This window comes from Pseudomonas sp. Emmai, from assembly GCF_055179735.1.
Genome location: NZ_CM143685.1, coordinates 5,577,288 through 5,634,958 on the forward strand (window position 1 = coordinate 5,577,288; position 57,671 = coordinate 5,634,958).

Below are 57,671 nucleotides of genomic sequence, written 5' to 3' on the forward strand. Positions count from 1 at the left end.
CCCATGTAGAGGTCAAGCTATGGCGCTCTGGCAGGTGGTTACCTAAACTGTGCCCATGCAGCGCTGGCGCATGCAGCTCATTGCACAAATGAGCCTAAAGTTTTCGCAGGTATTGCCGAAAACATGGCAAGCGTCCAAATACCCAGAGGTTTTTTTATCATGGTCATTGATTTCAGCCGTTTGAACAGCTCCTCGTCACTTACGGGCAGTACACGTACCAGCGTTGCCAAGGAAACCGCCGACGCCGGCAAATCCGCGCCGCTGAATACCCCGGCCGAACAGGCCAGTACCGTCAAAAGCGGGGAATCGGTACATCTCAGCAATGAGGCTCAACAGTTGCAGAAGGTCACTGACAAGCTGCGCGATCAGCCTGCCGTCGACAACGCCCGTGTGGCCGAGTTGAAAGCAGCGATTGCCGATGGCAGCTATAAAGTCGACAGCAGCCGTGTAGCCAGCAAACTGCTCAACTTCGAAGCCCAGCGCTAGGCCCACCGCCTGCGCCAGGCTTTTGGACGCTTAAAACCCAAGGCCAGCCATGCACGACACTAATCTACTGCAACTGATCACCGACGACTTTGCTCCAGCGCAACGCTTGCTGGAGTTACTGCAAACCGAGTCCCTCGCCTTGCACGGTCGCGACATGCCACTGCTCGAAGAGATTCTGGCGCAGAAACAGGCATTGATCATTTTGCTCGAACAGCATGGCCGCAAGCGCAGCGAAATCCTCGCCAGCCTCAGCCTGCCCACCGATCGCAGTGGCCTGGAGCAACTTGCCAGCCATTCCAGCATCGGCGATGAGTTGCTGGCGCAGGGCGATGTACTGACCGATCTTCTGGCTCAATGCCAGGCGGCCAACGCCAAGAATGGCCAGTCGATCCTGATGCAACAGGCCGCCACGGCCAATCAGCTGAAAATCCTCACCGGTGGCGAACCTCCAGCGCTCTATGATGCACGCGGCGCAACCGCGAAGATGGCAAAGCCACGTCCGCTCAGTCAGGCCTGACCCCCGTCCATGAGCACGCCCTATCAAGACGCGAAACATACTGGCAGAATGCCCGCCAGTAGTCATATTTTGTCTGGAGATTGATGAACCGTGTTCAATGCCTCAAGCGCGGAAGACGCTCCGCAACCACCCAAGGTGCTCACCACACCCCTGGAAATCTCCGGCAACCTGCGCCAGCTGCAAGACAGCCATGATCCGCTGATCATCACGTTCCATGAGCGCAGCCAGCGCTTCCAGAGCTATCTGGTGGACATCGACCGTGACAGCAACATGATGGCGCTGGATGAAATGATCCCCCGCGATGGTGAACGCTTCCTGCTGGCCGGTGAACCGTTCAAGGTCGAAGGCTTTCATGACGGTGTACGCATTGCCTGGGACAGCAACGGTCCGCTGACCATCGACGAGTCCGGCGGTGGCCGCTGCTACCGTGGCGCGCTGCCGTCCGAAGTGGTTTACCACCAACGTCGCAACGCCTTCCGCGCCGCATTGAAGCTGGCACAGTTGGTCAACGTCGAACTGGGTGGCGAAAAGCTCAAGTCACCAATCAACGGCAAGTTGCTGGACATCTCCGCCACCGGCTGCAAGCTGCGCTTCGAAGGCGATATCACCTCCAGCCTGCAACTGGGCCAGGTCTACGACCGGTTCGTCGCTGCCCTGCCCTTTGGCAGCATGACCGCCCCGGTTGAACTGCGTTACCTGCACTTCGAAGAAAGAATCTCCACCACCTTCGCCGGCGTGCGCTTTCACAACATGAGCGGCCTGGTGCAACGGCAGGTCGAGCGCTTCGTCTACCAGCTGCAACGCGAAGCCCGGCGCTTCGACAAAGACGACATGTGACCACGCCGCGTCAATAAAAAACGGGCAGTCCCTTGCGGTGACTGCCCGTTTTTTTATGCCTCGATGTTAAGGCCTGGCCTCGGTAAAGCTTTGCTCGCGACCAGCGTCCGGGTCTTCGGGATCGTGGGGATCTGTCGGATCTTCCGGGGTCGGATCGGGTTCGGGTTCAGGCTCTGGTTCCGGCTCGATTGGATTCTGCATCTGGTCTTGCACCACCTGCTCATCGACCCGAGGATCGAGGGCTGCCACCAGCGGCGAACTGGACATACTGTCGGGCATGGCCACGTGGTGCAGCGGTGCATCGTCGACCACATGCAGGTTAGTCACCGCTTTCGGGCGAATCCGCCACACCAGCACCAACGCGAAGAAACTGAAGAAGGCGTACAGCATGTGGCTGCCGAACAGCTTCATCAGCACCCCCGCCACCAGCGGCCCGATACTGGCGCCGACACCGTAGGTCACCAGCAGCATCGCCGTCAGTGACACCCGACGATCACCCTCGACGTGGTCATTGGAAAACGCCACCGCCAGCGGATACAGGCAGAACTGCACCAACGAACAAAGGAACCCGGCGATAAACAGCACCTCCAGCGGCACCTCCGTCATGATCGCCAGCGGCAACGCGGCCACGGCCAGGCACAAGGCGAAGCAGCGGATCAGCAGCGCCCGGTCGTACCGATCGGACAACCAGCCCAACGGCCACTGCACCACCAGCCCGGCAAAAATGCAGCTACCCATGAACAGACCGACCTGCTCGGTGGACAGCCCCTGCTGCGAGGCATACAGCGGCGCCAGGCCGTAGAACGACCCGACGATCAACCCCGCGCCCAACACCGTGCTCAACGACTGTGGCACGCGCTTGATGAAGAACCGTGGCTCCATCGGTGCCGGATGCAAAGGCGCCGGGTGAATGCGTCGAGTCAGGGCCACCGGCACCAGGCACAACGCGAAACACAGGGCGACCAGCATCAGCAGTTCCAGACCGAGCGCCGGGTGCAGGACCAGGATCAACTGACCCAACACCAGCCCCAGGTACGAGGCAATCATGTAGCCACTGAACACCAGGCCGCGCTGCTTGGCCTCTGCCTGCTCGTTGAGCCAGCTTTCGATCACCATGTACTGGCACATCATGCCCAGGCCGACGATGACCCGCAGGAACAGCCAGGCGGGCAACCAGTCGATCAAGCCGTGACCCAACACCGCCGCGCCGACAATCCCGGCACACGCCGCGTAAGCGCGGATATGCCCGACCCGGGCAATCAATCGGTGACCGATCTTGCCGCCCAGCACCAGGCCGAAATAGTTGGCGGCCATCAACGCACCGACCCACAGACCATCCACATGGTCGGCGGCCAGGCGCAGGGCCAGATAAGTACTTAACAAGCCCGAGCCGATCAACATCATCAGCGAGGCGAAATACAGCGCTCGAAAGGATTTCCAGATTTGGCGCATCGGCGTTCCGAGCGGCTCCTTGCAGTGGGATCGGGCTATCGAAAACGATAGCCCGTAGACGACGGATCGTCAGGCCTGGGCTGCTAAAACACGCCGTTCCCAGGGAGTAATTTCATCAAAGAAGCTGGTCAACTCCATGGACTTCGAAGCGATGTAGCCTTCGATGAACTCCTTGCCGAACAGTTCCATCGCCAATTGACTACGTTTCAGACGTTCGAGGGCCGCATGCAAGGTACATGGCAACGAAAGATTATCCGGCACCACGAATTCACCCTGAATCGGCGCACTCGGTTCCAGCTCGTTTTCGATTCCGTACAACCCCGCAGCCAGGCTCGCAGCGATTGCCAGGTACGGATTGGCATCCGCGCCGGGCAAGCGATTCTCGACCCGTCGAGCCACCGGCGAACTGGCCGGAATGCGCAAACCCGCAGCCCGGTTGTCGTGGGACCAGCAGGCATTATTCGGCGAGGCAAACGGGTGGCACAAACGCTGGTACGAATTGACGTTGGGTGCAAACAACGCGGTGAAGTCTGCCATGCCGGCCTGCTGACCACCGATGAAATGACGGAAGGTTGCCGTCGGTTCACCCGCCTTGTCGCTGAACACGTTACGCCCGCTGCCGATCTCGACGATGCTCTGGTGAATATGCATCGAACTGCCCGGCGTGTGAGCCAATGGCTTGGCCATGCACACCACGGTCAGGCCGTGCTTGAGCGCGACTTCCTTGAGCAGGTGCTTGAACAAAAAGGTCTGGTCGGCCAGCAGCAGCGGATCGCCGTGTAGCAGGTTGATCTCGAACTGACTGACACCCATCTCATGCATGAAGGTGTCGCGGGGCAAGCCCAGGGCCGCCATGCATTCGTAAACTTCACTGAAGAAGGGGCGCAAGCCGTTATTGGAACTGACGCTGAACGCCGAATGACCGTCCTCACGACGGCCATCCAGGCCCAGCGGCGGCTGGAACGGTTGCGTCGGGTCGGGGTTGGGCGCGAAGACAAAGAACTCCAGCTCGGTCGCCACCACCGGCGCCAGGCCTCGCGCGGCATAACGGGCGATGACCGCTTTGAGCTGTCCGCGAGTCGATAGCGACGAGCTTTCTCCGGTCAGTTCGTCCGCATCACAAATAGCGAACGCCCGGGGTTGCTTGCTCCAGGGCAAGCGGTGGATCTGCGCAGGATCCGGCACCAACGCCAGGTCGCCATCATCGCTGCCGTAAAAGCGCGCTGGCGGATAGCCGCCCATGATGCATTGCAGCAGCACACCCCGCGCCATCTGCAACCGTCGCCCTTCGAGAAAACCCTCGGCGGTCATTACTTTGCCCCGTGGTACGCCGTTCAAATCCGGCGTGACACATTCAATCTCATCAATGCCCGTCAATCGCTGAGCGAGTGAACGCTGGCCATCGGTTGTCATGACGCAATCCTTGTTGTTGTGCGAGCCGCGAACGGCGACCCGTACAAAATAGGCTCCGCCCGTTCGGAATATCAAGCAGCGGGAAACAAAAATGCGTAATTGCGTAGAGGCGTGTTCAGGGCAGGTAGAGGCTGAATACGCCACCACCCAGCGGGCCGCCATTGCTGATTCGGGTATAACCACCGACGCCGTTGCGCTGATGCAACGCCGCGATCCGCCCGGCGAAGTACAGGCCAAGGCCGGTGCTGCCGGAGCTGTGGTTGATCCCCTGCACATAATCTGCCTGGCGTTCGATCATCTCCGGCGGATACCCCTCACCGTCGTCGTTGATGGTGATCACCAACTGACCGGCTTCGTCGCTGACCGTGATCAACAGCGCATCCTTGGCATATCGAATCGCGTTGTTGATGCTGTTGGCCAGCACCGAAGCAACCAGCTCCCGGTCGAAGAACCCCAACGGGCTCAGCGGATCGACTTCGTACGTCGCCATGATGCCGCGACTGGCGAACACTTCTTGATGCGCCGCCAATTGCGCTTCAATAAAGTCGTCCAGCTCGTGGTAAGCCGGCTGCAACGGCATCTGGTTGACGCCGAGCTTATACAGCCCGAGCAACTGCACCAGCATGCCGTTGAGGTGGGCGAATTCGAAGTCGATAACGCCCTGCTCTTTGGAATGCTGCTGATCAGGCAAGCGCGCCAGCCATTGGCTGTGCGCCTGCATCAGCATGGCCAGGGAGTTCTTCATGTCGTGCACGGTAGAGGCAATCACCGTGGAGAAATCGAGTGCCTGTTCGCTGTCGCTCATTCGCCAAACGCCTTGCTTCGCAGCTTCTGATAACGGGAAAAACGCGGGTCAGTATCGGGCATCAGGCCGACCGTTTTCAGGCAGGCTCGACACTCTTCAAGTTCCACCGAAGGCGCACTGGCATCAGTGCCATGCAGCAGCGACTGCGCCATGTTCAGCGCAATACTGATGTTCTTCGGTTGCAGCGCGAGGGCTTTGCGGAACACGTCCCGCGCCTCCACCAGGTTGCCGGTCTTGTAGACCCGCACGCCTTGACGGTTGAGGTCGGCCGCCGCGTTACCGGCATTGAGGATGGTCGGGTCGTCGGTCAACTTGGCGATGCCTTGCATCACCGCCGGGTCGTCACCGTAGATCTCGGCACAGTTTTTCAGCATCGAAGCGCCGGCACTGGCCTGTCCGAGCATTTGCAGTTGCTTGGCCACCAGCAGCGCCGCTTCGGCGCTCATGAATTGCTCCATGCCATCGAGGCGCATCATCGCTTGTTCGGTGAGCTTCTCGGCCGTCTCTGCATCGTTGAGCAGCAGGCTGGTGGCTTTCATCAGCCGTGCACGAATCTGCAGGCCGGGGTCGGAGGGATTCTCCTTGGCCACCGCGCTGAGGGTCGTGTTGATTTCCAGGCGGGTCCGAGTGTCCAGACCTTTTTCACTGCCTTTACTGATCAAGGCGTGGGCCAGACCCAGATTGCTTTCCGCATCCTTGAAACGGGACTGCGCGCCCTGAGCCACCGCCTGACGATAGGCTTTGGAAGCGGTTTCAAAATCTTCGTTGGTCATTGCCAACTTACCCAGCAATGCTTGTCGGCGCACCGCCAATGGCGACAGGCGAATGGCTTCCTCCAACACACGCTGGGCGCCCTTGGTATCGCCTTCGGCGACCAATACATCGGCCATGCCGTCATACAGCGCCGGCATCATCGGAAACACCTTCAGCGCCTTCTCGTAGACGCCTTTGGCCTGGCTTACCTGTCCGCGCTTGAACAGCAATTTGCCGAGCCCGGCAAACGCCCAAGGCAAAGGCCGATCAGCAATGATGCTGTCGTAGAGCCGCTCCAGCGCCTCGTTCTGATTCAGGTCGCGCAGGGCATCGGCGCGGTAACGCAGGCACAGCGGCGAATAGCGGATGTCCTGCTTGCACAGCGCGATGCAGGCGTTGAGTACCTCCACCGGTTTGTTACGGTCGAGCGCCTGCAGGATCGGCTTGAGCAAGGTCTTGCGCTGCACCAGCCGCTCCAGACGCTGGGCCAGGCCGGAGCGGTTGAACGGTTTGGTCAGGTACGCGTCGGGTTCGTGCTCCAGGGCACTGAGCACCATCGCCTGACTGGTCTCGGCGGTGACCATGACGAATACACTTTCATGGCTGATCAGCTTCTCGATCATCAGGTCCTCGAGCACCTGCTGACCGTTCTTCTTGCCATCACCCAGGTGAAAATCCTGCAAGATGAAATCGTAGGACTTCTGCGCACACATGCGCAGCGCCTGTTCACCGGTATCAGCGGTGTCGACATCCTTGACGCCCAGTTCTCGCAGCATGGACCTGACGGAGCTGCGGAAATCCGAGAAATCATCGACGATCAGAAAACTCTTTTGGTGATACGACAGCATCGAAGATTTCCAGGCAATTTAAGAAGAACAACCCAAAGACAGATACACAGCTACGCCGCCCCTTCAGGCGCGCAGATGATAACGGCAGGCCAAAGGCTATCAAGCGATTTCTCTAGTTGCCGCAAGCAAAGAGAACAGCGACCCTTCGGGTTATCGGCCAGTAGTGGCGTTCCCTTGAAGCGGCGAGCGTATAAACGTGCATTTGGCTGCGTCGACGCGGGCCTTGATGCACACTTGGGTGGCGACGTACTTACTCTTTGAACTCAAGGTCTGATTACTGTGTACACCAAAGGACGCTGTATTTTGTCCGTTTGTGTTCTGCTGGCTACTGAGCATGCACTGGCGGCTGGAATGGACTGTACGAAAGCGGCGAGCGCCGTAGAGAAAACCATCTGCGCCCATACCGGGCTGTATGGACTGGATACTCAAATGGGATCGGCTTATCGGAGCCTGGTCAAAGTCCAGCCCGAACTGAAAACCGCTCAGCGTGCCTGGCTGAAAATCCGTGACCAGTGTGCTGAAAACGTGGAGTGCCTCGATCAGCGCTACCGTGAGCGCTTGCAGGTACTGCAAAAGCAATGGAGTGAAGCGGTCATCTACACACCTGATGACGTCGATAGGTTGGTCTCAGAGGACTTGCGGCAAGCCATACAAAAAGCAGGCACCGTCGATGCTGAGTTCCCGTTGGGAAAGATATTGGACTCACTTGCGGTCAAAACAGATACCACTGACTTTTCAGACGTGGCGGATGACGACAACGCTGCCGACGAGTATCACTTTCCGAAGACGATCCCGGCGGGTGTGACGCCAGACGAGTGGAAGGCTTTGACCGCCTCTAAAATCAGGGGAGAAGACGGCAATAGTTCTTATACCTTGATAGACCTGGACGGCGATGGACTGCGAGACCTTATCGTTGATAACTACACAGGCGGTACCGGGTTATTTTCTTTTATAGAAACGTTTCGCCGTTCCGGAGATGTATTTGTCAGAAGGACACTGGCTTTCGACTCTGAAGCCAACTCCGACAGCGCTCTCCTCTCCCTTAATGATCGCGGTGCAAACCAGTCCGTCAGCTGGATAAAGGCTCGTGGACGCATTTATGCAGCCTACCGGAACAGCTACTACGGTGTTGATCACCTCTATCTTCTTGCCCCATTGAAGCTTAACGGCGCAGTCCCTACTGTGAGCGTTAACTACCGCTATAAGCTAACTATTCCCAAGACACAAAAAGATGAAACCAGCGGCGCCACTGTTTCGTTGGACGCCGCGCTGCATAAAGCACTCACCCAAGCTTTGGGTAGCGTGAACAGAACCGAAGCAAAAGATATAGGCGACCAGAGTCACCCGCTCTGCCCTATTCCTCCAAGCGGCGAAGGTGACAGTACTTATTACAGCTATGGCCCTGGGCATTACAGCTTCGAAATAGTCGGTGACATGCCTGTGATGATTGATGGGCAATGCTATATCGGGAGGATGATGGATTGGTTTGGAGGATATAACGTCGAGCATGGACTACACGCGCAACTGCTACTTCGCAAACCAGATCCCGAGATTACCGAACGTAGCTATCAGGTGAATGGGCGACGGCGTATGACCGATGTGATGACTTCGATCGACAAAGTCGAAGGGGACAATGGCAACTAGTTAGTACAACAGGCGCAAAAAAGCCCCACCAGAAGATCTCTGAGTGGGGCTTTTTTATTACAGCCACTTTTTCGAGGGCAAAAACAAAACCCCTACCTGCATACGCAGATAGGGGTTTCGGAATTTAATCTTGACGATGACCTACTCTCACATGGGGAAACCCCACACTACCATCGGCGATGCATCGTTTCACTGCTGAGTTCGGGATGGGATCAGGTGGTTCCAATGCTCTATGGTCGTCAAGAAATTCGGGTACTGAGTCGCGGCCAGCTGGCCTCGCTTCAGCAAATTGGGTATGTGATAGCCTTCGGTGTTTTGTGAGTCTTTCGAACTTTCGGTTCGTTTCGTCTTCACACACCGCAATCTGCTCTTTCGACGCAAATTGCTTGGGTGTTATATGGTCAAGCCTCACGGGCAATTAGTATTGGTTAGCTCAACGCCTCACAGCGCTTACACACCCAACCTATCAACGTCGTAGTCTTCGACGGCCCTTCAGGGGACTCAAGGTCCCAGTGAGATCTCATCTTGAGGCTAGTTTCCCGCTTAGATGCTTTCAGCGGTTATCTATTCCGAACATAGCTACCCGGCAATGCCACTGGCGTGACAACCGGAACACCAGAGGTTCGTCCACTCCGGTCCTCTCGTACTAGGAGCAGCCCCTCTCAAATCTCAAACGTCCACGGCAGATAGGGACCGAACTGTCTCACGACGTTCTAAACCCAGCTCGCGTACCACTTTAAATGGCGAACAGCCATACCCTTGGGACCGGCTTCAGCCCCAGGATGTGATGAGCCGACATCGAGGTGCCAAACACCGCCGTCGATATGAACTCTTGGGCGGTATCAGCCTGTTATCCCCGGAGTACCTTTTATCCGTTGAGCGATGGCCCTTCCATACAGAACCACCGGATCACTAAGACCTACTTTCGTACCTGCTCGACGTGTCTGTCTCGCAGTCAAGCGCGCTTTTGCCTTTATACTCTACGACCGATTTCCGACCGGTCTGAGCGCACCTTCGTACTCCTCCGTTACTCTTTAGGAGGAGACCGCCCCAGTCAAACTACCCACCATACACTGTCCTCGATCCGGATAACGGACCTGAGTTAGAACCTCAAAGTTGCCAGGGTGGTATTTCAAGGTTGGCTCCACGCGAACTGGCGTCCACGCTTCAAAGCCTCCCACCTATCCTACACAAGCAAATTCAAAGTCCAGTGCAAAGCTATAGTAAAGGTTCACGGGGTCTTTCCGTCTAGCCGCGGATACACTGCATCTTCACAGCGATTTCAATTTCACTGAGTCTCGGGTGGAGACAGCGCCGCCATCGTTACGCCATTCGTGCAGGTCGGAACTTACCCGACAAGGAATTTCGCTACCTTAGGACCGTTATAGTTACGGCCGCCGTTTACCGGGGCTTCGATCAAGAGCTTCGCGTTAGCTAACCCCATCAATTAACCTTCCGGCACCGGGCAGGCGTCACACCCTATACGTCCACTTTCGTGTTTGCAGAGTGCTGTGTTTTTAATAAACAGTCGCAGCGGCCTGGTATCTTCGACCGGCATGGGCTTACGCAGTAAATGCTTCACCCTCACCGGCGCACCTTCTCCCGAAGTTACGGTGCCATTTTGCCTAGTTCCTTCACCCGAGTTCTCTCAAGCGCCTTGGTATTCTCTACCCAACCACCTGTGTCGGTTTGGGGTACGGTTCCTGGTTACCTGAAGCTTAGAAGCTTTTCTTGGAAGCATGGCATCAACCACTTCGTGTTCTAAAAGAACACTCGTCATCAGCTCTCGGCCTTAGAATCCCGGATTTACCTAAGATTCCAGCCTACCACCTTAAACTTGGACAACCAACGCCAAGCTGGCCTAGCCTTCTCCGTCCCTCCATCGCAATAACCAGAAGTACAGGAATATTAACCTGTTTTCCATCGACTACGCTTTTCAGCCTCGCCTTAGGGACCGACTAACCCTGCGTCGATTAACGTTGCGCAGGAAACCTTGGTCTTTCGGCGTGGGTGTTTTTCACACCCATTGTCGTTACTCATGTCAGCATTCGCACTTCTGATACCTCCAGCAAGCTTCTCAACTCACCTTCACAGGCTTACAGAACGCTCCTCTACCGCATCACCTAAGTGATACCCGTAGCTTCGGTGTATGGTTTGAGCCCCGTTACATCTTCCGCGCAGGCCGACTCGACTAGTGAGCTATTACGCTTTCTTTAAAGGGTGGCTGCTTCTAAGCCAACCTCCTAGCTGTCTAAGCCTTCCCACATCGTTTCCCACTTAACCATAACTTTGGGACCTTAGCTGACGGTCTGGGTTGTTTCCCTTTTCACGACGGACGTTAGCACCCGCCGTGTGTCTCCCATGCTCGGCACTTGTAGGTATTCGGAGTTTGCATCGGTTTGGTAAGTCGGGATGACCCCCTAGCCGAAACAGTGCTCTACCCCCTACAGTGATACATGAGGCGCTACCTAAATAGCTTTCGAGGAGAACCAGCTATCTCCGAGCTTGATTAGCCTTTCACTCCGATCCACAGGTCATCCGCTAACTTTTCAACGGTAGTCGGTTCGGTCCTCCAGTTAGTGTTACCCAACCTTCAACCTGCCCATGGATAGATCGCCCGGTTTCGGGTCTATTCCCAGCGACTAGACGCCCTATTAAGACTCGCTTTCGCTACGCCTCCCCTATTCGGTTAAGCTCGCCACTGAAAATAAGTCGCTGACCCATTATACAAAAGGTACGCAGTCACCCAACAAAGTGGGCTCCCACTGCTTGTACGCATACGGTTTCAGGATCTATTTCACTCCCCTCTCCGGGGTTCTTTTCGCCTTTCCCTCACGGTACTAGTTCACTATCGGTCAGTCAGTAGTATTTAGCCTTGGAGGATGGTCCCCCCATATTCAGACAAAGTTTCTCGTGCTCCGTCCTACTCGATTTCATGACTAAGAGATTTTCGCGTACAGGGCTATCACCCACTATGGCCGCACTTTCCAGAGCGTTCCGCTAATCTCAAAGCCACTTAAGGGCTAGTCCCCGTTCGCTCGCCACTACTAAGGGAATCTCGGTTGATTTCTTTTCCTCAGGGTACTTAGATGTTTCAGTTCCCCTGGTTCGCTTCTTAAGCCTATGTATTCAGCTTAAGATACCTAACTTATGTTAGGTGGGTTCCCCCATTCAGACATCTCCGGATCAAAGTCTGTTTGCCGACTCCCCGAAGCTTTTCGCAGGCTACCACGTCTTTCATCGCCTCTGACTGCCAAGGCATCCACCGTATGCGCTTCTTCACTTGACCATATAACCCCAAGCAATCTGGTTATACTGTGAAGACGACATTCGCCGAAAATTCGAATTTCTCAATTAAGAGAACTCACAAATTTTACCTTAGCCTGATCCGTTACCAGTGAAAGTAACGTTCAGTCTATCTTTCTATCACATACCCAAATTTTTAAAGAACGATCTAATCAAAGACTAGAAATCAACATTCATCACCGTCTTGGTGGAATGCTCATTTCTAAGCTTTCAACAATCAGAAGCAGTAGTGGTGGAGCCAAACGGGATCGAACCGTTGACCTCCTGCGTGCAAGGCAGGCGCTCTCCCAGCTGAGCTATGGCCCCGTATTTCTACAGGCGTTTCCCACACAAGCAAAATTGGTGGGTCTGGGCAGATTCGAACTGCCGACCTCACCCTTATCAGGGGTGCGCTCTAACCAACTGAGCTACAGACCCAATTTCGGGCTGCTTCTTTATCGTCTTCTTCAATGAATCAAGCAATTCGTGTGGGAACTTATGGAGCAGCTGATGTCGTCGATTAAGGAGGTGATCCAGCCGCAGGTTCCCCTACGGCTACCTTGTTACGACTTCACCCCAGTCATGAATCACACCGTGGTAACCGTCCCCCCGAAGGTTAGACTAGCTACTTCTGGTGCAACCCACTCCCATGGTGTGACGGGCGGTGTGTACAAGGCCCGGGAACGTATTCACCGCGACATTCTGATTCGCGATTACTAGCGATTCCGACTTCACGCAGTCGAGTTGCAGACTGCGATCCGGACTACGATCGGTTTTCTGGGATTAGCTCCACCTCGCGGCTTGGCAACCCTCTGTACCGACCATTGTAGCACGTGTGTAGCCCAGGCCGTAAGGGCCATGATGACTTGACGTCATCCCCACCTTCCTCCGGTTTGTCACCGGCAGTCTCCTTAGAGTGCCCACCTTAACGTGCTGGTAACTAAGGACAAGGGTTGCGCTCGTTACGGGACTTAACCCAACATCTCACGACACGAGCTGACGACAGCCATGCAGCACCTGTCTCAATGTTCCCGAAGGCACCAATCTATCTCTAGAAAGTTCATTGGATGTCAAGGCCTGGTAAGGTTCTTCGCGTTGCTTCGAATTAAACCACATGCTCCACCGCTTGTGCGGGCCCCCGTCAATTCATTTGAGTTTTAACCTTGCGGCCGTACTCCCCAGGCGGTCAACTTAATGCGTTAGCTGCGCCACTAAGAGCTCAAGGCTCCCAACGGCTAGTTGACATCGTTTACGGCGTGGACTACCAGGGTATCTAATCCTGTTTGCTCCCCACGCTTTCGCACCTCAGTGTCAGTATTAGTCCAGGTGGTCGCCTTCGCCACTGGTGTTCCTTCCTATATCTACGCATTTCACCGCTACACAGGAAATTCCACCACCCTCTACCATACTCTAGCTCGACAGTTTTGAATGCAGTTCCCAGGTTGAGCCCGGGGATTTCACATCCAACTTAACGAACCACCTACGCGCGCTTTACGCCCAGTAATTCCGATTAACGCTTGCACCCTCTGTATTACCGCGGCTGCTGGCACAGAGTTAGCCGGTGCTTATTCTGTCGGTAACGTCAAAACACTTACGTATTAGGTAAATGCCCTTCCTCCCAACTTAAAGTGCTTTACAATCCGAAGACCTTCTTCACACACGCGGCATGGCTGGATCAGGCTTTCGCCCATTGTCCAATATTCCCCACTGCTGCCTCCCGTAGGAGTCTGGACCGTGTCTCAGTTCCAGTGTGACTGATCATCCTCTCAGACCAGTTACGGATCGTCGCCTTGGTGAGCCATTACCTCACCAACTAGCTAATCCGACCTAGGCTCATCTGATAGCGCAAGGCCCGAAGGTCCCCTGCTTTCTCCCGTAGGACGTATGCGGTATTAGCGTCCGTTTCCGAGCGTTATCCCCCACTACCAGGCAGATTCCTAGGCATTACTCACCCGTCCGCCGCTCGCCACCAGGTACAAGTACCCGTGCTGCCGCTCGACTTGCATGTGTTAGGCCTGCCGCCAGCGTTCAATCTGAGCCATGATCAAACTCTTCAGTTCAAACATCTTTGGGTTTTTAAGAAACCCTAAACTTGGCTCAGCAATCGTTGGTTACATCTTTGATTTCTCGCGGAGTAACTTGTGATGCTGATAATCTTGTTGACTATCAGTCTGACTCCACAAGCACCCACACGAATTGCTTGATTCAGTTGTTAAAGAGCGGTTGGTTAAGATCTTTCGTCTCAACCGAGAGCGCGCATTCTACAGCAGCGCCAGTTACTGTCAAGCGGTTATTTTCAGAAGCTTTCAAAGTTTCCTTTGCAACTTCAACCACTTGCGCTTCCGATCTCTCGTTAGCGGGAGGCGAATTCTACAGCGTTACTCGCCGCTGTCAACACCTCTTTTGTTCCGCTTTCGACCGAGAAGATCGAACCGTCAATCGAGCCAAACCACACCGCTCAATCAACTCCTTCTGGGCTTCGATGACCTGAAGCAACTCGCTGCCGAAAACTGCGTAACTCTTTGTTTACCAAGGAGTTTTCCGTTTCGACTGCGCCGGAAGTGGGGCGAATTATAGACTTCCAGAATCTGCCGTCAAGCACTGATTTGGCTTTTCTATCAATAACTTGCAGAAAGCCGAAAAACGCTCGTCTTTGCCTTCTATATAGAAAGAGAAACCGCGCCCTCTATATAGAAGAGAACCTTAAAACCCTCAACATCTCGGAAACAGGTGCAAAACGCATCCAGACTCAAGCCCCGCTTCAGGAAGCGATTGAGAGCCGAAAAGGGAATTCAGAGTAGAAGGAGCCGAGCTTGAAATGAAGGTGGTGTCCCAGGGCAGGTTCGAACTGCCAACCTTCCCCTTAGGAGGGGGATGCTCTATCCAATTGAGCTACTGAGACACAAATCGCTCGCGAGAACCGCAGCGCGATGGACGGCGAGCATGTTAACGGGCAGACCCACGTTTGTCATGTCGTCCTTAGGCTTTTTAAGTGTAGGCAAATGCCTCATACCCCAAAGGCATCGTCTGCCGTGCAAATTGCATCACATCAAAACGCCATCTTTGCAAATTGCACTGATACCTTTCTGCTATTGAGGACCAATCCATTGTTTTTAAAGGATTTAATAGCCGTTAGACTCTTGGCATGCTGACTGCTTTAGCTATTCTCCAAGAACAATGGAGGACAACCCCATGAACGGCGCCCTATTACTCTCGAATGCGATCGCCTTAGCCTTGCTGGCTGGCCTTCAATTGATCCCCGAGGGTAACGCTGAGGTGGTTGCCCAGCGCATGCCCCACTACCTCCAACTGCAGAAAGCGCCCCAACTGGCAGTCATGAGTGACCAGCACGTATTTGTAAATCAGGAAATGAGCCAAGAGAGCTCTGCTCCACAGAAGCCAGATTCCGAACGATTGATCTTTTGACTTTCCCTACCAGGAGCACCGCATGTCCAAATCAGCCACAGGATTTTTTATCCTGGCCTTGTTGAGTGGCATCCTTCATCTATCCCTGGATCAGGACGCATTGCTCACCCCACCCTTGATTGCCTGCGGCGTCTTTGGCTCATTGTTCGTGCTAGCATTGATCGCCGGACGTCGAATCAAATTTGATCCGGTTTTACGCTAAGCCGCAGCATACTCAGAAGATTGGAAACCGTGGCAGCCAGGTCGCCGGAGTTATCGAGTCGAAAGATTTGCGTATCGCTGATCGAGTCATCACCTGCGAATAACTGGTTACGCCGAAGCCTGGCGTCAATATCCTCCAGGCTCTCTCGCGCCCGGCGCACCAACCGCTCGCGCAACACACCATCCTTGACCGTCAACAACACCGGCAGCATTGTCGGATAACGCTCCAGCGCAATAGATAGATACCCTCGAGAGCCATTGACCAAAACGTGGCGCCCATTTTTGAGCCATTGATCGATTTCGACGGGAATACCGTAATCCAGGCCATTGGCGCGCCAGAAGAGCGAGAAGCCACCCTCCTCCTTGCGCCGCTCGAACTCCTCAGGAGTAACCCCTTCGGCATCCTCGCCCGCGGATTCGGCTGAACGCGTGATGACCCGCCGCACCACTTCGCAACCCAGCGCCTGCAACGGCCCTCGCGCCGCTTCGATGAGACTGTCTTTACCTGAACCTGATGGCCCCATCAGATAAATCAATCTGCCATCCATCCTGAAATCACCCCGCACTACAGGTTCGCCTCTAGTAAATCGGCCATTTGCCACTATCCTATACAAGGTAAGGAACGATGATCGAATCCGCATAGCATGCACCTTCAGGCGTCCGAGGACACCACCTGCCGGGCAACAGGACGCGGTGAGAGATACGGACCAGGGCAAACTTTTCAAACCAGTCCGCATTTCTGATAATTGGTGCTGGCATAACGCCTTTATCCAGTTCAATATTTGTCACAGAATTGACGCCAATGAACTGGCTACTTTGAGGCATGATGCGAGCCTCTATCAATTCAGGTTGAACATTTGGCCAGAGTGCTTGTCCTATCAGACATCCTGCGGCCAATCCCGAGAACCGCTCCCCTGAACTAACCGGTTAAATATATGCGCCCATTGAAACAGGCAATTTATTCCAGCCGTACGGCTGACAAGTTTGTCGTACGTCTGCCAGACGGAATGCGTGAGCGCATTGCCGAGGTGGCTCGCAATCATCATCGCAGCATGAACTCCGAAATCATTGCGCGCCTTGAGCAGAGTCTTATTCAAGAAGGTGCACTGGGCGAAGAGCTGAGCATGCGCCTGGACAGCCCGGAGCTGTCGTTGCACGAACGCGAACTGTTGCAACGCTTCCGCCAACTCTCCCACCGTCAGCAAAACGCTCTTGTTTCGCTGATCGCCCATGACGCTGAAATGGCCGCAGACGCGTCCTGATCCACCCAAAAAATTCAAGCCAGCATAATCGCTGGCTTTTTTTTGTCTGGAATTCGAGGCATTAAAAAGCCCGCCAATTTGGCGGGCTTCAGAGATGCGAATCAAAGCAGGAAGATTGTGGCCAACCCAAGGAAGATGAAGAACCCGCCACTGTCGGTCATGGCAGTGATCATCACACTGGCCCCCATGGCCGGGTCGCGCCCCAGGCGCGCCAGGGTCATGGGAATCAATACCCCCATTAACGCCGCCAGCAACAGGTTAAGCGTCATCGCTGCAGTCATCACGACGCCAAGGGACCAGCTGCCATAGAGCAGATAGGCGACGACACCAATCACCCCGCCCCAGACCAGGCCATTGATCAAACCTACTGCAAGCTCTTTGCGCATCAAGCGGGACGTATTGCCGGTACTGACCTGATCCAGCGCCATAGCCCGAACGATCATGGTAATCGTCTGGTTACCCGAGTTGCCCCCAATGCCTGCCACGATCGGCATCAATGCAGCGAGCGCTACCAGCTTTTCGATGGAGCCTTCGAACAGACCAATTACCCGCGAGGCTACAAACGCAGTCACCAGGTTAACCGCCAACCAAGACCAGCGGTTACGCAGGGATTTCCAGACTGACGCAAAGATGTCTTCCTCTTCGCGCAGACCCGCCATGTTGAGAACTTCGTTTTCGCTCTCTTCACGAATCAGGTCGACCATTTCATCGATGGTCAGACGGCCGATCAGTTTGCCGTTCTTGTCGACCACCGGCGCAGAGATCAAGTCGTAACGCTCAAACGCCTGAGCGGCATCGTAGGCGTCTTCGTCCGGATGGAAACTGACCGGATCACTGGCCATGACTTCGGAAACCTGTTTATCCGGATCATTCACCAGCAAGCGCTTGATGGGCAGCACACCCTTGAGCACGCCGTCGTAGTCGACCACGAACAACTTGTCGGTGTGCCCCGGCAACTCCTTGAGACGACGCAGATAACGCAGAACCACTTCGAGACTGACATCCTCACGGATAGTCACCATCTCGAAGTCCATCAGCGCACCGACCTGCTCCTCGTCATAGGACAATGCGGAGCGAACGCGCTCACGCTGTTGACCATCAAGGGTTTCCATCAGCTCATGGACGACGTCTCGCGGCAGCTCGGAAGCCAGGTCAGCAAGTTCGTCGGCATCCATGTCCTTGGCCGCCGCCAGGAGCTCGTGATCGTCCATGTCGGCGATCAGCGTTTCACGAACCGAATCGGATACTTCGAGAAGGATGTCGCCGTCACGATCAGCCTTGACCAATTGCCAGAGCGTCAGACGATCGTCCAGCGGCAAGGCTTCAAGGATGTAGGCAACGTCAGCGGAGTGCAGATCATCGAGCTTGCGTTGCAGCTCGACGAGGTTTTGGCGGTGAACCAGGTTCTCGACCCGGTCGTGATGCGGACCTTCCTGGCGATGAGTCAGGTCTTCGACCACTCGCTGACGCTGCAACAGCTCAACGACTTGAGCGAGGCGGTCCTGCAAGCTTTCCTGCGTTTTCTTTACTTCAACTTCAGACATAGGCGAACTCCACTCCCAGCAGCGGGGCACGCCGGAAGGATCAATCAGTCAATTCATGATTGGAAAAACGGGGTACTGAGTAACTACTGGGTAAGTCCATGGAAGTTTTCCATAAGCCCCGGCGGGGCTGACGGGCGCAATGATACACCGCCTGACGGTTTAAAACGTTAAAAAATCGCGGCTGAAACAAGCGCTTGCAAGACAAACCTGAGCGCTGTCTTCAGACATCAATTGCGACGACTTATCCTGAAAAGAAAACACAAGGCATTCGAAAAAAGTAGCAGCTACCCTTCAGATGGAACGTCATGGAGGACGCCGAATGCCATCGAACACATACCTGCTCTTGCTGACTACCCTGCTCTGCCTGCCAATCAAGCTGCTTGCTGCGACCGTTCACCGATGCGAGGCACCTGACGGAGGCATCACCTTTACTACGATGAGCTGCAAGACCAATGAGAGCCTTTCACTCCATACCGCTCGCCCCTTCATGCCAGGCACCACCTACGCGATCATGCCCGAAGCCACCACCCAGCAACCTCCAGGTGCGAATGCAAAAAGAAGAGAACCGACCATCGTCGGCCAATTAGAGGACAAATGTGGAAACCTGATCAACGCCAAGCAACGTCGAGAAGCGATCATCAATCAACGGGTGATTGCCGGCATGACTCAGCAGGACGTCGAAAGCGCCCTCGGCAAGCCGGACAAAATCAGTATTCGCAACTCGGCCACGAGCTACCGCTATGACCTCAAGCGAGGTCGCAGCGCACATATCGAGTTCGACGAGAAAGGATGCGTCAAGGGAAAAGCCAAATCCCAGACGGCAAAAAGCCCGCGTTAAACGCAGGCTTTTTGGTGTTTGGTGCACTCGACAGGATTCGAACCTGTGACCGCTCGGTTCGTAGCCGAGTACTCTATCCAGCTGAGCTACGAGTGCATTTTGTGTTTTTAAACCAGACCACAACTGGCTGAAGCAAAGTTGCTCGCATTACTGCCAACAACTCTTAAATGGTGCACTCGACAGGATTCGAACCTGTGACCGCTCGGTTCGTAGCCGAGTACTCTATCCAGCTGAGCTACGAGTGCATTTGTTGCCGCGCATTATAGGCCGTCTAATCTCTATGTCAAACACTTTTTCTAGTAATTTCAACAACTTACCGAAGAAGCCAGATTACAACGTACTACGCAAATAATGGCGGAGAACGGGGGATTCGAACCCCCGACACCCTTTTGAGGTGTACTCCCTTAGCAGGGGAGCGCCTTCGGCCACTCGGCCAGCTCTCCGCAACACGGGGCGTATCTTAACCAACCTTTTCCCCGTTTGCAAACATAAAAAACGATAAAAATTAATGGCTTGGTTCGTCGTCCTTCTCTTTCTTGATCCGCAAGTAGATTTCCTCGCGGTGAACAGCAACCTCTTTAGGCGCGTTAACGCCAATACGCACTTGATTTCCTTTGACGCCGAGCACGGTCACAGTGATTTCGCCATCACCAATAATCAGGCTTTCTGCGCACCGACGAGTCAGAATCAGCATACCTTTCTCCTCACGCATTACAGTTCAGGGACAACAGTCTGCAAAAAAAAGGCACTCGACCTACAACCGGAACGATCGCAGCCCTACATGCCTGAGTATTGACCAGCGCGAGCAAAAGAACAGAGTCCTGGGTCGCGCTATTCAAAAAAGACGAAGGGCGCGGTCAGACCGCGCCCTTCGGTAAACGCATCACTCGCCCTGACGGGCAGGCGCGTCCAGTTCGAAAGCCGTGTGCAGAGCGCGCACAGCCAGTTCCAGGTACTTCTCTTCGATCACCACGGAGACTTTGATTTCCGAGGTCGAGATCATCTGGATGTTGATGCTTTCCTTGGCCAGGGATTCGAACATGCGGCTGGCCACGCCTGCGTGAGAACGCATGCCGACGCCGACGATCGAGACCTTGGCGATCTTGATGTCACCCACGACCTCACGGGCACCGATCTCGCGAGCGGTGTTTTCCAGCACGGTTTGCGCGGCCTGGAAGTCGTTGCGGTGCACGGTGAAGGTGAAGTCGGTGGTGTTATCGTGCGCAACGTTCTGCACAATCATGTCGACTTCGATGTTCGCGCCGCTGATCGGCCCAAGAATCTTGAACGCAACACCCGGGGTGTCTGGCACGCCACGGATGGTCAGCTTGGCTTCATCGCGATTGAAAGCGATGCCGGAAATGATCGGCTGTTCCATGGTTTCCTCTTCATCAATAGTAATGAGGGTGCCCGGACCCTCCTTGAAGCTGTGCAGTACGCGCAGCGGAACGTTGTACTTGCCGGCGAATTCCACCGCACGGATCTGCAACACCTTGGAACCGAGGCTGGCCATTTCCAGCATCTCTTCGAAGGTAATCTTGTCCAGGCGCTGAGCCACGGAGACCACGCGTGGATCGGTGGTGTAAACGCCATCCACATCGGTGTAGATCTGGCACTCATCAGCCTTCAAGGCCGCTGCCAGCGCCACGCCGGTGGTGTCGGAACCGCCACGACCGAGGGTGGTGATGTTGCCGTGCTCGTCGACGCCCTGGAAACCGGCGACAACCACCACGCGACCAGCCTTCAAGTCACCGCGAATCTTCTGATCGTCAATCTGCAAGATACGCGCTTTATTGTGCGCGCTGTCCGTCAGAATCCGTACCTGATTGCCGGTGTAGGACACCGCTGGCACGCCGCGCTTGATCAGCGCCATGGCCAACAGGGCAATCGTTACCTGCTCGCCGGTGGAGACAATCACATCCAGCTCACGGGGAACGGGTTGATTGTCGCCACTGATTTGCTTGGCCAGATCGATCAGACGGTTGGTCTCGCCGCTCATTGCAGACAGCACAACCACCAGGTCATCGCCGGCATCGCGGAATTTCTTAACCTTGTCGGCAACCTGCTCGATTCTCTCGACGGTGCCGACCGAGGTGCCTCCAAATTTCTGTACGATCAAAGCCATTTCAAAGCCGCCTCTGCCCATGAAGGGCGCCCAATAATCACTCAAACAGTTGCCGGACCCGCCACTAGACCGCGCGTCCGGCCAACCGCCTTATAAACCCTGCTCTACAAATGGAACGGTCAGGGCCAATGCCGCGTCCAGTGCGCCGGCGTCTACACCACCGCCTTGCGCCATGTCCGGACGACCACCACCCTTCCCGCCCACTGCCGCAGCAGCTTGCTTCATCAAATCACCGGCTTTGAGTTGGCCAGTCAGGTCCTTGGTTACGCCTGCAACCAGAACGACCTTTTCCTCATGGACACTGCCGAGCAGGATCACTGCGCGGCCGAGTTTGTTTTTCAATTGATCGACCAGCGCCAGCAGCGCCTTGCCATCCTGACCGTCCAGACGCACGGCCAGCACTTTCACGCCTTTGACGTCCAGCGCGGAAGCCGACAGATCGTCGCCCGCCGCACTGGCAGCCTTGGCTTGCAACTGCTCGAGTTGCTTCTCCAGCAGACGGTTGCGCTCCAGCACAGCCGACAGCTTGTCGATCAGGTTGTCGCGGCTACCCTTGACCAGGTTGGCCGCTTCCTTGAGTTGTTCTTCGGCAGCGTTCAAGTATGCCAGCGCCGCGGCGCCGGTAACTGCTTCGATACGACGCACGCCGGAAGCCACACCACCTTCGCTGATGATTTTCAGCAGGCCGATGTCGCCGGTACGGTTGGCGTGGATACCGCCGCACAGCTCGACGGAGAAATCACCGCCCATGCTCAGCACGCGCACGTTGTCGCCGTACTTCTCGCCAAACAGCGCCATGGCGCCCTTTTTCTTGGCGGTTTCAATGTCGGTTTCTTCGGTTTCAACCGCAGAGTTCTTGCGAATCTCGGCGTTGACGATGTCTTCCAGCGCCTTCAACTGCTCAGGCTTGATGGCTTCGAAGTGGCTGAAGTCAAAACGCAGGCGCTGACTGTCGACCAATGAGCCTTTCTGCTGAACGTGTTCGCCCAGCACCTGACGCAATGCCGCGTGCAGCAAGTGCGTGGCCGAGTGGTTCAGTGAGGTGGCGTGACGCACGTCGGCATCGACATGCGTCTCTACCGGCGCTCCGATGGTCAGGCTGCCCAACACTGCCACACCGTGGTGCAGGAAAGCACCACCAGTCTTGGTGGTGTCGCGCACGTCAAAACGACTGCTGCCGACTTGCAGGTAACCGCAATCGCCAATCTGGCCGCCGGATTCAGCGTAGAACGGCGTCTGATTGAGAACGATCACGCCCTCTTCGCCTTCACTCAAGACGTCGACCGACTGCCCATCTTTATAGATGGCGACAATTTTCGCCGAACCGCTGGTGGCCTTGTAGCCGGTGAACTCGGTCGCCACATCAACCTTGACCAAGGTGTTGTAGTCCAGACCGAACGAGCTGGCCGAACGCGCACGCACGCGCTGGGCTTCCATTTCGCGCTCGAAGCCGACTTCATCGACGGTCAGGTTGCGTTCGCGAGCGATGTCAGCGGTCAGGTCCATCGGGAAACCGTAGGTGTCGTACAGCTTGAACACCACGTCGCCCGGCACCACGGTGCCTTTGAGTTCCAGCAGATCCTGCTCGAGAATCTTCAGGCCGTGCTCCAGGGTCTTGGAGAACTGCTCTTCTTCAGCCTTGAGCACGCGCTCGATGTTGGATTGTTGCTGTTTGAGTTCCGGGAAGGCTTCGCCCATCTCGGCCACCAGTGCGGCAACGATCTTGTAGAAGAAGCTGCCGGTCGCGCCCAGCTTGTTACCGTGACGGCACGCGCGACGGATGATCCGGCGCAGTACATAGCCGCGACCTTCGTTGGACGGCAACACGCCGTCGGCAATCAGGAAACCGCAGGAACGGATGTGGTCGGACACCACTTTCAGCGACGACTGATCGTCATTGCTGCAACCGATCGCCTGGGCCGATGCGCTCAACAGGTTCTTGAACAGGTCGATTTCGTAGTTGGAGTGAACGTGCTGCATCACCGCACTGATCCGCTCCAGGCCCATGCCGGTGTCTACCGACGGCGCTGGCAACGGATGTAACACGCCGTCGGCGGTGCGGTTGAACTGCATGAACACGTTGTTCCAGATCTCGATGTAACGGTCACCGTCTTCTTCCGGCGAGCCCGGTGGGCCGCCCCAGATGTGGTCGCCGTGATCGTAGAAAATCTCGGTGCAAGGACCACACGGACCGGTATCGCCCATGGTCCAGAAGTTATCGGACGCGTACGGCGCGCCTTTGTTGTCGCCGATGCGGATCATGCGCTCGACAGGCACACCGATCTGTTTGGTCCAGATGTCATAGGCCTCGTCATCCGAGGCGTAGACCGTTACCCAGAGTTTTTCCTTGGGCAGCTTCAGGACGTCGGTCAGGAAGGTCCAGGCGTAGGTGATCGCGTCCTGCTTGAAGTAGTCACCGAAGCTGAAGTTACCCAGCATTTCGAAGAATGTGTGGTGACGAGCGGTATAACCGACGTTTTCCAGGTCACTGTTCTTGCCACCGGCGCGCACGCACTTCTGGCTGCTGGTCGCACGGGTGTACGCACGTTTTTCCTGGCCCAGGAAGCAGTCCTTGAACTGGTTCATCCCCGCGTTAGTGAACAGCAGGGTTGGGTCGTTGCCCGGAATCAAAGAGCTGGAGGCTACACGGGTGTGGCCTTGCTCTTCGAAGAAGCGAAGGAAGGCTTCACGGATTTCTGCGCTTTTCATTAGGTTCTTCCACGGAGGCTGCGGCCAAAGGCCTGTGCAAAACGTCAACAGACGAAGCGACGGCAAAGGGCCGCATTATATCGGCCCTGCGCGCGGGGTACAGCGTGTTTATACGATAGAAACGGTCAATTGGACGGCTAACGCTGTCAGTTGCGCGAAAACTCGACGAATGTAGCGATCACCTGCTCGATTTGCGCGCGGTTGACGTCCATGTGCGTGACCATCCGCAGACGCCCGGCAGCGCTCAGCTTGATCCCGCGCTCGCCCGCGAATGCCTTGATCGCTTCAGCCTTGTCGCCCATGGCGACGTACACCATGTTGGTCTGCACCGGTTCCACCTCATAACCGGCCTCGCGCAGGCCTTCGGCCAGGAACTGCGCATTGGCGTGGTCGTCGGCCAGGCGTTGAACGTTATGGTCCAAAGCATACAGGCCTGCCGCCGCCAAAAGACCGGACTGGCGCATGCCACCGCCGACCATTTTGCGCAGGCGACGGGCCTTGGCGATGAACTCGACCGAGCCGAGCAACACCGACCCAACGGGCGCGCCCAGCCCTTTGGACAGGCACACCGAAACCGAATCGAAGTGTTGCGTGATTTCCCGGGCATCCACACCCAGTTTGACTGCGGCGTTGTAGAGGCGCGCGCCGTCCAGGTGCAGGGCCAAACCGTGTTCACGGGTGAAGCTGCGCGCACGGGCCAGATACTCCAGCGGCAGGACCTTGCCCTGCATGGTGTTTTCCAGCGCCAGTAAACGAGTACGAGCGAAATGGAAGTCGTCGGGTTTGATCGCCGCGGCAACCTGAGCCAGGTCCAGCGAACCATCGGCCTGCACTTCCAGCGGCTGCGGCTGGATCGAGCCGAGTACCGCCGCACCGCCACCTTCGTACTTATAGGTGTGGGCCTGCTGGCCAACGATGTATTCCTCACCGCGCTCGCAATGGGCCATCAAACCCAGCAGGTTACTCATGGTGCCGGTGGGGACGAACAGCGCGGCGGCGAAACCCAGGCGTTTTGCCAGTTCGGCTTCCAGGTGATTGACCGTCGGATCTTCGCCATAAACGTCATCACCGGTGGCCGCGCTGGCCATGGCGTCGAGCATTCCCTGGGACGGCTGGGTGACGGTGTCGCTGCGAAGATCGATAACGCTCATGAATCTGGCCTCGGTAAGCAGGGGAAAGTCCCTTTCAAGATCGAAGTACTGCGGGCATGCCGACGATTAATCAACCCTTGGGCGTAGAAAAGGCGCTTTGTGCCTTCGAAAAACTCGATATCAATCATCAGAAAGCAGCAATGCGCACGTAGGAAATATGTGTTAAAAACGCTTCGCCGCCAAATATTCTGGCGGCAAAACGTTCTCAGGGCGGGGTGCAACTCCCCACCGGCGGTAATTGCGCGCAATGCGCATAGCCCGCGAGCGCTTGGCGACAGCACGGCTTCGGCGGTGAATGGCGACAAGGTCAGCAGACCCGGTGTGATCCCGGGGCCGACGGTCATAGTCCGGATGAAGAGAGAACGGGATTGGCGCCAAAGGGCCGCTTGCACGCATTGTTGCGAGCACGCGTACCCTTAAATCCCATTCGATTCATAAGCCCTGTTTTTCACACAAACAGGAACCAGAACATGCAACCCACCGCAATCGACAGCAAAAGCAAAAACCATCACGGCGAGCGCGTCGCGTTCATCCAGGCCTGCTGGCACAAGGAAATCGTCGACCAGAGCCGTAAAGGCTTCCTCGCCGAAATGATTGCCCAGGGCTATCAGGAATCGGACATCGATTTCTTCGAAGTCGGCGGCGCCTTTGAAATCCCGTTGCACGCCAAGCTGCTGGCCAAGTCCGGTCGTTATGCCGGCATCGTTGCCGCCGGCCTGGTGGTGGATGGCGGAATCTACCGTCACGAATTCGTCGCCCAATCGGTGATCAGCGGCCTGATGCAGGTGCAGCTGGAAACCGAAGTCCCGGTGTTCTCGGTAGTCCTTACCCCACACCACTTCCACTCCGGCGAAGAACATCAGAAGTTCTTCTTCGAGCATTTCGTGCATAAAGGCCAGGAAGCGGCGAAGACGTGTGCGGATACGCTGCACAAGACGCGGGCGTTGCGTCGTAGCGAGCCACGGGCGGTAGCGGTCTAGTCAGCGTTGAATGATCGTTCCCACGCTCTGCGTGGGAATGCATCAATGGACGCTCTGCGTCCGCTTTGGAACGTGGAGCGTCCCGGGCGGCATTCCCAAGCGTAGCGTGGGAACGATCAGGGCGCAGGAATCAGGCGAGGTTTTCGTCGCTGGTCGGCACGATCAGGATGCCGGCACGCAGGCCGTTCTTCACCTTGGGGTTCGGGAAGATGATCCGGGCACCCTTCTCTTCGATGATCCAGCGGGTCTGGGCGATGTCTTCGGCCAGTACGTAACCCACTTCCAATTCCGAAAAGTTCTCGATGTCCGCTGGCAGGTTCAAGCGGAAGCTGTCGCTGTGCTTGATGATTTCCCGCGCCACGCTGAACAGCTGCAAACCGTCCAGGGTCGCTTCAGCCACGGGCGGCTCGTTGCCTTCGATGATCTGCTTGAGACGGGTTTCCAGCAGATCGACATTGACCCCGGCGTTCTGCCCGAATGGCCGGGCCTTGCCCAATTCAAGGGTGAAAGCCTCGGCACCGAGTTTGTCGTAGGTGTAGGAACTGAACACGATGGATGGCTTGTTCTGCAACAGCACCGCGTCCATGCCGGCAGCGCGCAGGCGCGCCAGTTCCAGGCGCGAGTGCTGGCGACCTTCTTTCCACGGGTACAACGCGAATTGTTCGATCTTCGAGCCACGAATCGCCGTGTGCAGGTCGTAGTGCAGACGGTCACGGTCCGGCAGGCTGAAGAAACTCGCCGCCAGCCGTTCCAGTTCACAGGCGCGCAGGGCTTCGGAACCGCTGCTTTGCTCGTGACGGCCGTTGAACAGCCGATTGACGTCCTGCTCGATGTAACGCTCGCCGCGGCGGATCGCCTCGGGATTGCCGAACAGGAACAGAATACGTGCGCGCGGTTTAAGGTCGCCGCGGGCGATGTCATGCAACAGCCGATCGAGCAACTCGATCGGCGCTGTTTCGTTGCCGTGGATACCGGCCGATAACAGCAGGTCCAGGCCATTGTCGCGCGCTTCAGGTGGCCGGACTTCCAGCGCACCTTCGCTCAACCAGCGCATGCGCACGCCTTCGACAGTCAGTTGAGTCTTCTCCGCCGGTTCGCGGCCGGCGAGGGTCAGTTCAAGCAGTTTGCCGAGGGCGAGCATAGAGCGATTTCCTTAGTGGTCGTGTGCGCAATCCGGGCCGTGCACGTGGTCTTCGTCACCGACTTCGGCCGGTTCCATTTCCAGTTGCAGACTTACCAGATTAGTCGCCAATGGGCGCAGCAGCAGGTTTGCGTATTCGGCATCGCCCTCTTCGACGTCCACGCCAATCAGCAATTGGCCGCGACCGTCTTGCTGGATCCACAGCTCTTTGCCTTGCCACAGGACCGCGACGCGGGTGCAGGACGTTTCCAGTTGCGTGCCGTCGGTGTCTTCAAGGATCAGCTGCAGGGTATCGCTCATGTTTTTTTACGCTCTCGTTGGGAGATAAAAGCGGCGCGCCCCTTACAAGAGCCCGCCAGCCCTTAATTGATCTGGAATGGATAAACCGCGCCCAGTTTAAGGATTTGCGTCAATTCATCCAGTGCCGTCCGGCATTCAAGCAGCAATTGCGGGTCCGCCAGATCGTTTTCGGTCATGCGGTCGCGGTAGTGCTTGTCGACCCATTCGGTCAGCGTGCCGTACAACGGTGCCGTCATGATAACCCCTGGATTGACCGCCGCCAGTTCGGTTTCGTTGAGTGCGACGCGAAGTCTCAGGCAAGCCGGGCCACCGCCGTTCTGCATGCTCTGTTTCAAATCGAAGACTTTGACTTCGCGGATCAGCCCGCCGGAGCTGGTCAAACCTTGCAGGTACTGCCAGACGCGCTCGTTGCCACGGCATTCTTCCGGCACGATCAAGAGCATCGAGCCGTCAGGACGCGACAGAAGCTGGCTATTGAACAGGTAGGACCGAACCGCGTCTTCCACGGTAACCGCGGAACGCGGAACACACACAGACTGAAATTTCCCACCGACCTTGGCGAGTTTTCCGGAAAGCTCGGCCAGCATCTGTTCGGTGTCGAGGAACGCGTCCTCGTGATAGAACAAGACTTCGCCATTGCCCACGGCAATCACGTCGTTGTGGAACACGCCCTGATCGATTACTGATGGGTTCTGCTGCGCGTAAACCACGCCGTCATCGCTCAAGCCGTGCAAACGCGCTACGGCCTGGGACGCTTCGAGGGTCTGGCGCGCCGGGTATTTCTGCGGTGCCGGGTAGCGGTTGTCGAAAGCGCTGCGACCGAACACGAAGAACTCGACGCCCGCCTCGCCGTACTCACGGCAGAAACGGGTGTGGTTGGCCGCGCCTTCGTCACCGAACTGCGCCACGGCCGGCAAGGCGGCGTGGTGCGCGAAGTGTTTCTGGTCAGCGAACATCGCGCCCAGCACGCGGCTGGTAGTCGGGTGTTCGATGCTGCGGTGGTATTTGCAATTGAGGTTGGCGGCGGTGAAATGCACCCGGCCATCAGCAGTGTCCGCACTCGGGCTGACCGTGGCGGCGTTGGCAACCCACATGCTCGACGCCGAGCAACTGGCGACCAGCAGCGGCATGGCTTCTTTGGCAGCCCGCTCGATCACTTGGGCGTCGGTGCCGCTGAAACCCAAACGGCGCAATGCAGCGACATCCGGGCGTTCTTGCGGTGCCAGTACGCCTTGTTGAAAGCCCATTTCCATCAGGGCTTTCATTTTTGCCAGGCCTTGCAACGCCGCTTCCTTCGGGTTCGAAGACTGCTGGCTGTTGCTCTGGGACGCGACGTTGCCGTAGGACAGGCCGCCGTAGTTATGGGTCGGCCCCACTAGACCGTCAAAATTGACTTCATAGGATTTCATCAGCGAGGCTCCACGAGAATCTGTTTTTATAGGCATCTGGTAACAATTCAGTAAGACCGCGTCGCGGCGTTCGCGGGCAAGCCTTGCTCCTACGGGATTTGTGGTGTGTGCCGATTATGCGGACGCCACAAAACCTGTAGGAGCGAGGCTTGCCCGCGAATGGGCGCTACGCCATCCGTACGCCAGGCGTCAGGGTCGCAGGCAACGTCAGGCTCGGCGTTTCCAGCGAAGCCACCGGGTACGCGCAGTAATCCGCCGCGTAGTAGGCGCTGGCGCGATGGTTGCCCGAGGCGCCGACGCCGCCGAATGGCGCGCTGCTCGCGGCACCGGTCAGCTGCTTGTTCCAGTTGACGATCCCGGCGCGGCTTTCCAGCCAGAACTGCTGATAACGCGCTTCGGAATCCGACAGCAAACCGGCCGCCAGGCCATAGTCGGTGTCGTTGGCTTCGGTGATCGCCGCTTCAAAATCAGCGTAGCGGATCACTTGCAGCAACGGGCCGAACAGCTCTTCGTCAGGACGATCGGCCACCGCGGTCACGTCGAGAATGCCTGGGGTCAGCAGCGCGGCTTGCGCCTGGGGCTGAGTCATTTCCAGCAGCGCCACCGCGCCGTTGCCCAGCAGATGTTCCTGGGCATCCATCAATGCTTTCGCCGCGCCAAGGGAAATCACCGAGCCCATGAACGGCGCCGGCGTCTGATCAAACGCACCAACATCAACCGTCGCGCTGACCGCCACCAGGCGCGCCAGCAATGCGTCACCCCAGGCACCTTGCGGCACCAGCAAGCGGCGGGCACAGGTGCAACGCTGACCGGCGGAAATGAAGGCCGACTGGATGATGGTGTAGACGGCGGCTTCAACATCCGCCACTTCGTCGACGATCAATGGGTTGTTACCGCCCATTTCCAGCGCCAGGATCTTGTCCGGGCGACCGGCAAATTGTTGATGCAGGTGATTACCAGTGCGGCTCGAACCGGTGAAGAACAGACCGTCGATCCCCGGGTTCGCCGCCAGGGCGATCCCGGTTTCACGAGCGCCTTGCAGCAGGTTCAACACGCCCGCCGGCAGGCCGGCTTCGATCCAGCACTTGACCGTCAGCTCGGCGACTTTCGGCGTCAGCTCGCTGGGCTTGAACAGCACGCTGTTCCCGGCCAGCAACGCCGGCACGATGTGACCGTTGGGCAAGTGGCCCGGGAAGTTATAAGGACCGAACACCGCGACCACACCGTGGGGCTTGTGGCGCAACACGGCAGTGGCGTCGCCCAATGGGCCGCTCTTCTCGCCGGTGCGCTCACGGTAGCTCTGAATCGAGATGGCAATCTTGTTGACCATGCTGGTGACTTCAGTCGCCGACTCCCACAAGGGTTTGCCGGTTTCTTCACCGATGCAGCGGGCCAGTTCGTCAGAATGATTTTTCAGCGCGGCGGCAAAGGCTTCCAGCACGCTGATGCGCTCGTCCAGGGTCCGACGGGCCCAGCCCGGGAACGCCTGACGTGCGGCTTGCACGGCGGATTCAACCTGGGCGGTGGTGGCGCCTTCGCCGGTCCACAACACTTGCTGGGTCACCGGGTTCAGCGATTGAAAAGCTTCACCCTGGCCAGCCAGCCATTCACCTGCGATGTATAGCGAATTCATTATTTCGACTCCCGAGCAGCGGACAACGGAACGGCGCGCACTTGATCGCCGGCGTTGAGTTGAAGACGTTTGGCGGTCAGCGGATCGACCACCAACGTACCGGCGGCGAAGCGTGCAGGTGCGGCAGTGATCCGGCAGTCTTCGCGCTTGCGGTTGTGAATCAGGAACGGTGTGGCGTCATCCCCCGGCGTACCGATGGCCAGCACCAGCGCCTGGCTGTCGCGCACGGCGCGGATCTTGCCGGTTTCGCATTCCACCGCCGGGCCAGCGTCGAAGATGTCGACGTAGCCCTGATAGCTGAAACCTTCGCTCTTGAGCATCGACAGGGCCGGCTCGGTGTCCGGGTGAACCTGGCCGATCACGTTGCGCGCATCTGGCGACAGGAAGCAGGTGTACAGCGGAAACTTCGGCATCAGTTCAGCGATGAACGCCTTGTTGCCCACGCCGGTCAGGTAATCGGCCTGGCTGAATTCCATCTTGAAGAAGTGCCGACCCAGGCTCTCCCAGAACGGCGAACGCCCGGCTTCATCGGACACACCGCGCATCTCGGCGATGATCTTGTTGCCGAACAGTTGCGGGAATTCAGCGATGAACAGCATCCGCGCCTTGGCCAACATGCGGCCATTGAGGCCACTGCGGTAATCGGCGTGCAGGAACAGCGAGCACAACTCGGAGTTACCGGTCAGGTCGTTGGCCAGGAATAGCGTCGGGATTTCGCGGTAGATGTTCAGCTCTTGCGAAGCGCTGACGGTCAGGCCGACCCGGAAGTTGTACCAGGGCTCACGCATGCCGACCGCGCCGGCGATGGCAGAAATCCCCACCACGCGACCGTTGTCGTCTTCGAGCACGAACAGGTAGTCCGCATCGCCCCGCCCGGCTTCGCCGCGAAAAGTTTTTTCGGCCCAGCCGACCCGATGGGCCAGACGTTCTTCGTTGGCCGGCAAGGTAGTCAGGCCGGTGCCGGTGCTGCGGGCCAGGTCGATCAGAGCGGGTAAATCGCTGCTGCGTACGGGACGAACGATCATGCTATCTCCTCAAACGGGCCGCTCGCGCCACCCGTGAAACTCTCAGCTTTTATAAGCAAGCTTAAACCGCGACCAGGCGCACGCTGGCACCTTCACCGACGCCCAGGGCTTCGGCCGCTTCCAGATCCAGGGTCACGGGTTTGCCCGGCGCGTAATCGAGCTCGAGCAACACGGCGCGGTAATCCTGCAACTGGGCGTTGGCCACCAGGTATTGACGACCGGCGCCTTTGACCGGCTCACCGATTTTCACCGGGACCACACGGCTCTGGGCGATCGAGCGGATCCCCGAGACGCGGGCGTGCAAGGTCGGGCCGCCGTCGAAAATGTCGATGTAGTGATCAGTCTCGAAGCCTTCGCGCATCAGGATGTCGAACGTGATCTGCGCACGCGGATGCACCTGGCCCATGGCTTCTTGCGCGGAGTCCGGCAGCAGCGGCACGTAGATCGGGTAATGCGGCATCAGCTCAGCGAGGAAGGTCCGGCTCTTCAAGCCACACAGACGCTCGGCGGCGGCGTAGTTGAGGTCGAAGAAGTTGCGACCGATGGCATCCCAGAACGGCGAGTCGCCATTTTCATCGCTGTAACCGACGATCTCGGTCACCACGGAATCGGCGAAGCGCTCCGGGTGGCTGGCGACGAACAGCAGACGACCACGGGAGTTGAGTTCTGCCCACGGCGAACCCACCAGCTCCGGCTTCACGTAGAAACTGGTCAGCAAGCTGTTGCCGGTCAGGTCGTGGCACTGGGAGAGCACGTGGATCTTGTTATGAATCTTCAGCTCGCGGGAGGCGTGCACGAAGGTTTCATTACGGAAGCTGTAGAACGGCTCGGAATAACCGGCCGAGGCAACGATCGCCGAGCAGCCCGCCAGTTTGCCGGTGGCGCTGTCTTCGAGGACGAAGAAATAGCTCTCTTCACCGTTGAAGCTGACTTCAGCGGAAAACGAGGCTTCGCTCGCCGCGATCTTGTCGCTCAGGCGTTCAACGTCATCCGGCAAGGAAGTGACACCAATCGGGCTGTCCGCAGCCAGACGCTGTACCTCGCCCAGATCAGCCATTTGCGCGGGGCGCATCACCAGCATGGTGTCACTCCTTTCTCGAAAAACTCTTATAGGAAAAATAGCCGGGTTAGTCCTGAAATTTCTCAGAGCCAACTGTGGGAGCCCTTGTGTGGCGAGGGGGCTTGCCCCCGTTGGGTCGCGAAGCGGCCCTAAATCAGTCACCACACTCTCGAATCAGAACGTGGAAACCGATTCACGATTGCTGCGCAATCGAACGGGGGCAAGCCCCCTCGCCACAACAAGCCCGCCCCCACATTGAAGCTAACCCGGCATAAAAATTTGGATCGACGCCTGAACGGTCAGGCGTCGAAGGGTGGATCAGGCTTGCGTCAGTTTTGCAGCAGCGCGCTCGAAACGATCCAGGCCGGCATCGATGTCGGCGTCTTCCACCACCAGGCTCGGGGCGAAGCGAATCACGTCCGGGCCGGCTTGCAGGATCATCAGGCCTTCACGCTCGGCGGCGTTGAAGATGTCCTTGGCCTTGCCTTTCCAGGCATCGCTCAGCACACAACCGATCAACAGGCCCAGGCCACGGACCTGGGTGAACAGGCCGTATTTCTCGCCGATCTGTTCCAGGCGCGCCTTGAACTTGTCGTGCTTGGCGTTGACGCCGGCCAGCACTTCAGGGGTGTTGATCACGTCGATCACGGCTTCCGCAACCGCACACGCCAGCGGGTTGCCGCCGTAGGTGGTGCCGTGGGTGCCGACGACCAGGTGTTTGGCTAGGTCTTCGGTGGTCAGCATCGCCGCGATCGGGAAACCGCCGCCCAGGCTCTTGGCGCTGGTCAGGATGTCCGGGGTCACGCCGTAATGCTGGTAGGCGAACAGCTTGCCGCTGCGGCCCATGCCGGTTTGCACTTCGTCGAACACCAGCAACGCGTTGTGCTCGGTGCACAGTTCGCGGGCACCTTGCAGATAAGCCAGTTCGGCCGGCAGCACGCCGCCCTCGCCCTGGATCGGTTCCAGCACCACGGCGCAGGTCTTGTCCGAAACAGCCGCTTTCAAAGCCGCCAGATCGTTGTAAGGCACGTGGGTGATACCGGTGATTTTCGGACCGAAACCGTCGGAATACTTCGACTGGCCACCGACGTTCACGGTGAACAGGGTGCGGCCGTGGAAGCTGTTCAGCGCGGCGATAATTTCGTACTTCTCAGTACCGAAACGATCGAAGGCGACGCGACGGGCCAGCTTGAACGCGGCCTCGTTGGCTTCGGCGCCGGAGTTGCAGAAGAACACGCGCTCGGCAAACGTGGCGTCGATCAGCTTATGCGCCAGGCGCAGGGCCGGCTCATTGGTGAACACGTTGGACACGTGCCACAGCTTGTTCGCCTGCTCGGTCAAGGCACTGACCAGCGCCGGGTGCGCATGGCCCAATACGTTAACGGCAATCCCGCCGGCGAAGTCGATCAGCTCGCGGCCAGACTGGTCCCAGACGCGGGAACCGGCACCACGCACAGGGATGAATGCGGCAGGCGCGTAGTTGGGAACCATTACCTGGTCGAAATCGGCGCGTTGTACCGCAGCGTGCTCAACGGACATCGGAGTCTCCTGAAGAGGAACACTCGCCTGAAACTGGCGAGCGATGAGGGGATTGTAAGGACAGTTTTCAGCCCGGCCTTGCCGCCAAGCGACAACTTCTTATAGCGCAAACCCCGGTTTCAGCCGGGTTTACGGCAATGCGACATATACCGTCGCAAAGGCGCAGTTTAAACCGATGCACGGGATGAGCGGCAGCGTGCGCGACATTAGATTTCAAGTGGTTGGCGAATGTGCGGTAACTATGTACCGCACCTGCGCGGTCGATTCGGTGTCTGCTGGCGTCCCCCAACCTGTTCAGGGACGAACCCGTGACTGATTCCAAAGCGCCGCCTCTATGGCCGCAGCATTTCGACAACCACTATGGCCACCTCGCCAACACCCTGCCCCGCTGGCTGATCGACGCCAGCCCTTCCCGCCGAGCCGCCCTGAGCGCCACGGCGCCGCAGATCCGCCAGGCCTTCAAAAACACCTCGCCTGCGCAACACCAGATTCTGAAGCGGCTGAACGCCAGCTACTGGACCGCCCAGAACAGCGTCGACCAGCGCCTGCAACAGCTGCAAGACCCGCGCGCCTTCGGTGAACCCTTGTTGCGCGACGCGTTGAAAAACCAATACGGCCTTGACCTGGACGTCAATCGCACGTTTTTGCGCCTGTACGTGCCCGCGTCGATTCCCTGGTTCCCGATCCAGTCCGGCGGTGCCCGCGCCTGGACGGTGTCGCTGCTCGACGCCGCGCTGCACAACTTCGAGCCATCGGAGGCCGAAACCGATGCTTACGAGGCCAACTCCACCTACATCACCCAGCCCTCGGCGACCGGTCATTTCGAGGTGCTTGGGCACCTCAAGGATCGCCTGACGATTCCGGACTTTGTGCGCCTGTGCCGGGAACTGGATATCGGCCAGCAATATCAGGAGTGGCTCGAAGACAACCTGGGGACGAGCAACCCGGTGACCCAGGCGGTGTTGCAACAGCAGGTCAAGGACAGCCACAAAGCCGCGCTGCGCCTGGCGCTGGAATTGGCGTTGATCGACGACCAGCCGTTAACACCGCACACCTATAACGCGATGCTCGGCGTGATCAATGAAGTGCCGGGCATGCTGCTCGACGGTAAACCGCTGCTGTGCCACGACCTGACGATCATGTCGGCCAGCGTGACCGGCATCCTGCTGTTCGCCCCCGACCTGGAACTCAACCGCAGTGCGGTGCCGGTGGTGGCGTACATCCCGGATGATCCTCAGTCGCCGCTCAAGCAATACCCGTCCACCGCGCACTTCATGGCCGACCTTAGCGGCAAACTGCGCTCGCCCCACTACCAGCGGTTTTTCAGTCGCTTCATTAATCACGCGGACCGCGGGTATTTTTTCGCCGGCCTCAACCAGCGCTTGTCCCGGATCACCTGGCACCCGCACAGCGTCGGCGACCCGCAACCGACCTGGCGCGAAAGCCCAGCACCGCACAGCAACCTGCAGTTTGCCTGCCACGCCATCAGCGGCAATCTGTGGCAACACCTGTATCAGCGCCAACTGGACAAGATCCTCAACGATGGCCGCACCCTGGCCGTGTCGACCGCCAGCAGTGACCAAAAGCAGCGCTGGGAACGCTGGGAATCCTTTACTCACATCGCCTCCACCCTACTGCAGATTGCCGCGTTCGTTGCGGCGCCCTTCGTGCCCTTCCTCGGCGAGTTGATGCTGGCCTACACCGCTTACCAAGTGCTCGACGAAACCTTCGAGGGCATCATCGACTGGGCGCAAGGCCTGACCGACCAAGCCTTCGAACACACCATGAACGTGCTGCAAACCCTGGTGCAACTGGGGATCTTCGCCGCCGGCGCCACCGTGGCGACCCAGACGTTTCGCCAGGCGTTGCCCAAGGCGTGGATTGATTTCATTGACCGCTTCACGCCGGTCAAATCCACTGACGGTCAAACCCGCTACTGGAACGGCGACCTGGGGCCTTACCAACGACAAACCCCGCTGCCGAGCGGCAGCCGCCCCAATGCACAAGGGTTGCACACCCTCGGCGAGCACACCTTGCTGCCCCTGGAAGACACGCACTATCAGGTTTCCCATGACGCCACTCGCGGCCAGTTTCGCATCGAGCATCCGACCCGACCCGAGGCCTACAAGCCGCGCCTGGAAACCAACGGCAATGGCACCTGGCACACCGAACTCGAACAGCCGCTGACCTGGGATCGCGCAACGCTGCTGCAACGCCTCGGACAGGTGGCCGACACACTCTCGGCCAGTGAACGCGAACAAGTGCTGCGAATCAGCGGCTATCACGAAAATGCCTTGCGCCGCATGCATGTCGACCACGAACCCCTGCCGCCGCTGCTGGCCGACACCCTCAAGCGCTTCAAGATCGACAAGGACCTGCAAACCTTTATCGAGCGCATCGCCAGCCAGGACCTGCGCACGTACCTCTCGGCCGACCCGCAAACCCAACTGCAATTGCTCACCGAGCAACTGCCATGGCCCCAGGGCAAAGGGCTGCGTTTGATCGACAGCAGCGGGCAAACAGCCTGGCGCAGTCACACCGGGTTGACCCAGGGCGCCCCGGTTTTTGACCTGCCGATGGGCCGTGGCGACGTGCTGGAAATGGCCCTGAGTTTTCTGAACAAGGCAGAAATCAGAACCCTGTTCGAGGAGAGCTTCGGCGCCCCCGTTCTGGCGCTGGAGGCTCGCGCCGCGAACTTGCGTGCCCGCCTCGCGCGCATCGTGCAGGAACGGCGCGGCACCTTGTTCGAGTCCCGTTATCGCGCGCTGGAGCGCAACGTCGAGCTCCGGGCGCGGCGCCTGATGGACGAGGTTCGGGGCCTGCCGGCCAGTGTCGCCGAGGAACTGCTCAACAGCGCCAGCGGCAAAGACCTGCAACTACTGGAACAAGGCACGCTCAGCCGCGAGCTTCAAGAGCGGGCACGCTGGGCCCAGGAACACGTGCGAGCGGTGCGCGCCCGGGAAAGCCTGGAACTGGCCTCGCCGGACAACCCTGACACCGCTCGACTGGCCTTGCATTCATTGCCACGACTGCCGGGTTGGTCGGGCCAGGTTCGCCTCGAGGTCACGCGCTACTCGTTCAGCGGCGAACGCCTCGACAGCATCGGCAGCCCACAGGCCCCTGAGCGCAAAGTGCTGGTGCAACTGGAAGAAGGCGGTTACCAGGCCTACGACGAACGCGGCGAGGCACTGGCCAACCGCGAGGATTTCTACAGCAGCGTGCTGTGGGCGCTGCCGGACAGCGAACGCCAGCGACTGCAACTGCGCACCGGCCAGGGCCCACGGCTCAAGCAACTGGTGCGCGAACATGCGCTGGATCATGAGGCCTTGCAGAAAGTCTTATCCCCGCACCCGCTGCGCAAACCGCATTACGACCCGCACACCATGCGCCTGCCCGGCGGCATGGAGGGCTACCATCACCTGCAACCCGGAGCGCCTTCGCTGCAGGATCGGGTCCGCGAACTTTACCCGGCGTTTATTCCTGAAGAGGTCGACGCCTACGTGCAGGCCTTGCAACAGCATCCCGATGGCGGCTGGATGGAACTGTCGCGGCGCTACCACGAATACAGGACGCTCCATGACGAACTGCACCTCTGGACCCTGGCCACCCCCTATTTCGACCAGCAAACCGGGGCCAGGCTCAGCATCGCCCAGCGCCTGGACGCCCTGCAAAACCGCAGGTTGCTGATGGAAGAATTGCAGCGTTGCTGGCGTCGGCAAACGGCCCTGAATGACGGCGACCTGGACGCAGGCGATCGCGGCTACATGTTCCGGTGCACCCGCCCGATCATCGGCGAACTGCCGGAGTTGCACGCCGACTTCAGCCACGTGTCGTTCCTGATTCTGGAGGGCCATCCGAACACCCGGGGCGGCGCAGCGTTTCTCAGTCACTTCACCGGCCTGGAACGCATCGAGGTTCGAAACCTGCCCCTGGCCACGTTCCCGGAATCCATCGCCCACCTGCCGAACCTGACCCAAATAGTGCTCAGCAACTGCGGCATCACCCTGACTGCCCAGACCCAAGCCACCCTCGGCTCGTTGAGTCGGCTCAAGGTGCTGGACCTGTCGAAAAACCCGCTGGGTCTGATCGTCAGCCCCCGGGCCATGACCTACCTGAGCTATTTCGACCTTGGCGACACTGGCCTGACCCGACTCCCGCCCGGTCTGCTGAGCCTGGAGCATCTCAATGGCGTCATCCTGCCGGACAACCAGATGACCGAACTGCCCCTTGAACTGTTCGACTTGCCCGCCAGCCAAGCCAGGGGCTTTGACCTCGGCGGCAACCCCTACGACGCCCAGACCCGGGATCGCGTGAAAGCCTATTTTCAAGCGAAGAACGAAGATTGGGGGATCTACGCCCCGCAAGCCGATCTGGAGCGCGCCGCCAACCTGTATCCGAAACTGGATCGCGAGATGGCCAGCGACTTCGTCTACCGACTGCCGGGCACGCTGGAGCAAGGACGCGTCGAACTCACACGCCTGGAAGCCGAGTACGACACGCTGACGACGGCGCTCGCCGTCTGGACTGCCGACCTTCCCGCCGTCCACCCCGTCACTGGCCAACCCCTGACTGCGCAAGAAGAGCTGATCGAACACAGCACCCGTGACGACCTCAAGCGCATGATCGAGAAAGGCTGGCGCAAGGAGACGGAGCTGGATGATTTCAACGAAACCCTGGAAGCCTCCTATGAACTGGCCCTGGACAGCGTAGTCATCGGTCAACTGCCGACACTGAGCGCCGACTTCAGCCACGTGTCGCACCTCTACCTGCACAGCATGGATGGCGTGACCTCGGTCGGCGATGGTTTCCTGCGCTGCTTCCCCAATCTCGAAGGCTTGACCATTCGTGACTACCGATTGGGGGAGCTTCCGCAATCGGTGTTCCACATAGGCGCGCTCAAATCACTGGTCCTGCCGGATTGCGAAATCACATTGACGGCCAACACGGTCCAGGCGTTGGCGGGCATGGAGCACCTGGATTTCCTCGACCTGGGTGGCAACCCGCTGATGCTCGCCCCGGACGTCAGCCATATGCCTCAAATGGCCACGTTGATTCTCGATCACACGCAGATCACCGAATTACCCCCGGGCCTGCTGAACCTCACCGAGCTCGACATTGCCAACTTGAGCGACAACCGGATCGTCGAGCTACCCCACGCCATTCTGGAGACGCCGGTGGAGCTCGCTGAAAGAATCAACCTGCGCGGCAATCCGCTTTCCGAGCAGAGCCTGCAACTGCTGCTGGCTTACTTCAAGAACACCCACTGCGACTTCGGCGTGGAAGAGGTTATCCAACTGGCTGAATTGGAGGTGTCGGACTCGGAGGAATCGACGGTGGAAGACTGAATCGCGGCGCCAGCCCTGCTGGCGCACATCGACCGAATCAACCGCGCTCGGAAGGCACCGAGGACAATTCGAACGGACTGCTGCTGCGCCGCTGGTTGCGATCTTCCCGCGGCGTGGCGCCGAAGAAATTGCGGTAGGCGCTGGAGAAGTGCGGCCCCGAAGAGAAGCCACACGACAGGCCGATCTGGATGATCGACTTGCTGGTTTGCATCAACATCTGCCGGGCCTTGTTCAGGCGCAGTTCCAGGTAGTACTGGCTCGGCACGCGGTTGAGGTATTGCTTGAAGATCCGCTCCAACTGCCGGCGGGACACGCACACGTGCTGGGCGATTTCGTCGGTGGTCAGGGGCTCTTCGATGTTGGCTTCCATCAGCAACACCGCTTGGGTGAGCTTCGGATGGCTGGAGCCGAGACGGTTTTGCAGGGGAATGCGCTGGCGTTCGCCACCCTCGCGGATGCGTTCGACCACCAGTTCTTCGGACACCGCACCGGCCAGTTCGGCGCCATGATCACGGGCCAGTACCGCCAGCAGCAAGTCGAGCACCGACAGGCCACCGCACGCGGTGAGGCGATCGCGATCCCAGTCGAACAAATGACTGGTGGCGATGACTTTCGGGAAACGTTCGGCGAAATCGTCCTGCCAGCGCCAGTGCACGGCGGCGCGATAACCGTCGAGCAAACCGAGTTGCGCCAACGGGTAGACCCCGGCGGACAAACCACCGATCACACAACCGGCGCGCACCAGTTGTTTCAGCGAACTGCTGAGGGCTGGCGCGAGTGCGGTCGGCGGCTCATCGGCGAGCAAAAACAGTTTCTGGAAGTTTTCGAGCTTGCCGGCCCAGGGCTCACCGGGCAATTGCCAGGCACCTTCGGTCGGCGGTTCGGCCTGCAAGAACGACAGTTCGTAGACAACGTCCGGATGCACACGCTGGGCAACACGCAAGGCCTCCTCAGCCAGCGCAAGCGTCAGAGCTTTAGTGCTGGGCCAAATCAGGAAACCAATTCGATGGGCAGTCATGGCGGGCAATCCAAAACGAAAACAGTGATGAAGGCATGGGCCAATGCTAGCCCGTAAATGAACGCAAATCTCAAAACCAACAGCGATCCCTGTAGGAGCGAGGCTTGCCCGCGAAGGCGGTGTGTCATTCACAAATGATGTCGACTGACACGGCCTCTTCGCGGGCAAGCCTCGCTCCTACAGGGGATCGAGGCCAGCCTTTAGGTCGCGAAGCATGCACTATCCCGGTGCACAACGGGAGCCCGGTTTACTTCAGGCTGCCCGAGAGGAACTGTTGCAAGCGTTCGGACTGTGGATTGACCAGCACTTCACGCGGGTTGCCGCTCTCTTCAACCACACCTTTGTGCAGGAACACCAACTGGTTCGACACTTCACGGGCGAAGCCCATTTCGTGGGTCACCACCACCATGGTCCGGCCTTCCAGCGCCAGGGCCTGCATGACTTTGAGCACGTCGCCGACCAGTTCCGGGTCCAGAGCCGAAGTCGGTTCGTCGAACAGCATCACTTCAGGCTCCATCGCCAGTGCACGGGCAATTGCCACGCGCTGCTGCTCGCCGCCGGACATATGGCCCGGGTAAGCGTCTTTACGATGAGCCACGCCAACCTTGTTCAGGTAGTGCTCGGCTTTCTCGCGCGCTTCAGCCTTGGTCATGCCGAGCACGTGGACCGGCGCTTCCATGATGTTTTCCAGCGCGGTCATGTGCGACCACAGGTTGAAATGCTGGAACACCATCGACAGGCGCGAACGCATGCGTTGCAGCTGTTTCGGGTCGGCGGCCTTCAGCGCGCCGTCCTTGTTCGAAACCAGTTTCAGCTCTTCGTTGTTGAGCAGGATCTTGCCCGCGTGCGGCTGCTCGAGCAGGTTGATGCAGCGCAGGAAAGTACTTTTGCCGGAGCCACTGGAGCCGATGATGCTGATCACATCGCCAGCCGCCGCTTTCAGGGACACGCCCTTGAGCACTTCGTGACTGCCATAGCGTTTATGCAGGTCTTGGACTTCAAGTTTGTACATGCGGTCGGTTCTCACAAAAACAGTCAGTCAGTCGTTGAGCAAGCGCCCGTGACGCAGCGCTTCGCGCCCCGCCACCTTGGCCAGCCAGAAACCGGGTTGGGCATAACGTAGCCGTTCAATGGCAAACAGCACCCCGGACGTACCAGCACACACCGTGCTGACCCGATCCGCCAACGGATCGATCACTTCGAAAATCTCATCGCCGGCTTCAATCCATTCACCGGGTTTACGCAGGAAACTCACCACACCGGGGTGCGGCGCGAACAGCAATTCAGTGCCTTCGAACGGCATGCCTTCGCAGGCTTCGTGCGCCGGTTTCGGCCATTCGCCGCTGATCAGGCCTTGCTCGGCGAGGAACGCCAAAATGCCTTCGGCGTGGAACTCGGCTTGCGGGCGACCGGTGTCAGCCTGCCCGCCCAGCTCGATGGTGGTCGCCAGGCACGCCAGAGGGATCTGCGCGTCCGGGAACAGCCGCGACAGACGCAGCCATGACAGCGAACAGGCTTCATCAAAGGAGCTGCCGCCGGAATCTTCCGCCAGCAAACCCACCTTCACGTCCAGATGCGCAGCCAGCGAACGCCATTGCGGCCAATGTTGCGGCAAGGCGTACATGTGCAGCGCGGCCTCGGCATCGCAATGCAAATCCAGCACCACGTCGGCGGTGCAGGCATGGCTGAGCAAGATGCGCTGCATGCCTTGCAACTGGCTGGCGGCGGGTGGCAATGCGGCCAAGGTGTCGCTCATGGCCTGGCGGATCAAACGGATATTGGCGTGGGGATCATCCCCCAGGCGCCCGTCCACCGCAGCGGCCACGGGGGCGCTGAGTTCGACGAAATCGCGGTTGAAGTTCTTGCCGCTGCCCGCGTCGAAACGCCCTTGATGGTTGCCTTGCAACAGTTGACCGAGGCCCAGTGGGTTGGCCACCGGCACCAGTTCGATCACGCCGTTGAGCAAGCCTTGGGCTTCGAGCTCACCTAAACGCTTTTTCAGCTCCCACGCGGTGCGCATGCCCGGCAGTTCATCGGCATGCAGACTGGCCTGGATGTAGGCCTTGCGCTCGCCAGTGCCGAAACGGAACACCGAAATCTGGCGTTCGCTGCCCAGGTGACTCCACGGCAATGAATGATCGATGCGTTCCATATCAGTGCTTCCGCGGGGCCATGTAGCCCAGCCAGCGGCGCTCGGCCAGTTTGAAGATCTTCACCAGGATGAAGGTCAGGCACAGATAGAACACGCCGGCGGTGATGTACGCCTCGAACGGCAGGTAGAACTGGGCGTTGACCGTGCGCGCGGCACCGGTGATGTCGATCAGGGTCACGATGGACGCCAGACTGGTGGTCTGCAGCATCATGATCACTTCGTTGCTGTACTGCGGCAGCGCCCGGCGCAAGGCCGACGGCAGCAGGATGCGCTTGTACATCTTGTAGCGGGACATGCCCATGGCCTTGGCCGCTTCGATCTCGCCGTTCGGCGTGGCCCGCAGGCTGCCGGCGATGATTTCCGCGGTGTAGGCGCTGGTGTTGATCGCAAAGGCCAGGCACGCACAGAACGTCGCGCTGGACAGCCACGGCCACATGAAGCTCTCACGTACGGCTTCGAACTGCGCCAGGCCGTAGTAGATCAGGAACAGTTGCACCAGCATCGGCGTGCCGCGGATCACGTAGGTGAACAGCCAGGCACTCATGTTGACGACGGAGTTCTTGGACACGCGCATCAGCCCCAGCGGCAACGCCGCCAACAGACCGAAAAACAGCGACAGCGCGAGCAACTTGAGGGTGGTCACCAGGCCGCCGAAGTACAGCGGCAGGGCCTCCCAAATGACGTTGTAGTCGAAGATCATAGATCAGCCGCCCTTACGCCTACCGAGTAGCGCTTCTCAAGGTGACGCAATGCCAGCAACGAGACACTGGTGATCACCAGGTACATCGCCGCCACTGCGAGGAAGAAGGTGAAAGGTTCGCGGGTGGCATCGGCCGCCTGCTTGGCCTTGAACATCATGTCTTGCAGACCCACCACCGAAATCAGCGCGGTGGCCTTGGTCAGTACCAGCCAGTTGTTGGTGAAACCCGGAATCGCCAGGCGAATCATCTGCGGCACCAACACCCGGAAGAACACCTGAAAACTGCTCATGCCGTAGGCCATGCCCGCTTCTGCCTGACCTTTCGGGATCGCCATGAAGGCGCCACGGAAGGTTTCCGACAGGTACGCACCGAAGATGAAGCCCAGGGTGCCGATACCGGCGGCCAATGGGTTCAGGTCGATGTAGTCGTCAAAGCCGAGCATCGGTGCGACGCGGTTGAGCAGGTCCTGACCACCGTAGAAAATCAGCAGGATCAGCACCAGGTCGGGAATCCCGCGGATCACCGTGGAATACAGGTCGCCCAGCCAGGCCAGCCAGCGGATCGGGGACAGACGCAGCGAAACGCCGATCAAGCCCAGAACAATGGCCAGGACCATGGACGACAAGGCGAGCTGAAGCGTCAGCCATGCGCCATCGAGGATGACAGCCCCGTAGCCTTTCAACATGATTCAGGTCCTCGAAAGTTGGGATGAAAAAATGGCGCAAACCTCAGAGATCCTGTTGCTTGCGCCATTTCGGACTTGTCGCTCGGACGTGTTACTTGCCGTAGATATCGAAGGCGAAGTACTTGTCCTGGATTTGCTTGTATTTGCCGTTCTCGCGAATGGCGGTGATCGCGGTGTTGATCTTGTCTTTGAGCGCATCACCCTTGCGAACGGCAATACCCACGCCGTCGCCGAAGTATTTGACGTCGGTGAAGGCCGGGCCGACGAAGGCGAAACCTTTGCCGGCGTCGGTTTTCAGGAAACCGTCATCCAGCAGCGTAGCGTCTGCCACGGTGCCGTCGAGGCGGCCGGCGGCCACGTCGAGGTAGATTTCGTTCTGCGAACCGTAAGGCTTGATCTCGGCACCCAGCGGGGCCAGGACTTCGCGGGCGAAACGCTCGTGGATCGAACCACGTTGCACGCCGATGTTCTTGCCCTTGAGCTCAGCCAGGCTTTCGCTGACTTGAGTGCCGGCCTTCATGACCAGGCGCGCCGGGGTGTTGTAGTACTTGTTGGTGAAGTCCACGGACTTCTTGCGGTCTTCAGTGATCGACATGGACGACAGGATCGCGTCGATCTTGCGCACTTTGAGTGCCGGGATCAGACCGTCGAACTCTTGCTCGACCCAGACGCACTTGACCTGCATCTGTTCGCACAGGGCGTTGCCGATGTCGTAGTCGAAACCGACGATGCTGCCGTCCGGGGCCTTGGAGGCAAACGGAGGGTACGCCGCTTCGATACCGATCTTCAGGGGCTTTTCATCGGCGAAGGTCGGCAGGGACAGCACGGACAGTGCCAGGGCGCCAAGCAGCACAAGTTTCTTCATCTTGGGACTCCATCGGTAAAGGGCAAAAACGGCAGAGTGAGCACAAGCCCAATATGCGAATGGGTTAAACGGGAAAGCGGTGCTGCGTCCTGAGAAACCCGCGCTGATTTCAACGCGAGCAACGACGAGCGAGTGATCGGCATTCTAACGACAGGCCCGAAGCCGATATTTCTTCAATGCGACAACTAATTACAGATGCACTGAGAATGCCGCTTGGGCACGTTGACAGCCTTGCAATTTCATGCAAGAGCAAAAGATTGTGAACCGATCTATGCTGCAAATTGCGGGCCTATTATTGGCAAAGCCTTCTAATCCGGCAAGCGCAGCGTTATGTCTTATTTTTCATGGGTGTTTCCGATGCCCTGAAACGGGACGTTGCGTTTCCCTACGCCCCGGATCGGCGGGGGCGGTTACACATTCAGACACACTCATGGGTGGAGGTAACAGTGGGAAATGGCCTACAGGTGATGCCGATAATTATTCGGCTCACCCGTTGATCGTTCCCACGCTCCGCGTGGGAATGCCGCCATGGACGCTCCGCGTCCGCCGTTGACGCTGTGACGCAGAGCGTCACGGGATGCATTCCCACGCGGAGCGTGGTAACGATCCTACCTCTGTAGGAACGAGGCTTGCCCGCGAAGAGGCCGGACCTGCCACCCCAAAAAACCAGGCAATAAAAAACCCCACCAGACGTTTTGCCTGGCGGGGCTTGTGCGACTCAGAACCGCTGCTTACGCGACGTTCATCGTCTTGTGCGTATCAATCAAATGCTGCACCACACCCGGATCCGCCAGGGTCGATATGTCGCCCAACCCATCGTATTCAGCCGTGGCGATCTTGCGCAGGATCCGGCGCATGATCTTGCCCGAACGGGTTTTCGGCAGCCCTGGCGCCCACTGGATCACATCCGGCGAAGCAATCGGGCCAATCTCTTTGCGTACCCAGTTTTTCAGCTCCAGGCGCAGTTGCTCGCTTGGCTCTTCGCCATTCTTGAGGGTGACGTAGACATAAATGCCCTGCCCCTTGATGTCGTGCGGCACGCCAACCACGGCAGCCTCGGCGACTTTCGGGTGCGCGACCATCGCGCTCTCGATCTCGGCCGTGCCCATGCGGTGCCCGGAAACGTTAAGCACGTCATCCACGCGACCGGTGATCCAGTAGTAACCGTCTTCGTCACGACGGGCGCCGTCACCGGTGAAGTACATGCCACGGAAGGTCTTGAAGTAGGTATCGACGAAACGGTCGTGATCGCCATACAACGTGCGCGCCTGGCCTGGCCACGAATCGAGAATCACCAGGTTGCCCTCGGCGACGCCTTCGATGATGTTGCCCAGGTTGTCGACCAACGCCGGCACCACACCGAAGAATGGACGTGCTGCGGAACCCGGCTTGAGGGCGTGAGCACCCGGCAGCGGGCTCATCATGTTGCCGCCGGTTTCGGTCTGCCACCAGGTATCGACGATCGGGCAACGGGACTTGCCCACATTCTTGTAATACCAGTCCCACGCTTCCGGGTTGATCGGCTCGCCGACCGAACCGAGCAGGCGCAAACTGCTGCCATCGGCGCCTTCAACAGCGGCTTGCCCCGACGCCATCATTGCGCGGATCGCGGTTGGCGCGGTGTAGAGGATGTTGACCTTGTGCTTGTCGATGATCTTCGCCACCCGGGTGATATCCGGATAGTTCGGCACGCCTTCGAACAGCAACGTGGTCGCGCCGTTGGCCAATGGGCCGTAGACGATATAGCTGTGGCCAGTGACCCAGCCGACGTCGGCGGTGCACCAGAAGATTTCGCCCGGACGATAATCGAACACGCGCTCGTGGGTCATCGCCGCGTACAACAGGTAACCGGCAGTGGTGTGCTGCACGCCCTTTGGCTTACCGGTCGAACCGGAGGTGTAAAGGATGAACAGCGCTTCTTCAGCGCCCATTTCTTTCGGCGCGCACACACTGCCCGCCACTTTCATCAGGTCTTCGTACCAGATGTCGCGATGCTGGTTCCACTTGATGTTGCCACCGGTGCGCTTGCACACGATGACTTTCTGGATGCTGCTGGTTTCCGGGTTGGTCAGCGCATCGTCGACGTTGGTCTTGAGCGGGATCTTCTTGCCGGCACGAACACCTTCGTCAGCCGTGATCACTACTTTGGATTTGCAGTCGATGATGCGACCGGCCAAGGCTTCCGGCGAGAAACCGCCGAACACCACCGAGTGAATCGCGCCGATCCGGGTGCAGGCCAGCATGGCGACCACGGCTTCGGGGATCATCGGCATATAGATAGTCACCACGTCGCCGCGGTGCACATCCTGGCCGCGCAAGGCGTTGGCGAACTTGCAGACTTGTTCGTGCAGCTCGCGGTAGGTGATGTTGCGGCTCTCGGCCGGGTCATCCCCTTCCCAGATAATCGCGATTTGATCGCCGCGCTCGGCCAGATGGCGGTCGAGGCAGTTGTAGGAAACGTTCAGGGTGCCGTCGGCGAACCATTTGATGTCGACATGGTGATCGTCGAAGGAAGTCTGCTTCACCGTGGTGAAAGGCTTGATCCAGTCGAGGCGCTTGGCTTGCTCGCGCCAGAAGCCGTCCGGGTTGACGACCGACTGCTGGTACATGGCCTTATAGGTGGCCTCGTCAGTCAGCGTATTGGCTGCTACCTCGGGACGAACGGGATACAAAGAAGCCGCACTCATCTTTCTTACCTCGGTGGAATAGTTGTTTTTGTATGGCTCTGTTGTAGCCGGGCCGAGCCTATAGAACCATTCGACGATGGTAGTAACAAGCCCCTACAAAACGTCGTGGTTACGCCCCTTTTTGGGTTAAACCCCCGCAATCCGGGCCTCCCCGCCCCCGTAGGCGCTGACGAAGCCTGTGAACTTTCGCTCTTTGCAGGGATTGTTACCAAATCCGCGAAAGGTGTTTATCAAAACCACGGGTATATGAATCCACCCCCCACGCCTAAAATCAGCCCCGCCAACAAGGCAACCCTGATTAACCAAGTTGCAGCCCCCACGAAGGCAGTTAATCAAAACACCAAGTACTGAAGTTCCACACGCAATCCCAAAAAGATTGCGTGACCCCTCACGACTTTAGAAAGGTAAAACTGAAATGAAAGCTTTATTAGTTCTGGCCCTCAGCAGCTTGTGCTTAAACGCCATGGCAGACGAGGTCCCGACTGATGTCGCACAGCAACAACCCGTGGTAGAAGAGGAATACACCTACTCCACTCACTTGGACATCGCCAATGTAGTGTCCATGAGCGAAGTCCCGAACGTGTGCGAAGTGGTTCCGATGAAAATGGAATACGACGACTCCAAAGGCCAACGCCACATCCTGCGTTATAGCGTCATGGGTAACGGCTGCTCTAACGGCTGATCTTCCCGCACTTCCCCTTAACGGTTCGACCCACCTGCCCGCTGTTTAAGGCCGATGAAGCGCCGAACCGTATACATCGATAAATGCGATTGTTTAGTGCGATTATTTGCGCTTTTTAATCAAATTAACCGGCGTAGTATGAATTCCACACCCAAGGCACAAAACGCCAACGAACCTGGAGCCACCACCATGAAAACCAAACTGATCCTCGCCCTGACCCTCTCCGTACTGGCCGGTAGCGCTTTCGCTGCTGATGGTTATGACCGTACGGGCTCCGCCGTCGCCGCTGACGGTTACGATCGCACCGGCTCTGCCGCGGTTGCTGCGGATGGCTACGATCGCACCGGTTCCGCCACCGTTGCAGAAGACGGCTACGACAAAACCGGTTCGGCGACCTTCGCTGCCGATGGTTTCGAACGCACCAACTCGGCGACTTTCAGCTGACATTTGGCTGAATCAGCATTGCCCGACTTCGGTCGGGCTCAGTTGTGTCTGGAGCCATCGAAAAGCGCCTCAAAACACAACATGTAGTGAAAAACCGTTTTTTTGGCTATTTTTTGAGCAAAGAAACCAACGCGCCAAAATTAATGAAAAAAAATCTGCCCCCGCGATACCCAGCCAAAGCCCTGTAAACCCTCGCTCCGACCAAAAAAACCTCCCCCACCGTCCGATCTCAGTGCCATTTCGTCGCACCACAGCCCTGTTTTTTTCCCTATAATGCGGCGTTAAACGGGCCTGCAATATTCCCTTACACGGATCAGCAGCCAGTCTGAAGCCCACGCAGAAGCGATTGCGTTTTTCTGCGCCCGTCAGCGGCTTCGGCCCCGTAAAAAATTCCTGTTTTTGCCTGCCTTAGCTGCAATTACATTTTCTTAGATCCAACGCGGCCAGTACGACCGTGTGACAAACCATCACATGGGCAATCTGGCCCTCACGCAGGAGACGACACGTCATGCTGAGCTGGGACGAATTCGACAAAGAAGACACGGGCGAAGTAGCCGTAAAAGGCGCCAACGCCGGCCACGCGACTGAAGCCAACATGGACCGCCTCGACACCGCCGGTGGCGTTGCCGCCCAAGAAGCGCGCGCCGTGACCGCCTCCGACTCCGCCGCCATCGCCCGTGCCAAGGCCGCCCTGGACAACCTCGACGTTGCCGAAGGCCTGGCCGAACTCGAAGGCGCCTCCGCCCGTGTTGCCGTCGACGAAAAGCGCATGATCAACTGCCGCGCCGACCTCAACCAACTGGTCCCGTTCAAGTACGACTGGGCCTGGCAGAAGTATCTGGACGGCTGCGCAAACCACTGGATGCCGCAAGAAGTCAACATGACCGCCGACATCGCCCTCTGGAAAGACCCGGAAGGCCTGACCGACGACGAACGCCGCATCGTCATGCGCAACCTCGGCTTCTTCTCCACCGCCGACTCCCTGGTTGCCAACAACCTGGTCCTGGCCGTGTACCGCCTGATCACCAACCCGGAATGCCGCCAGTACATCCTGCGCCAGGCGTTCGAAGAGGCGATCCACACCCACGCCTACCAGTACTGCATCGAATCGCTGGCCATGGATGAAGGCGAGATCTTCAACATGTACCACGAGATCCCATCGGTCGCGAAAAAAGCCACCTGGGGCCTCAAATACACCCGCTCGATCTCCGATCCGAAGTTCGAAACCGGCACCGTCGAAACCGACAAAGAGTTGCTGCGCAACCTGATCGCTTACTACTGCGTCCTGGAAGGCATCTTCTTCTACTGCGGCTTCACCCAAATCCTCTCCATGGGCCGCCGCAACAAAATGACCGGCGTCGCCGAGCAGTTCCAATACATCCTGCGCGACGAATCCATGCACCTGAACTTCGGCATCGACGTGATCAACCAGATCAAAATCGAAAACCCGCACTTGTGGGATGCTGAAATGAAGGAAGAAGCTTCGCAGATGATTCTGCAGGGCACTCAGCTGGAGATCGAATACGCGCGTGACACCATGCCTCGCGGCGTACTCGGCATGAACGCGGCGATGATGGAGGACTACCTGAAGTTCATCGCTAACCGTCGTTTGTCGCAGATTGGGTTGAAGGAAGAGTATCCAGGGACGACTAACCCGTTCCCTTGGATGAGCGAGATTATGGACTTGAAGAAAGAGAAGAATTTCTTTGAGACTCGGGTTATTGAATACCAAACCGGTGGTGCGCTTAGCTGGGATTAACTCCCGAGGCTAATCGAAAACCTAGAAGCCCCGATCTAATCGGGGCTTTTTAATGCCTAGAAGAAAACTTGGTCGTCCCTACATCACCTGGCTAAAACTCCTACAGCATATCCAGCCGTTTCCTGATTGATCCCACTTCAATGCACCTCTAAGCTCAATCCAGGTGCCTAAGAAACGCCCAACGTAGAAGCTGACTTATTCACACAGAACCGCGTTTTGTCTTGAAGACTTGCGCGTGAACTTGTGTGAAAGAGAATGCCTGTTGGGATTTCTTACCTCCTCTACGTTGGGTCTGGCTCTATCCAATTCATTCGTAGAGGTAATGGATATGCCCACACAACAAGCAATCCGCTCTCCTGGCATTTTGGAGATCGGTCATGTCTGATCCCTTCATCCCCACTGTCTTCACCCGCCAAAACTTATACCTTCACGCCCTCCTCCTGGAAAACCAGCCATGGTTCTGTGCCCGCGATCTGGGTCGCTTAATGGGTTTCCATTTGAATGATCGATTGGTCAGCAAGCTGGACGAGGATCAGCGGCATACGTTGCTGATCAATTATCACGGCCAACCGGAGAAGCGATTGATGCTCAGCGAGTCCGGCGTGTACGCGTTGCTGGTCTATCACTACGCACCGGGGAATCGGTTGTTGCGTGAATGGTTGACTCATCAAGTGGTGCCCGCCTTACGTGATGCCGTGCCGTCGAAGAATCCTGATCGACCAATGTTGAGTTTGTTGGATTGGCCGGAAATGTCGTTGAGTCTGTTGCATTGGCAGGATGAAGGCTGGATTCGGCTGAGGGACATGCCTTATCTGTTGCTCAATCGCACGCGACGACGGGTGCCGGTGGTTAAGCCTTGGTGGCGCAGGGTTTTGGAGGTGTTTCAGTCTTCGAAGCAATCGGTGGGTTAGTGCGGTGGTGTCTTTGTAGGATCGCTTGAGCGATGCGTCGGTCTTTTCTGTAGGAATTTTCGTAGACAGTCGTAATGGCCACTCAGTATCGTCCGAGGGTTTTCAACCCTCGGCGATTGTATGGACACTGAAAAGAGCAACAGCGATTGGACTGACGTGGAGATTCAGGCAGCGGTCGATGCCTATCTCAGCATGTTGTCCCGCGAGCAGAGCGGTCAGAAAGTCGTTAAGACTGAGGAAAATCGCATCCTGCGTGAAGGTGCCTTAGCCAGCCGGACTAAAGGATCGGTTGAGTTTCGGATGCAGAACATCTCTACGGTGCTGGTCGAACTGGATCGTGCTCGCATCGAGGGCTACAAACCGGCCAAGAACGTCGGCGCGAATGTTGCGCGCAGCATTCGTAGAGCGCTCAGCGCTTCAAGCATTTTGACACCCGAAGATTTTGCTCCTACTGCGGACGAGGCAACGCTGGAGCAACGAGCGGCCAAACTTGAGCGACACCTCCTTAAAGATGAGCCGAAAGGGATTGAGCGACCCGAGCAAACTCAGTCCAGCGGAAAGTCTTATGTTCGCGATCCTGAAGTGAGAGCGTGGGTTCGTCAGCAGGCTGAAGGTAAATGCGAGGGCTGTGGAGAACCTGCTCCGTTTGAGAAGGATGGTCGCCCATTTCTTGAGGTTCATCACGTTAAGCATTTGGCGCATGAAGGTTCGGATCGACCGAGGAATGCTGTGGCGCTGTGCCCGAATTGTCATCGTCGTTGTCACCATTCGAGCGACCGGCATGAATTCACTGCTTCGCTTTATAAAAAGGTGAAACGGTTGAAAGTCGAATAACCGGGCCTGGTGAAATTTGTGGCGAGGGGGTTTACCCCCGTTCGGCTGCGAAGCAGTCGTTAATCCTCACAACTTGGTTTGTCTGATTCACCGCGTTTGCTGGGTTTGGGGCTGCTGCGCAGCCCAACGGGGGTAAACCCCCTCGCCACAGGTTTGAGCCTGGCGTGGCCGATGCGTTGATGCAGGCATTCGTGAGCAAGCGCGCTCCCACAGGTTTAGTGGGTTGCCGCAGATTTTGCGGCGTTTTGAAAACAGTCAGTGCAACCCGCCCCGCCTCCCGCTATTAATACCCTCCCCCACTCAAGGACCCGAGCCCACCATGAAATTCGACCTCGCCTACTGCCTCAGCCTCGACGACAAGCTGTCGATCTATGACGTGCGGGATTTGAATTTTGACGAGACGATGGAATTCGATTCAGCCAAGGAACACTTCCAGTGTCCCAATGACGCCTGCCGGGCGGCCTTCGATGCAGCGAATGTGTTGACGACGTTCAACGCCAAAAACGTGAATTACGTTCGCACCCCGCACTTCAAGAACACGCCCAGCACGCGGCATGTGGCGGATTGTCCTTATGTCAGTTTGAGGACGCCGGCGTCGGGGATTGAGGTGGACGGTGCGGAATCGGATGACAGTCGTGAGGAGCATTTTCCGTCGGAATTGTTACTGACTCGGCGTGAGTATGTGCGCAAGCCGTCGAGCCCGACGGTGGCGGCAGATGTGGTGCGGGATGATCCGAAACCCACGTCAGTGGATAAGTACACGGAACACCCAACCCGCGAGTCGGCGCCGGACAAGACCAGTGTCTTCGCCCATCCGGTGGAGTGTTTTGTGTCGAACTTCGAAGACAAGGAGTTGCTCAAGCGCATGCCGCTGAAGATTGGCGAGCACACGGCGCCTTATGGGTCGTTCTTCAAGAAGATCGAATACCTGACGGACAACAAGGGGCTGATTTACTGGGGCAAGATCAAGGAAATAAAGGATTACACCCAGAGTTTTCGTATCGATTTCGAGCAGAAGGTCTGGTTTAAGCAGGCGGATGAGGCGAAGAAGAAGCCGTATTCGGTGAATGTTTATTTGAGCAAGAAGTTGATCGACAACTACCGCAAGCGCAAGGCGTTTCTGGAAGAGATCAAGCACGCCAGTGAGAGCGGGAAAGAGTTGTTTTGTTTCTTCTATGGGGTGACGCCGGAGTTGAAGCAGGTGCCGAGCAAGAAAAACCCCGAACAGACGTTCGGGGTGTTCAGTGCGAATATTGAGAACCTGGATCACTTCATTGTTCGTGAAGCGCCGGGGTTGGACGATAAGTAACGCGCGTCAGGGTAATTGCAGCGCGGCACTGCCGGGGTGTTGCTGGATGAGGTTGTAGGGCAGGACGCTGAACGCTGTGTCGCGGCACATGGAAGAGATGTGCGGGAACGATGGCACTAACTTGATGCCGCTTTTGGTGAAGTACCAGGACGGGTATGCCCATGGTTGTTCCTCGCCATAGATGCAGCCGTCTTCACGTTCTGTGGTGGTTTTCATTTCGTCGGGATAGAGCGCGCTGAGTTGCTGGACCAACCACGGCGCCAGGGTTTTGGTGCGGTAGTCGGAATAGGCGTCGTACGATTCGGAAGACGGCGTGGCGTCGTTGTACTCGCGTTCGTAGTGCAGCGGTTTGCCCTGGCCGAGCCACAGCACGTCTTCAAGGGTCAGGGTCTTGCCGGTTTTGACGTCCAGATTGAGTGGCATGTCGTTTTCATCGGTATAGGCGCCGCCGCAACTGTACTCGGTAGCAATGCTCACGCTGATGGTCGACGGCCCCATCCACAAGGGTTCTACCGTTTGTGCGTAGAACGTCTCGCCGGCACTGGCCTCACAGTCGAACTTCCCCGCCACTTCTTGCCACAGGCGCCCCATCAATTGTTGATTGATGCGCTGGCGCTCCGCGGCGGTGTACCCCGACATCACTTCAAACAGTGTCGTTTCGGATGTTGGTTCAATCCACCATTGCAGCGAGTAGCCCATGAAGGTTTCGGCCTTGCCCTTCTTCAGGTCCAGGCCTTGCAGACGCAGGTACTCGTAAGGTGACTGATCACGCAGGGTGGTGAGAAAGGGCACGGTTGCGGCGGGCGCGGGTGCAATGTTGGCTTGCTGTAGATCGACTTTCAGCACCTTGCCTTCGGGGCTGCGCCATTCACCGGACCAACCGTCTGGCTTGGGCTGTAGACGAATCGTCGGGTGAGGGGCGTCCTGATATCCCCGTAGCGGAGCCTCGTCGAGCACCAGCGTCTGCCCGTCCTTTTTGCCGCTGAGCATCAGGTCCTTGCGGTACTTTTGGTAGAAGTAACGACCGTCGCCAGAGTCAGGATTCATTTCCAGCACAATCGGCATTTTGCCCAAAGTCCCGGTATAGACCTGAGTACTGGCGTCAGCCCAAATCACAGGCGAAGCCGTTAAGCACGCCAGGACGACAACCCCGGCCAACCAGCGCAATCCGTTGAACATCAAATCTTCCTTGGATAAATGGCGGTATCCAGCCTCAGGGCAATTGCAGCGCGACGCCGCCAGGGTGCTGCTTGATAAGGCTATAGGGCAAAAGACTCCATTCCACATGCCCACACGGCGATTCGGCGTGAGAGAAGTACGGCTCTAACTTGATGCCTTCTTCAGTGAAATACCAAGTCGGGAGAATCCAACGGTCTGCTTCACCGTAAGCGCAGTTCTCGTCACTGCCAGGTATCTGATCGGGGTGAAGCTTATGCAACTGTTCGACTAGCCAAGGTGCAAGTTTTTGGGTGCGGTACTCGGAATAAACTTCGCGCGCTTCCGGGGTTTGGTCATTCAGCTCTTCGTAATGCAGCGGTTTACCCTGCCCGACCCAAAGGACGTCTTCTAACGTCAGAGACTTACCGGTTTTGGCATCCAGGTTAATGGGCGCCTCGCTGTAATCCGGGTGCTGGCCGCCACAACGCCCCTCGGTTTCAACGTTCACGCTGATAACCGATGAGGTGATCAGCAGCGGTGTCATCGCTTGGATAAGCGACGTATCGCTACCGCCAGCGAGACACCCGTAGTACCCCACCACTTGCCGCCACAATTGATTCATCAACTGCTGATTAATGCGATCGCGCGCTTCAGGGGCGTAGCCGGAAACCACTTCAAATATCGTCAACTTCGTCTGCGGCTCACTCCACCACTGCAACGAATAGCCATTAAACGTCTGTGTCTTGCCTTGCTTGAGTTTCAGACCTTGCAGGCGCAGATACTCATAAGGTTCCTGATCATGGAGCCTGGTTAGATAGGGCAACGTATTGGCCGGTAGTGGTGGGCGTTTGGCTCGCGCCAACTCGATCTTCAGCACTTTACCTTCAGGGCTGATCCATTCGCCGGCCCAGCCTTCAGGCGTGGGCTGCAAGCGAATTGTCGGGCGCGGCGTGTCCTCGCCGTAAGGTTCTTCACCCTCCTTAAGAACAAGGGCTTTGCCTTCCTTTGTGCCGTTGAGCGCCAGATCCTTGCGGTACTTCTGGTAGAAGTAGCGGCCGGTCGCCGTTTCGGGGTCCATCTGCAGCACAATCGGCGTTTTGCCCAAGGTTCCGGTGTACACCTGAGCGCTGTTTTCCGCCCACAGCGGCGTAGAAAACGTTGAGCACGCCAGCGCGATAACGCCAGTCAGACGACACAATCCGTTGAACATCAAATCATCCTTGAACGAAGCGAGCGTTTGCTCGCTAGTAATGGGCGCGGATTATGGCGAAGAAGCGTCAAACAATCGATGCCGCCATGTCGATCATTGCTGCGCCAGTCGCGACTCCAACTGCCCAATCTCGCGCTTCACTGCTTTACGCCGATCACGTGCAGCCTGAACACTTTGTTCATCCTGGCCGGAGTAAGTGCGTAACCAGTGCGCAATCATTTCTTCATCGGGCCAGTAATAGTCCTTATGGCCTTTACTCAGTCGCGGGGTGTCATTCCTCCGAGCGTCGAAGCGGCCAGCCTCGTATTCGTCAGCCGGTAGCGAACCCCATTCGGCGGCGTAATCCTGGAAAATCCAAGAGACTTCGTCGATATGCTTTTGCGCACCGCGATGCCGGCGCTTATAGAAAACATACTCGCTACAGGCCTGCTCATAACGCTGCTCCATGAGATCGCCATCGATCCATTGAAACAAGTCATTCTGCGTCGCATGGCGCATCAAGCCGTAGAGCCAGCGCTCAGAGAAGCGTTGGATAAATCCGGCAACGTCAGCCTTTTTCGCGTCCGCGAAAATCATGCAGTAACGGGTTTTGATGTGCATGACGAACAGCACGTGCTTGCGCTGTACGGTGATCGCATGGACCAGCCACTGCTCTGTCAGATCAGCCGGTTCATCCTCTTCCGGGGTGGGCGATGGTGGATTGAAGTCCACGGGCGTGATTGTTTTACCCTTTTGGACGCGACTGAAAAACTGGCTGGCTGCTTCGGTGCAGTTAAAGATCAACATCAATGGCCCTCAAGCGTTAGGTGTACTTAATTAACCCACATACCAAGCATCACTAAAAGCAGCAAACCGATGTAGACCCAAGCATGTATGCGATCCGGTATCCGCCCGATCCAAGGCGTAGCCAGCCTCATGCCGATAATCGATCCAGCCCCCAATATCGCAAACGCCAACACATCCACATACCCCACAAACCACGGCCCCAGATCAAACTCGGTGAACCCGGCCATCGCCATGTAAGTCAGCGTCCCGGCCAGGGCCACGGGCAAACTCAGTGGGTTGGCCATGGATGTGGCTTGGGTCATGCTCAGGCCGCATCGCCTCAACAATGGCACGGTCATGACGCTGCCGCCCACGCCGAGAAAGGTGGCGATAGCGCCGATTCCTACACCAGATACCTCCACCCTTCCCAATCGTCGTGGGATTGCGTTACCCGAGTGCGTGAGAAAACCGCGCCTGAACAGGCAGTCCAGAATCGTAATGCCCAAGTACACGATGAAGGCATAGCGAATCACCTCACCCTTGGCCCACATCGCTGCAACAGCGCCGACCATCGCGCCCAACCCGATGTACCCACCCAACGGCCACAGATAATGGCGAATCAGGCTACCGGCGCGGTGGTGTTTTCCGGTGGCGATCAGCGCGTTGACGATCATTACGCAAGTCGAAGTGGCAACGGCGATGTGCATTGCCGATTGACCGATGGGGTCGTCGGCCCCATGGCTGGCCAGGAGCATGCGGTACA

Annotated in this window: 45 protein-coding genes, 6 tRNA genes, 3 rRNA genes and 1 riboswitch (2 of these 55 cut by a window edge); of the genes, 17 read left to right on the plus strand and 37 right to left on the minus strand. The window is 57.8% G+C overall.

The genetic code is table 11. The features are described 5' to 3' along the window. The 4 genes from flgA to ACY4LX_RS25615 all read left to right on the plus strand — a co-directional run. Window positions 1-9 carry the end of a flagellar basal body P-ring formation chaperone FlgA gene (gene flgA, locus ACY4LX_RS25600; RefSeq protein ID WP_463260646.1) on the plus strand. 753 nt of this gene lie to the left of the window's left edge, so 9 of the gene's 762 nt are visible here — the last part of the coding sequence; its start codon lies beyond the left edge, outside the window; the stop codon is at window positions 7-9. A 150-nt stretch (window positions 10-159) separates the two neighbouring features. Next, a complete protein-coding gene (gene flgM / locus ACY4LX_RS25605) occupies window positions 160-486 on the plus strand; it encodes a flagellar biosynthesis anti-sigma factor FlgM (protein WP_123407131.1) in 327 nt (108 codons plus the stop codon). 49 nt (window positions 487-535) lie between these two features. Beyond that, window positions 536-1,003 (plus strand): flagella synthesis protein FlgN, encoded by a 468-nt coding sequence (locus tag ACY4LX_RS25610; RefSeq protein ID WP_463258218.1) that lies wholly within the window; start codon window positions 536-538, stop codon window positions 1,001-1,003. A gap of 90 nt (window positions 1,004-1,093) precedes the next feature. After that, on the plus strand, window positions 1,094-1,840 hold the full coding sequence (locus tag ACY4LX_RS25615) for a flagellar brake protein (RefSeq protein WP_149662261.1): 747 nt from the start codon (window positions 1,094-1,096) through the stop codon (window positions 1,838-1,840). A 66-nt stretch (window positions 1,841-1,906) separates the two neighbouring features. Here ACY4LX_RS25615 and ACY4LX_RS25620 read toward each other — a convergent pair whose 3' ends face one another. From ACY4LX_RS25620 to ACY4LX_RS25635, 4 genes are all read right to left on the minus strand, one after another. Continuing rightward, entirely contained in the window at window positions 1,907-3,292 is a 1,386-nt protein-coding gene (locus ACY4LX_RS25620) for an MFS transporter (protein ID WP_463258219.1), read from the minus strand. A 69-nt stretch (window positions 3,293-3,361) separates the two neighbouring features. Then, window positions 3,362-4,603, minus strand: a complete 1,242-nt coding sequence (locus tag ACY4LX_RS25625) for a glutamine synthetase family protein (RefSeq protein ID WP_463260647.1) — start codon at window positions 4,601-4,603, stop codon at window positions 3,362-3,364. A gap of 217 nt (window positions 4,604-4,820) precedes the next feature. Further along, the gene (locus tag ACY4LX_RS25630; protein WP_149662264.1) at window positions 4,821-5,510 is read right to left on the minus strand and encodes a sensor histidine kinase; all 690 of its coding nucleotides are present in this window, start codon (window positions 5,508-5,510) and stop codon (window positions 4,821-4,823) included. Then, window positions 5,507-7,111, minus strand: a complete 1,605-nt coding sequence (locus ACY4LX_RS25635) for a tetratricopeptide repeat-containing response regulator (RefSeq protein ID WP_149662265.1) — start codon at window positions 7,109-7,111, stop codon at window positions 5,507-5,509. Before ACY4LX_RS25635 ends, ACY4LX_RS25630 begins: the two co-directional genes overlap by 4 nt. 279 nt (window positions 7,112-7,390) lie before the next feature. On the opposite strand from ACY4LX_RS25635, the gene ACY4LX_RS25640 reads away from it, so the two are divergent. Next, the gene (locus tag ACY4LX_RS25640) at window positions 7,391-8,755 is read left to right on the plus strand and encodes a lysozyme inhibitor LprI family protein (RefSeq protein ID WP_463258220.1); all 1,365 of its coding nucleotides are present in this window, start codon (window positions 7,391-7,393) and stop codon (window positions 8,753-8,755) included. Between the two features lie 128 nt (window positions 8,756-8,883). On the opposite strand, the gene rrf is transcribed toward ACY4LX_RS25640, so the two are convergent. From rrf to ACY4LX_RS25670, 6 genes are all read right to left on the minus strand, one after another. Then, window positions 8,884-8,999: ribosomal RNA gene (gene rrf / locus ACY4LX_RS25645) — 5S ribosomal RNA — on the minus strand. Window positions 9,000-9,152: 153 nt separating this feature from the next. Next, a 23S ribosomal RNA gene (locus ACY4LX_RS25650) occupies window positions 9,153-12,044 on the minus strand. A gap of 247 nt (window positions 12,045-12,291) precedes the next feature. Further along, a tRNA-Ala gene (locus ACY4LX_RS25655) sits at window positions 12,292-12,367 on the minus strand. Window positions 12,368-12,401: 34 nt separating this feature from the next. Continuing rightward, a tRNA-Ile gene (locus ACY4LX_RS25660) sits at window positions 12,402-12,478 on the minus strand. 83 nt (window positions 12,479-12,561) lie between these two features. After that, a 16S ribosomal RNA gene (locus ACY4LX_RS25665) occupies window positions 12,562-14,100 on the minus strand. Together the 16S, 23S and 5S rRNA genes with 2 tRNA genes alongside form the textbook arrangement of a ribosomal RNA operon. A 765-nt stretch (window positions 14,101-14,865) precedes the next feature. Then, window positions 14,866-14,942 (minus strand) — tRNA-Arg (locus ACY4LX_RS25670). Between the two features lie 290 nt (window positions 14,943-15,232). On the opposite strand from ACY4LX_RS25670, the gene ACY4LX_RS25675 reads away from it, so the two are divergent. Then, a complete protein-coding gene (locus ACY4LX_RS25675; RefSeq protein ID WP_463258221.1) occupies window positions 15,233-15,466 on the plus strand; it encodes a hypothetical protein in 234 nt (77 codons plus the stop codon). A gap of 22 nt (window positions 15,467-15,488) precedes the next feature. Continuing rightward, a complete protein-coding gene (locus ACY4LX_RS25680) occupies window positions 15,489-15,668 on the plus strand; it encodes a PA3371 family protein (protein WP_149657758.1) in 180 nt (59 codons plus the stop codon). Here the strand turns inward: ACY4LX_RS25680 and phnN are convergent. Next, window positions 15,643-16,215: a phosphonate metabolism protein/1,5-bisphosphokinase (PRPP-forming) PhnN gene (gene phnN, locus ACY4LX_RS25685; RefSeq protein WP_463258222.1), complete on the minus strand. Its 573-nt coding sequence runs from the start codon at window positions 16,213-16,215 to the stop codon at window positions 15,643-15,645. The genes ACY4LX_RS25680 and phnN overlap by 26 nt on opposite strands. A 387-nt stretch (window positions 16,216-16,602) precedes the next feature. Here phnN and ACY4LX_RS25690 point away from each other — a divergent pair, with 387 nt between their 5' ends. Beyond that, window positions 16,603-16,929 carry an Arc family DNA-binding protein gene (locus ACY4LX_RS25690; protein ID WP_003178899.1) on the plus strand — a complete coding sequence of 109 codons (327 nt, stop codon included), beginning with the start codon at window positions 16,603-16,605 and terminating at the stop codon, window positions 16,927-16,929. Between the two features lie 101 nt (window positions 16,930-17,030). On the opposite strand, the gene mgtE is transcribed toward ACY4LX_RS25690, so the two are convergent. After that, window positions 17,031-18,473: a magnesium transporter gene (gene mgtE, locus ACY4LX_RS25695; RefSeq protein WP_149657762.1), complete on the minus strand. Its 1,443-nt coding sequence runs from the start codon at window positions 18,471-18,473 to the stop codon at window positions 17,031-17,033. Between the two features lie 319 nt (window positions 18,474-18,792). Between mgtE and ACY4LX_RS25700 the strand changes: the two genes are divergently transcribed. Beyond that, the gene (locus ACY4LX_RS25700) at window positions 18,793-19,311 is read left to right on the plus strand and encodes a cell envelope protein SmpA (protein WP_463258223.1); all 519 of its coding nucleotides are present in this window, start codon (window positions 18,793-18,795) and stop codon (window positions 19,309-19,311) included. Window positions 19,312-19,330: 19 nt separating this feature from the next. Here the strand turns inward: ACY4LX_RS25700 and ACY4LX_RS25705 are convergent. The 7 genes from ACY4LX_RS25705 to ltaE form a co-directional block, all read right to left on the minus strand. Further along, a tRNA-Arg gene (locus ACY4LX_RS25705) sits at window positions 19,331-19,407 on the minus strand. Window positions 19,408-19,479: 72 nt separating this feature from the next. Next, window positions 19,480-19,556, minus strand: a tRNA-Arg gene (locus ACY4LX_RS25710). Between the two features lie 107 nt (window positions 19,557-19,663). Continuing rightward, window positions 19,664-19,754 (minus strand) — tRNA-Ser (locus ACY4LX_RS25715). A gap of 62 nt (window positions 19,755-19,816) precedes the next feature. Then, a complete protein-coding gene (csrA, locus tag ACY4LX_RS25720; RefSeq protein ID WP_003178872.1) occupies window positions 19,817-20,005 on the minus strand; it encodes a carbon storage regulator CsrA in 189 nt (62 codons plus the stop codon). A gap of 189 nt (window positions 20,006-20,194) precedes the next feature. Next, on the minus strand, window positions 20,195-21,436 hold the full coding sequence (locus ACY4LX_RS25725) for an aspartate kinase (protein ID WP_123407338.1): 1,242 nt from the start codon (window positions 21,434-21,436) through the stop codon (window positions 20,195-20,197). 90 nt (window positions 21,437-21,526) lie between these two features. Next, a complete protein-coding gene (gene alaS / locus ACY4LX_RS25730; protein ID WP_149657764.1) occupies window positions 21,527-24,145 on the minus strand; it encodes an alanine--tRNA ligase in 2,619 nt (872 codons plus the stop codon). A 146-nt stretch (window positions 24,146-24,291) separates the two neighbouring features. Next, the gene (ltaE, locus tag ACY4LX_RS25735) at window positions 24,292-25,296 is read right to left on the minus strand and encodes a low-specificity L-threonine aldolase (protein ID WP_463258224.1); all 1,005 of its coding nucleotides are present in this window, start codon (window positions 25,294-25,296) and stop codon (window positions 24,292-24,294) included. Window positions 25,297-25,493: 197 nt separating this feature from the next. Further along, window positions 25,494-25,664: riboswitch (FMN riboswitch) on the plus strand. Window positions 25,665-25,766: 102 nt separating this feature from the next. Here ltaE and ACY4LX_RS25740 point away from each other — a divergent pair. Continuing rightward, complete coding sequence (locus tag ACY4LX_RS25740) at window positions 25,767-26,276, plus strand: 6,7-dimethyl-8-ribityllumazine synthase (RefSeq protein ID WP_149657767.1); 510 nt, start codon at window positions 25,767-25,769, stop codon at window positions 26,274-26,276. A 130-nt stretch (window positions 26,277-26,406) separates the two neighbouring features. On the opposite strand, the gene astE is transcribed toward ACY4LX_RS25740, so the two are convergent. The 7 genes from astE to ACY4LX_RS25775 form a co-directional block, all read right to left on the minus strand. Beyond that, window positions 26,407-27,417, minus strand: coding sequence for a succinylglutamate desuccinylase (gene astE, locus ACY4LX_RS25745; RefSeq protein ID WP_149657769.1), 1,011 nt, complete (start codon window positions 27,415-27,417; stop codon window positions 26,407-26,409). A gap of 12 nt (window positions 27,418-27,429) precedes the next feature. Next, window positions 27,430-27,717, minus strand: coding sequence for a hypothetical protein (locus ACY4LX_RS25750; protein WP_010457234.1), 288 nt, complete (start codon window positions 27,715-27,717; stop codon window positions 27,430-27,432). Between the two features lie 62 nt (window positions 27,718-27,779). Next, entirely contained in the window at window positions 27,780-29,126 is a 1,347-nt protein-coding gene (gene astB / locus ACY4LX_RS25755) for an N-succinylarginine dihydrolase (RefSeq protein WP_149657770.1), read from the minus strand. A gap of 166 nt (window positions 29,127-29,292) precedes the next feature. Next, window positions 29,293-30,762 (minus strand): succinylglutamate-semialdehyde dehydrogenase, encoded by a 1,470-nt coding sequence (gene astD / locus ACY4LX_RS25760; protein ID WP_463260648.1) that lies wholly within the window; start codon window positions 30,760-30,762, stop codon window positions 29,293-29,295. After that, window positions 30,759-31,784 (minus strand): arginine N-succinyltransferase, encoded by a 1,026-nt coding sequence (gene astA, locus ACY4LX_RS25765; RefSeq protein WP_133837982.1) that lies wholly within the window; start codon window positions 31,782-31,784, stop codon window positions 30,759-30,761. The genes astD and astA overlap by 4 nt, the downstream gene beginning before the upstream one ends. Window positions 31,785-31,845: 61 nt before the next feature. Then, entirely contained in the window at window positions 31,846-32,865 is a 1,020-nt protein-coding gene (gene aruF, locus ACY4LX_RS25770) for an arginine/ornithine succinyltransferase subunit alpha (RefSeq protein ID WP_149657773.1), read from the minus strand. Between the two features lie 297 nt (window positions 32,866-33,162). After that, a complete protein-coding gene (locus ACY4LX_RS25775; RefSeq protein ID WP_463258225.1) occupies window positions 33,163-34,383 on the minus strand; it encodes an aspartate aminotransferase family protein in 1,221 nt (406 codons plus the stop codon). A gap of 308 nt (window positions 34,384-34,691) precedes the next feature. On the opposite strand from ACY4LX_RS25775, the gene ACY4LX_RS25780 reads away from it, so the two are divergent. Continuing rightward, complete coding sequence (locus ACY4LX_RS25780; protein ID WP_463258226.1) at window positions 34,692-39,728, plus strand: dermonecrotic toxin domain-containing protein; 5,037 nt, start codon at window positions 34,692-34,694, stop codon at window positions 39,726-39,728. 37 nt (window positions 39,729-39,765) lie between these two features. On the opposite strand, the gene argR is transcribed toward ACY4LX_RS25780, so the two are convergent. The 7 genes from argR to acs form a co-directional block, all read right to left on the minus strand. After that, a complete protein-coding gene (gene argR, locus ACY4LX_RS25785) occupies window positions 39,766-40,746 on the minus strand; it encodes a transcriptional regulator ArgR (RefSeq protein WP_054044763.1) in 981 nt (326 codons plus the stop codon). 247 nt (window positions 40,747-40,993) lie between these two features. Then, the gene (locus tag ACY4LX_RS25790; protein WP_123407318.1) at window positions 40,994-41,758 is read right to left on the minus strand and encodes an ABC transporter ATP-binding protein; all 765 of its coding nucleotides are present in this window, start codon (window positions 41,756-41,758) and stop codon (window positions 40,994-40,996) included. Window positions 41,759-41,785: 27 nt separating this feature from the next. Then, the gene (locus tag ACY4LX_RS25795) at window positions 41,786-42,898 is read right to left on the minus strand and encodes a M14 family metallopeptidase (RefSeq protein ID WP_149657776.1); all 1,113 of its coding nucleotides are present in this window, start codon (window positions 42,896-42,898) and stop codon (window positions 41,786-41,788) included. Between the two features lies 1 nt (window position 42,899). After that, a complete protein-coding gene (locus ACY4LX_RS25800; protein WP_123514330.1) occupies window positions 42,900-43,598 on the minus strand; it encodes an ABC transporter permease in 699 nt (232 codons plus the stop codon). Next, entirely contained in the window at window positions 43,595-44,284 is a 690-nt protein-coding gene (locus tag ACY4LX_RS25805; protein ID WP_123407311.1) for an ABC transporter permease, read from the minus strand. The genes ACY4LX_RS25800 and ACY4LX_RS25805 overlap by 4 nt, the downstream gene beginning before the upstream one ends. A gap of 91 nt (window positions 44,285-44,375) precedes the next feature. Next, window positions 44,376-45,149, minus strand: a complete 774-nt coding sequence (locus ACY4LX_RS25810) for an ABC transporter substrate-binding protein (protein WP_149657777.1) — start codon at window positions 45,147-45,149, stop codon at window positions 44,376-44,378. 731 nt (window positions 45,150-45,880) lie between these two features. Then, window positions 45,881-47,836: an acetate--CoA ligase gene (gene acs, locus ACY4LX_RS25815; RefSeq protein ID WP_149657778.1), complete on the minus strand. Its 1,956-nt coding sequence runs from the start codon at window positions 47,834-47,836 to the stop codon at window positions 45,881-45,883. 415 nt (window positions 47,837-48,251) lie between these two features. Between acs and ACY4LX_RS25820 the strand changes: the two genes are divergently transcribed. The 6 genes from ACY4LX_RS25820 to ACY4LX_RS25845 all read left to right on the plus strand — a co-directional run bounded on the left by ACY4LX_RS25820 (window position 48,252) and on the right by ACY4LX_RS25845 (window position 53,775). After that, complete coding sequence (locus tag ACY4LX_RS25820; protein WP_149657779.1) at window positions 48,252-48,518, plus strand: DUF2790 domain-containing protein; 267 nt, start codon at window positions 48,252-48,254, stop codon at window positions 48,516-48,518. 189 nt (window positions 48,519-48,707) lie between these two features. Beyond that, complete coding sequence (locus tag ACY4LX_RS25825) at window positions 48,708-48,962, plus strand: hypothetical protein (RefSeq protein WP_149657780.1); 255 nt, start codon at window positions 48,708-48,710, stop codon at window positions 48,960-48,962. A gap of 508 nt (window positions 48,963-49,470) precedes the next feature. Beyond that, the gene (locus ACY4LX_RS25830) at window positions 49,471-50,721 is read left to right on the plus strand and encodes a ribonucleotide-diphosphate reductase subunit beta (RefSeq protein ID WP_092279009.1); all 1,251 of its coding nucleotides are present in this window, start codon (window positions 49,471-49,473) and stop codon (window positions 50,719-50,721) included. A 377-nt stretch (window positions 50,722-51,098) separates the two neighbouring features. Continuing rightward, a complete protein-coding gene (locus ACY4LX_RS25835) occupies window positions 51,099-51,632 on the plus strand; it encodes a BRO-N domain-containing protein (RefSeq protein ID WP_463258227.1) in 534 nt (177 codons plus the stop codon). Window positions 51,633-51,752: 120 nt separating this feature from the next. Continuing rightward, on the plus strand, window positions 51,753-52,466 hold the full coding sequence (locus ACY4LX_RS25840; protein ID WP_463258228.1) for an HNH endonuclease: 714 nt from the start codon (window positions 51,753-51,755) through the stop codon (window positions 52,464-52,466). Between the two features lie 319 nt (window positions 52,467-52,785). Beyond that, window positions 52,786-53,775: a hypothetical protein gene (locus ACY4LX_RS25845; RefSeq protein WP_463258229.1), complete on the plus strand. Its 990-nt coding sequence runs from the start codon at window positions 52,786-52,788 to the stop codon at window positions 53,773-53,775. 6 nt (window positions 53,776-53,781) lie between these two features. Here ACY4LX_RS25845 and ACY4LX_RS25850 read toward each other — a convergent pair whose 3' ends face one another. The 4 genes from ACY4LX_RS25850 to ACY4LX_RS25865 all read right to left on the minus strand — a co-directional run. Beyond that, entirely contained in the window at window positions 53,782-54,954 is a 1,173-nt protein-coding gene (locus ACY4LX_RS25850) for a hypothetical protein (protein WP_463258230.1), read from the minus strand. 34 nt (window positions 54,955-54,988) lie between these two features. Then, the gene (locus tag ACY4LX_RS25855; protein WP_463258231.1) at window positions 54,989-56,143 is read right to left on the minus strand and encodes a hypothetical protein; all 1,155 of its coding nucleotides are present in this window, start codon (window positions 56,141-56,143) and stop codon (window positions 54,989-54,991) included. 93 nt (window positions 56,144-56,236) lie between these two features. Beyond that, window positions 56,237-56,929, minus strand: a complete 693-nt coding sequence (locus ACY4LX_RS25860; protein WP_133837998.1) for a DUF6933 domain-containing protein — start codon at window positions 56,927-56,929, stop codon at window positions 56,237-56,239. A gap of 26 nt (window positions 56,930-56,955) precedes the next feature. Further along, window positions 56,956-57,671: the 3' portion of a sulfite exporter TauE/SafE family protein gene (locus tag ACY4LX_RS25865; protein WP_463258232.1), read on the minus strand. 94 nt of this gene lie beyond the right edge of the window; 716 of the gene's 810 nt are visible here — the last part of the coding sequence; its start codon lies beyond the right edge, outside the window; it ends in the stop codon at window positions 56,956-56,958.

Excerpts from the sequence above, each read along its gene's own strand:
- flgM (WP_123407131.1), top strand. The coding sequence starts at position 160 with ATGGTCATTGATTTCAGCCGTTTGAACAGCTCCTCGTCACTTACGGGC.
- ACY4LX_RS25610 (WP_463258218.1), top strand. The coding sequence starts at position 536 with ATGCACGACACTAATCTACTGCAACTGATCACCGACGACTTTGCTCCA.
- ACY4LX_RS25620 (WP_463258219.1), bottom strand. The coding sequence starts at position 3,292 with ATGCGCCAAATCTGGAAATCCTTTCGAGCGCTGTATTTCGCCTCGCTG.
- ACY4LX_RS25625 (WP_463260647.1), bottom strand. The coding sequence starts at position 4,603 with ATGACCGCCGAGGGTTTTCTCGAAGGGCGACGGTTGCAGATGGCGCGG.
- ACY4LX_RS25630 (WP_149662264.1), bottom strand. The coding sequence starts at position 5,510 with ATGAGCGACAGCGAACAGGCACTCGATTTCTCCACGGTGATTGCCTCT.
- ACY4LX_RS25635 (WP_149662265.1), bottom strand. The coding sequence starts at position 7,111 with ATGCTGTCGTATCACCAAAAGAGTTTTCTGATCGTCGATGATTTCTCG.
- ACY4LX_RS25675 (WP_463258221.1), top strand. The coding sequence starts at position 15,233 with ATGAACGGCGCCCTATTACTCTCGAATGCGATCGCCTTAGCCTTGCTG.
- ACY4LX_RS25680 (WP_149657758.1), top strand. The coding sequence starts at position 15,489 with ATGTCCAAATCAGCCACAGGATTTTTTATCCTGGCCTTGTTGAGTGGC.
- phnN (WP_463258222.1), bottom strand. The coding sequence starts at position 16,215 with ATGGATGGCAGATTGATTTATCTGATGGGGCCATCAGGTTCAGGTAAA.
- ACY4LX_RS25690 (WP_003178899.1), top strand. The coding sequence starts at position 16,603 with ATGCGCCCATTGAAACAGGCAATTTATTCCAGCCGTACGGCTGACAAG.
- mgtE (WP_149657762.1), bottom strand. The coding sequence starts at position 18,473 with ATGTCTGAAGTTGAAGTAAAGAAAACGCAGGAAAGCTTGCAGGACCGC.
- ACY4LX_RS25700 (WP_463258223.1), top strand. The coding sequence starts at position 18,793 with ATGCCATCGAACACATACCTGCTCTTGCTGACTACCCTGCTCTGCCTG.
- csrA (WP_003178872.1), bottom strand. The coding sequence starts at position 20,005 with ATGCTGATTCTGACTCGTCGGTGCGCAGAAAGCCTGATTATTGGTGAT.
- ACY4LX_RS25725 (WP_123407338.1), bottom strand. The coding sequence starts at position 21,436 with ATGGCTTTGATCGTACAGAAATTTGGAGGCACCTCGGTCGGCACCGTC.
- alaS (WP_149657764.1), bottom strand. The coding sequence starts at position 24,145 with ATGAAAAGCGCAGAAATCCGTGAAGCCTTCCTTCGCTTCTTCGAAGAG.
- ltaE (WP_463258224.1), bottom strand. The coding sequence starts at position 25,296 with ATGAGCGTTATCGATCTTCGCAGCGACACCGTCACCCAGCCGTCCCAG.
- ACY4LX_RS25740 (WP_149657767.1), top strand. The coding sequence starts at position 25,767 with ATGCAACCCACCGCAATCGACAGCAAAAGCAAAAACCATCACGGCGAG.
- astE (WP_149657769.1), bottom strand. The coding sequence starts at position 27,417 with ATGCTCGCCCTCGGCAAACTGCTTGAACTGACCCTCGCCGGCCGCGAA.
- ACY4LX_RS25750 (WP_010457234.1), bottom strand. The coding sequence starts at position 27,717 with ATGAGCGATACCCTGCAGCTGATCCTTGAAGACACCGACGGCACGCAA.
- astB (WP_149657770.1), bottom strand. The coding sequence starts at position 29,126 with ATGAAATCCTATGAAGTCAATTTTGACGGTCTAGTGGGGCCGACCCAT.
- astA (WP_133837982.1), bottom strand. The coding sequence starts at position 31,784 with ATGATCGTTCGTCCCGTACGCAGCAGCGATTTACCCGCTCTGATCGAC.
- aruF (WP_149657773.1), bottom strand. The coding sequence starts at position 32,865 with ATGCTGGTGATGCGCCCCGCGCAAATGGCTGATCTGGGCGAGGTACAG.
- ACY4LX_RS25775 (WP_463258225.1), bottom strand. The coding sequence starts at position 34,383 with ATGTCCGTTGAGCACGCTGCGGTACAACGCGCCGATTTCGACCAGGTA.
- argR (WP_054044763.1), bottom strand. The coding sequence starts at position 40,746 with ATGACTGCCCATCGAATTGGTTTCCTGATTTGGCCCAGCACTAAAGCT.
- ACY4LX_RS25790 (WP_123407318.1), bottom strand. The coding sequence starts at position 41,758 with ATGTACAAACTTGAAGTCCAAGACCTGCATAAACGCTATGGCAGTCAC.
- ACY4LX_RS25795 (WP_149657776.1), bottom strand. The coding sequence starts at position 42,898 with ATGGAACGCATCGATCATTCATTGCCGTGGAGTCACCTGGGCAGCGAA.
- ACY4LX_RS25800 (WP_123514330.1), bottom strand. The coding sequence starts at position 43,598 with ATGATCTTCGACTACAACGTCATTTGGGAGGCCCTGCCGCTGTACTTC.
- ACY4LX_RS25805 (WP_123407311.1), bottom strand. The coding sequence starts at position 44,284 with ATGTTGAAAGGCTACGGGGCTGTCATCCTCGATGGCGCATGGCTGACG.
- ACY4LX_RS25810 (WP_149657777.1), bottom strand. The coding sequence starts at position 45,149 with ATGAAGAAACTTGTGCTGCTTGGCGCCCTGGCACTGTCCGTGCTGTCC.
- acs (WP_149657778.1), bottom strand. The coding sequence starts at position 47,836 with ATGAGTGCGGCTTCTTTGTATCCCGTTCGTCCCGAGGTAGCAGCCAAT.
- ACY4LX_RS25820 (WP_149657779.1), top strand. The coding sequence starts at position 48,252 with ATGAAAGCTTTATTAGTTCTGGCCCTCAGCAGCTTGTGCTTAAACGCC.
- ACY4LX_RS25825 (WP_149657780.1), top strand. The coding sequence starts at position 48,708 with ATGAAAACCAAACTGATCCTCGCCCTGACCCTCTCCGTACTGGCCGGT.
- ACY4LX_RS25830 (WP_092279009.1), top strand. The coding sequence starts at position 49,471 with ATGCTGAGCTGGGACGAATTCGACAAAGAAGACACGGGCGAAGTAGCC.
- ACY4LX_RS25835 (WP_463258227.1), top strand. The coding sequence starts at position 51,099 with ATGTCTGATCCCTTCATCCCCACTGTCTTCACCCGCCAAAACTTATAC.
- ACY4LX_RS25840 (WP_463258228.1), top strand. The coding sequence starts at position 51,753 with ATGGACACTGAAAAGAGCAACAGCGATTGGACTGACGTGGAGATTCAG.
- ACY4LX_RS25845 (WP_463258229.1), top strand. The coding sequence starts at position 52,786 with ATGAAATTCGACCTCGCCTACTGCCTCAGCCTCGACGACAAGCTGTCG.
- ACY4LX_RS25850 (WP_463258230.1), bottom strand. The coding sequence starts at position 54,954 with ATGTTCAACGGATTGCGCTGGTTGGCCGGGGTTGTCGTCCTGGCGTGC.
- ACY4LX_RS25855 (WP_463258231.1), bottom strand. The coding sequence starts at position 56,143 with ATGTTCAACGGATTGTGTCGTCTGACTGGCGTTATCGCGCTGGCGTGC.
- ACY4LX_RS25860 (WP_133837998.1), bottom strand. The coding sequence starts at position 56,929 with ATGTTGATCTTTAACTGCACCGAAGCAGCCAGCCAGTTTTTCAGTCGC.